The organism is Companilactobacillus formosensis (assembly GCF_005405305.1).
In the GTDB taxonomy this organism is placed as follows: domain Bacteria; phylum Bacillota; class Bacilli; order Lactobacillales; family Lactobacillaceae; genus Companilactobacillus; species Companilactobacillus formosensis.
In genome coordinates this window covers 1-57,671 of sequence record NZ_BJDU01000007.1, presented here as the reverse complement: position 1 = coordinate 57,671, position 57,671 = coordinate 1, and the positions used below count along the sequence as shown (strand labels likewise).

General features: G+C 35.1%; 53 protein-coding genes and 1 other annotated feature (1 of these 54 running past the window's edge). Of the genes, 12 read left to right on the top strand and 41 right to left on the bottom strand.

Annotation, left to right across the window (positions count from 1 at the left end; genetic code table 11):
• The 4 genes in view from mgtE to yjbM are tightly spaced (each overlapping or abutting the next) and all read right to left on the bottom strand, a layout consistent with a single transcriptional unit that may run on beyond the window.
• On the bottom strand, positions 1-105 hold the 5' end (the start) of the coding sequence (gene mgtE, locus FFM65_RS09070) for a magnesium transporter (protein WP_119318450.1). Its footprint begins 1,269 nt before the window's first position; 105 of the gene's 1,374 nt are visible here — the first part of the coding sequence; the start codon lies at positions 103-105; the stop codon falls past the left edge of the window.
• Entirely contained in the window at positions 98-1,018 is a 921-nt protein-coding gene (locus FFM65_RS09065; protein WP_119318449.1) for an RluA family pseudouridine synthase, read from the bottom strand. Before FFM65_RS09065 ends, mgtE begins: the two co-directional genes overlap by 8 nt.
• On the bottom strand, positions 1,005-1,817 hold the full coding sequence (locus tag FFM65_RS09060; protein ID WP_059074062.1) for an NAD kinase: 813 nt from the start codon (positions 1,815-1,817) through the stop codon (positions 1,005-1,007). The genes FFM65_RS09065 and FFM65_RS09060 overlap by 14 nt, the downstream gene beginning before the upstream one ends.
• On the bottom strand, positions 1,817-2,470 hold the full coding sequence (gene yjbM, locus FFM65_RS09055; protein WP_059074063.1) for a GTP diphosphokinase: 654 nt from the start codon (positions 2,468-2,470) through the stop codon (positions 1,817-1,819). The genes FFM65_RS09060 and yjbM overlap by 1 nt, the downstream gene beginning before the upstream one ends.
• Before the next feature lie 146 nt (positions 2,471-2,616).
• Here yjbM and FFM65_RS09050 point away from each other — a divergent pair, with 146 nt between their 5' ends.
• Both FFM65_RS09050 and FFM65_RS09045 read left to right on the top strand, forming a co-directional pair.
• On the top strand, positions 2,617-3,264 hold the full coding sequence (locus tag FFM65_RS09050) for a DsbA family protein (protein ID WP_119318448.1): 648 nt from the start codon (positions 2,617-2,619) through the stop codon (positions 3,262-3,264).
• Between the two features lie 207 nt (positions 3,265-3,471).
• A complete protein-coding gene (locus FFM65_RS09045; RefSeq protein WP_119318447.1) occupies positions 3,472-5,400 on the top strand; it encodes a hypothetical protein in 1,929 nt (642 codons plus the stop codon).
• Here FFM65_RS09045 and FFM65_RS09040 read toward each other — a convergent pair.
• The 5 genes from FFM65_RS09040 to FFM65_RS09020 all read right to left on the bottom strand — a co-directional run bounded on the left by FFM65_RS09040 (position 5,397) and on the right by FFM65_RS09020 (position 11,435).
• Complete coding sequence (locus FFM65_RS09040) at positions 5,397-6,278, bottom strand: competence protein CoiA (RefSeq protein WP_119318446.1); 882 nt, start codon at positions 6,276-6,278, stop codon at positions 5,397-5,399. The two genes, FFM65_RS09045 and FFM65_RS09040, sit on opposite strands and share 4 nt — an antisense overlap.
• A 57-nt stretch (positions 6,279-6,335) precedes the next feature.
• Positions 6,336-7,004 (bottom strand): adaptor protein MecA, encoded by a 669-nt coding sequence (locus FFM65_RS09035; RefSeq protein ID WP_119318445.1) that lies wholly within the window; start codon positions 7,002-7,004, stop codon positions 6,336-6,338.
• 131 nt (positions 7,005-7,135) lie between these two features.
• Positions 7,136-9,727, bottom strand: a complete 2,592-nt coding sequence (locus FFM65_RS09030) for a BspA family leucine-rich repeat surface protein (RefSeq protein WP_119318444.1) — start codon at positions 9,725-9,727, stop codon at positions 7,136-7,138.
• Positions 9,728-10,052: 325 nt separating this feature from the next.
• Complete coding sequence (spxA, locus tag FFM65_RS09025; protein WP_010020587.1) at positions 10,053-10,451, bottom strand: transcriptional regulator SpxA; 399 nt, start codon at positions 10,449-10,451, stop codon at positions 10,053-10,055.
• Positions 10,452-10,709: 258 nt separating this feature from the next.
• Positions 10,710-11,435 (bottom strand): MBL fold metallo-hydrolase, encoded by a 726-nt coding sequence (locus FFM65_RS09020; protein ID WP_119318443.1) that lies wholly within the window; start codon positions 11,433-11,435, stop codon positions 10,710-10,712.
• Between the two features lie 45 nt (positions 11,436-11,480).
• Here FFM65_RS09020 and FFM65_RS09015 point away from each other — a divergent pair, with 45 nt between their 5' ends.
• Positions 11,481-11,945 (top strand): hypothetical protein, encoded by a 465-nt coding sequence (locus FFM65_RS09015; protein ID WP_137610112.1) that lies wholly within the window; start codon positions 11,481-11,483, stop codon positions 11,943-11,945.
• Here FFM65_RS09015 and FFM65_RS09010 read toward each other — a convergent pair.
• From FFM65_RS09010 to FFM65_RS09000, 3 genes are all read right to left on the bottom strand, one after another.
• Positions 11,923-13,386 (bottom strand): hypothetical protein, encoded by a 1,464-nt coding sequence (locus tag FFM65_RS09010; RefSeq protein ID WP_137610111.1) that lies wholly within the window; start codon positions 13,384-13,386, stop codon positions 11,923-11,925. The two genes, FFM65_RS09015 and FFM65_RS09010, sit on opposite strands and share 23 nt — an antisense overlap.
• A gap of 240 nt (positions 13,387-13,626) precedes the next feature.
• A complete protein-coding gene (locus tag FFM65_RS09005) occupies positions 13,627-13,923 on the bottom strand; it encodes a hypothetical protein (protein ID WP_119318440.1) in 297 nt (98 codons plus the stop codon).
• Positions 13,904-14,674, bottom strand: a complete 771-nt coding sequence (locus tag FFM65_RS09000) for an ABC transporter ATP-binding protein (protein WP_119318439.1) — start codon at positions 14,672-14,674, stop codon at positions 13,904-13,906. The genes FFM65_RS09005 and FFM65_RS09000 overlap by 20 nt, the downstream gene beginning before the upstream one ends.
• A 78-nt stretch (positions 14,675-14,752) precedes the next feature.
• Between FFM65_RS09000 and FFM65_RS08995 the strand changes: the two genes are divergently transcribed.
• Both FFM65_RS08995 and FFM65_RS08990 read left to right on the top strand, forming a co-directional pair.
• Positions 14,753-15,427 carry a response regulator transcription factor gene (locus FFM65_RS08995; RefSeq protein WP_119318438.1) on the top strand — a complete coding sequence of 225 codons (675 nt, stop codon included), beginning with the start codon at positions 14,753-14,755 and terminating at the stop codon, positions 15,425-15,427.
• A gap of 12 nt (positions 15,428-15,439) precedes the next feature.
• Positions 15,440-16,432, top strand: coding sequence for a sensor histidine kinase (locus FFM65_RS08990; RefSeq protein WP_119318437.1), 993 nt, complete (start codon positions 15,440-15,442; stop codon positions 16,430-16,432).
• 56 nt (positions 16,433-16,488) lie between these two features.
• Here the strand turns inward: FFM65_RS08990 and relB are convergent, their stop codons facing one another.
• From relB to FFM65_RS08965, 5 genes are all read right to left on the bottom strand, one after another.
• Positions 16,489-16,716: a type II toxin-antitoxin system RelB family antitoxin gene (relB, locus tag FFM65_RS08985; protein ID WP_119318436.1), complete on the bottom strand. Its 228-nt coding sequence runs from the start codon at positions 16,714-16,716 to the stop codon at positions 16,489-16,491.
• Between the two features lie 268 nt (positions 16,717-16,984).
• Positions 16,985-19,033, bottom strand: a complete 2,049-nt coding sequence (locus tag FFM65_RS08980; protein WP_119318435.1) for a heavy metal translocating P-type ATPase — start codon at positions 19,031-19,033, stop codon at positions 16,985-16,987.
• Entirely contained in the window at positions 19,026-19,451 is a 426-nt protein-coding gene (locus FFM65_RS08975) for a CopY/TcrY family copper transport repressor (RefSeq protein ID WP_119318434.1), read from the bottom strand. Before FFM65_RS08975 ends, FFM65_RS08980 begins: the two co-directional genes overlap by 8 nt.
• A gap of 134 nt (positions 19,452-19,585) precedes the next feature.
• Positions 19,586-21,826, bottom strand: a complete 2,241-nt coding sequence (gene nrdJ / locus FFM65_RS08970; RefSeq protein WP_174795673.1) for a ribonucleoside-triphosphate reductase, adenosylcobalamin-dependent — start codon at positions 21,824-21,826, stop codon at positions 19,586-19,588.
• A 483-nt stretch (positions 21,827-22,309) separates the two neighbouring features.
• Positions 22,310-22,609, bottom strand: a complete 300-nt coding sequence (locus tag FFM65_RS08965) for a hypothetical protein (RefSeq protein WP_119318432.1) — start codon at positions 22,607-22,609, stop codon at positions 22,310-22,312.
• 245 nt (positions 22,610-22,854) lie between these two features.
• On the opposite strand from FFM65_RS08965, the gene FFM65_RS08960 reads away from it, so the two are divergent.
• A complete protein-coding gene (locus FFM65_RS08960) occupies positions 22,855-24,306 on the top strand; it encodes an ArnT family glycosyltransferase (protein WP_119318431.1) in 1,452 nt (483 codons plus the stop codon).
• A 574-nt stretch (positions 24,307-24,880) separates the two neighbouring features.
• Here the strand turns inward: FFM65_RS08960 and FFM65_RS08955 are convergent.
• From FFM65_RS08955 to FFM65_RS08940, 4 genes are all read right to left on the bottom strand, one after another.
• The gene (locus FFM65_RS08955) at positions 24,881-26,176 is read right to left on the bottom strand and encodes an SLAP domain-containing protein (protein ID WP_162897970.1); all 1,296 of its coding nucleotides are present in this window, start codon (positions 26,174-26,176) and stop codon (positions 24,881-24,883) included.
• A gap of 117 nt (positions 26,177-26,293) precedes the next feature.
• On the bottom strand, positions 26,294-27,046 hold the full coding sequence (locus FFM65_RS08950) for a hypothetical protein (protein ID WP_119318429.1): 753 nt from the start codon (positions 27,044-27,046) through the stop codon (positions 26,294-26,296).
• The gene (locus FFM65_RS08945) at positions 27,043-27,384 is read right to left on the bottom strand and encodes a hypothetical protein (RefSeq protein WP_119318428.1); all 342 of its coding nucleotides are present in this window, start codon (positions 27,382-27,384) and stop codon (positions 27,043-27,045) included. The genes FFM65_RS08950 and FFM65_RS08945 overlap by 4 nt, the downstream gene beginning before the upstream one ends.
• Before the next feature lie 146 nt (positions 27,385-27,530).
• Positions 27,531-30,578: an MMPL family transporter gene (locus tag FFM65_RS08940; protein WP_245954254.1), complete on the bottom strand. Its 3,048-nt coding sequence runs from the start codon at positions 30,576-30,578 to the stop codon at positions 27,531-27,533.
• A gap of 393 nt (positions 30,579-30,971) precedes the next feature.
• On the opposite strand from FFM65_RS08940, the gene FFM65_RS08935 reads away from it, so the two are divergent.
• Positions 30,972-31,544, top strand: coding sequence for a TetR/AcrR family transcriptional regulator (locus tag FFM65_RS08935; RefSeq protein WP_119318426.1), 573 nt, complete (start codon positions 30,972-30,974; stop codon positions 31,542-31,544).
• Between the two features lie 45 nt (positions 31,545-31,589).
• On the opposite strand, the gene ptsP is transcribed toward FFM65_RS08935, so the two are convergent.
• Together ptsP and FFM65_RS08925 are read right to left on the bottom strand one after the other, a co-directional pair.
• Positions 31,590-33,314 (bottom strand): phosphoenolpyruvate--protein phosphotransferase, encoded by a 1,725-nt coding sequence (ptsP, locus tag FFM65_RS08930; RefSeq protein WP_119318425.1) that lies wholly within the window; start codon positions 33,312-33,314, stop codon positions 31,590-31,592.
• Complete coding sequence (locus tag FFM65_RS08925; protein ID WP_059074389.1) at positions 33,314-33,580, bottom strand: phosphocarrier protein HPr; 267 nt, start codon at positions 33,578-33,580, stop codon at positions 33,314-33,316. The genes ptsP and FFM65_RS08925 overlap by 1 nt, the downstream gene beginning before the upstream one ends.
• A 326-nt stretch (positions 33,581-33,906) precedes the next feature.
• On the opposite strand from FFM65_RS08925, the gene FFM65_RS08920 reads away from it, so the two are divergent.
• Positions 33,907-36,105, top strand: coding sequence for an ATP-dependent Clp protease ATP-binding subunit (locus tag FFM65_RS08920; RefSeq protein ID WP_119318424.1), 2,199 nt, complete (start codon positions 33,907-33,909; stop codon positions 36,103-36,105).
• Between the two features lie 59 nt (positions 36,106-36,164).
• Here the strand turns inward: FFM65_RS08920 and FFM65_RS08915 are convergent, their stop codons facing one another.
• Positions 36,165-36,719 carry a PepSY domain-containing protein gene (locus tag FFM65_RS08915; RefSeq protein ID WP_119318423.1) on the bottom strand — a complete coding sequence of 185 codons (555 nt, stop codon included), beginning with the start codon at positions 36,717-36,719 and terminating at the stop codon, positions 36,165-36,167.
• 98 nt (positions 36,720-36,817) lie between these two features.
• Positions 36,818-38,785: an Ig-like domain-containing protein gene (locus FFM65_RS08910; protein WP_119318422.1), complete on the bottom strand. Its 1,968-nt coding sequence runs from the start codon at positions 38,783-38,785 to the stop codon at positions 36,818-36,820.
• 289 nt (positions 38,786-39,074) lie between these two features.
• On the opposite strand from FFM65_RS08910, the gene FFM65_RS08905 reads away from it, so the two are divergent.
• On the top strand, positions 39,075-40,100 hold the full coding sequence (locus FFM65_RS08905) for a MucBP domain-containing protein (protein ID WP_119318421.1): 1,026 nt from the start codon (positions 39,075-39,077) through the stop codon (positions 40,098-40,100).
• A 53-nt stretch (positions 40,101-40,153) separates the two neighbouring features.
• Here the strand turns inward: FFM65_RS08905 and FFM65_RS08900 are convergent, their stop codons facing one another.
• The 13 genes from FFM65_RS08900 to hisJ form a co-directional block, all read right to left on the bottom strand.
• Positions 40,154-40,780 carry a DUF47 domain-containing protein gene (locus FFM65_RS08900; RefSeq protein WP_119318420.1) on the bottom strand — a complete coding sequence of 209 codons (627 nt, stop codon included), beginning with the start codon at positions 40,778-40,780 and terminating at the stop codon, positions 40,154-40,156.
• A gap of 12 nt (positions 40,781-40,792) precedes the next feature.
• The gene (locus tag FFM65_RS08895) at positions 40,793-41,773 is read right to left on the bottom strand and encodes an inorganic phosphate transporter (RefSeq protein WP_371851283.1); all 981 of its coding nucleotides are present in this window, start codon (positions 41,771-41,773) and stop codon (positions 40,793-40,795) included.
• 118 nt (positions 41,774-41,891) lie between these two features.
• Positions 41,892-42,968 (bottom strand): histidinol-phosphate transaminase, encoded by a 1,077-nt coding sequence (gene hisC / locus FFM65_RS08890; RefSeq protein ID WP_119318418.1) that lies wholly within the window; start codon positions 42,966-42,968, stop codon positions 41,892-41,894.
• Positions 42,969-42,979: 11 nt separating this feature from the next.
• Positions 42,980-43,312, bottom strand: coding sequence for a phosphoribosyl-ATP diphosphatase (hisE, locus tag FFM65_RS08885; protein ID WP_119318417.1), 333 nt, complete (start codon positions 43,310-43,312; stop codon positions 42,980-42,982).
• 2 nt (positions 43,313-43,314) lie between these two features.
• A complete protein-coding gene (gene hisI / locus FFM65_RS08880; protein WP_119318507.1) occupies positions 43,315-43,626 on the bottom strand; it encodes a phosphoribosyl-AMP cyclohydrolase in 312 nt (103 codons plus the stop codon).
• A complete protein-coding gene (hisF, locus tag FFM65_RS08875; RefSeq protein WP_119318416.1) occupies positions 43,626-44,378 on the bottom strand; it encodes an imidazole glycerol phosphate synthase subunit HisF in 753 nt (250 codons plus the stop codon). Before hisF ends, hisI begins: the two co-directional genes overlap by 1 nt.
• Complete coding sequence (gene hisA / locus FFM65_RS08870; protein ID WP_119318415.1) at positions 44,372-45,091, bottom strand: 1-(5-phosphoribosyl)-5-[(5-phosphoribosylamino)methylideneamino]imidazole-4-carboxamide isomerase; 720 nt, start codon at positions 45,089-45,091, stop codon at positions 44,372-44,374. The genes hisF and hisA overlap by 7 nt, the downstream gene beginning before the upstream one ends.
• Positions 45,072-45,689, bottom strand: coding sequence for an imidazole glycerol phosphate synthase subunit HisH (hisH, locus tag FFM65_RS08865; RefSeq protein ID WP_119318414.1), 618 nt, complete (start codon positions 45,687-45,689; stop codon positions 45,072-45,074). The genes hisA and hisH overlap by 20 nt, the downstream gene beginning before the upstream one ends.
• Positions 45,689-46,273 (bottom strand): imidazoleglycerol-phosphate dehydratase HisB, encoded by a 585-nt coding sequence (gene hisB / locus FFM65_RS08860; RefSeq protein ID WP_119318413.1) that lies wholly within the window; start codon positions 46,271-46,273, stop codon positions 45,689-45,691. The genes hisH and hisB overlap by 1 nt, the downstream gene beginning before the upstream one ends.
• A 12-nt stretch (positions 46,274-46,285) precedes the next feature.
• Entirely contained in the window at positions 46,286-47,572 is a 1,287-nt protein-coding gene (gene hisD / locus FFM65_RS08855) for a histidinol dehydrogenase (protein WP_119318412.1), read from the bottom strand.
• A gap of 2 nt (positions 47,573-47,574) precedes the next feature.
• The gene (hisG, locus tag FFM65_RS08850; protein ID WP_119318411.1) at positions 47,575-48,213 is read right to left on the bottom strand and encodes an ATP phosphoribosyltransferase; all 639 of its coding nucleotides are present in this window, start codon (positions 48,211-48,213) and stop codon (positions 47,575-47,577) included.
• Complete coding sequence (locus FFM65_RS08845) at positions 48,188-49,354, bottom strand: ATP phosphoribosyltransferase regulatory subunit (protein ID WP_119318410.1); 1,167 nt, start codon at positions 49,352-49,354, stop codon at positions 48,188-48,190. The genes hisG and FFM65_RS08845 overlap by 26 nt, the downstream gene beginning before the upstream one ends.
• A 62-nt stretch (positions 49,355-49,416) precedes the next feature.
• Positions 49,417-49,641 (bottom strand) — a binding site (T-box leader).
• Between the two features lie 83 nt (positions 49,642-49,724).
• Complete coding sequence (hisJ, locus tag FFM65_RS08840) at positions 49,725-50,555, bottom strand: histidinol-phosphatase HisJ (RefSeq protein ID WP_119318409.1); 831 nt, start codon at positions 50,553-50,555, stop codon at positions 49,725-49,727.
• A 119-nt stretch (positions 50,556-50,674) separates the two neighbouring features.
• Here hisJ and FFM65_RS08835 point away from each other — a divergent pair, with 119 nt between their 5' ends.
• Together FFM65_RS08835 and FFM65_RS08830 are read left to right on the top strand one after the other, a co-directional pair.
• A complete protein-coding gene (locus FFM65_RS08835; protein WP_119318408.1) occupies positions 50,675-51,238 on the top strand; it encodes a cadmium resistance transporter in 564 nt (187 codons plus the stop codon).
• Between the two features lie 31 nt (positions 51,239-51,269).
• Positions 51,270-51,602: an ArsR/SmtB family transcription factor gene (locus FFM65_RS08830; protein ID WP_119318407.1), complete on the top strand. Its 333-nt coding sequence runs from the start codon at positions 51,270-51,272 to the stop codon at positions 51,600-51,602.
• 1 nt (position 51,603) lies between these two features.
• On the opposite strand, the gene FFM65_RS08825 is transcribed toward FFM65_RS08830, so the two are convergent.
• From FFM65_RS08825 to FFM65_RS08815, 3 genes are all read right to left on the bottom strand, one after another.
• Positions 51,604-52,530, bottom strand: a complete 927-nt coding sequence (locus FFM65_RS08825; protein ID WP_119318406.1) for an AEC family transporter — start codon at positions 52,528-52,530, stop codon at positions 51,604-51,606.
• Between the two features lie 147 nt (positions 52,531-52,677).
• Positions 52,678-53,958, bottom strand: a complete 1,281-nt coding sequence (gene rpoN, locus FFM65_RS08820; RefSeq protein WP_119318405.1) for an RNA polymerase factor sigma-54 — start codon at positions 53,956-53,958, stop codon at positions 52,678-52,680.
• Positions 53,959-54,047: 89 nt separating this feature from the next.
• Positions 54,048-54,638 carry a TetR/AcrR family transcriptional regulator gene (locus FFM65_RS08815; protein ID WP_119318404.1) on the bottom strand — a complete coding sequence of 197 codons (591 nt, stop codon included), beginning with the start codon at positions 54,636-54,638 and terminating at the stop codon, positions 54,048-54,050.
• A 326-nt stretch (positions 54,639-54,964) separates the two neighbouring features.
• On the opposite strand from FFM65_RS08815, the gene FFM65_RS08810 reads away from it, so the two are divergent.
• Positions 54,965-57,568 (top strand): MSCRAMM family protein, encoded by a 2,604-nt coding sequence (locus FFM65_RS08810; protein ID WP_119318403.1) that lies wholly within the window; start codon positions 54,965-54,967, stop codon positions 57,566-57,568.
• Positions 57,569-57,671: the final 103 nt, after the last annotated feature.

The window sequence follows — 57,671 nt, the reverse complement described above, 5'->3', positions numbered from 1 at the left end:
GTGCATATCTAAATAAGTTTTTCGAAATCGCTTTTTATCACCTTCATCAAGATAGTTCTTCAATTGCGAAAATTTATCTTGGAGTCTTTTTTCGTTTTCATCCATTCTTCTCACCCCTTAACACACTCTTTAACATTACCATATCTTTCGGTAATGGCGCGGTTAATTTTAATAACTTTTTAGTAACAGGATGAACTATATTTAAACGATAACAATGCAAGGCTTGACGACTCATTCGAGGATCAATTTTTTTGCTATACATATCGTCTCCAATTATCGGATGACCAATTGCCGTCAAATGGACGCGAATTTGGTGTGTTCGACCTGTCAATAATTTCAATTTTAATAAACTGGCACCAGCAAATTTCTCGACCGTTTCGTACAGAGTTTTTGATGGTTTACCAAGATTATGATCGATATTTCGCATATAAAAAGCCTGCGGATCGATTCCAATCGGTAAGTCGATCAAACCTTTTTCTGGTGATACTTGACCATAAACCATCGCTAAATAAAACTTTTGAAAATCTTCCGTATGTAAAATTCGGTCTAATAACGAATGTGCATACGATGTTTTAGCGAAAACCATCAATCCTGAAGTATTTCGATCCAAACGAGTAACTAAATGAATCGAACTATTCTCTTTTTTATCGATCAAATAAGATTTGACTACATTTGCCATCGTCTTACTGTCTTTGGCCTTTGCAGGCAGACTAGCAATCCCTGGTGGCTTGTTGACAACCAATAGATAACTATCTTCAAACACGACATCTACTTTACCTGGCATTGGTTCAATCAAATCAGAGGGCTCTTCTGAATTAAGAACTATTAAGATTTGATCACCTTTTTTTAGCGGATAATTAAAATGACGTTGCTTATGATTCACAAAAATTTGTCCACCTTTATTTTTTAAGTTATGTAATTGACTAGAGGAAAATTTGTGTTGAACTAAAAATTTGCGGACTATTTTTTTATCATCGTCACCAATCGTAAACTTCAAAAAACGGTTATTTTGGTTCATCTTGTCCTAAGAAAGCTGTCTCTACTCTAGTCCAGAAGTGTCGATGTCGATATTGGGCAAATTGGGCGCGTTGATAATTTAGCTTGATCGTAATCCGACGTACGTTTTTCAATTTAGTAGTGATTCCATCGCAACTGATTACATAATCGTCAGCTGTCTGTGGATAAAGATCTACTCTTTGATTATGCGGAATAATGATTGGTGAAGAAATTGTCCGATAAACTCGGTTATTGATCGAAGCAATCTCAATCATTTGGAAAACACTGATTTTCGGATGAATTAAGGCCCCACCAATTGATTTAGAATAAGCCGTTGATCCCGTAGGAGTCGCAAAACATAAACCATCTCCACGGAAATTTTCAAAGAATTCTTTATCTAAGTCGACCCTTGTTTTCATAGTCAAAGAAGACAAACGTCTAACTACGATTTCATTGATAGCAATTCCATGGAACAATGAGCCTTCTTTATTTTCAACCATCACGTCCAAAAGTGGATAACTAGTTGATGGGATATTATCTTGACATTTAATAATCAAATCAGCTAATTCGTCAATTTCTGTATCAGTCCAATCAGAATAAAAGCCTAGATGTCCTGTATGTAAAGCCAAGAATTTTACTCTATCTAAATGTGCAGCATAGGCGTGAAAAGTACTTAACAACGTACCATCGCCACCAACACTGATGACTAATTGTGGGTCTCTTCGATCCAAAGTCAATCCAGCATCCAATAACTTACTGCGTAATTTGTTAGCTGCTGCAACTGATTGCTCTTTACTATTATTATTAATCCATAATTTCATTATTTATCGTGCTCCGTAGGGTTATTTAAATCTCGTTTTCGATCGGTAAAGTATTGTTGTGCATCTTGAATTTCTTCTCTAATTTTCGACATTTCTTCATCTAGCATAAATGAAGCTTCTGCCGCACGTTTGAGTCGTTCATTGATTTCTTCTGGAAAATCGCCTTGATATTTATAGTTCAAAGAATGTTCAATCGTAGACCAAAAGTTCATTGCTAAAGTTCTAATCTGAATCTCTGCCAAAATATTCTTTTGACCAGAAGCGGTTTGAATCGGATATTCAATCACAACGTGATATGAACGATAACCACTAGGTTTACTGTTAGCAATGTAGTCACGTTCTTCAATAACACGCATATCTTCACGAATATGCAATAATTTAGCCACATCATAAATATCTTCCACAAACTGACACTGAATCCTAATCCCAGCAATATCTTGCATATCTTGTTCCAAAAGATCTTCTTTGATAAAACGACGACGCATTTTTTCTTTAATGCTATCAACAGTTTTAACACGTCCCGTTACGAACTCAATTGGTGAATGCTCATTTTTTTCTAAAAATTCTTTGCGAAGATTTCTAAATTTGATTTTTAACTCATCGACTGCCTGTGAATAAGGTATCAAAAATTCATTCCATTTAATTTCTGACATAATAACCTCGCTTTACTTACTTTAATATATCGTACATTTAAGAAAGATTCACTCAATTCTGAATATTAGTGTTTGAGTTTATAATTTTACCTTTTGAAAAATTGTTGGTAGAATGACTATGCAATAGAGAGATGGAGGGAATCACAATGTGGGAAGTATTCTTATATATTAATCCCTTATGTTCGTATTGTTTGAAGGTGGAACAAGCAATTATTGATTTCACAAGAAAACATGACATAGATACACAATATCATTTCGTAACGAACTATAATATGGCAACAATTAATGATTATATGCAATTACAAGGCTGCAAAATTACCGACATTGAGGAACGTAACATTGCTTCACAACAAGTTGTTGAGGCAGCGAAACTTTACAAAGCTGCTTCTTGTCAAGGTAATAAAAAAGCTCGTAACTTTTTAATGAATCTTCAAGAACAAGTAAATATTTTAAACAATCCCTTTGATGATAACACTATCAAACGTGCAATTAATAATAGTGGGCTTGATTACAAAGCAATCATGGCTGACAAAGAAAGTTCTTGCGTAGCCCAAGGTTTGAAGCGTGATCAACAATTATCAATGGAAATGAATGTTGTAAAAGCGCCAACAGCAATTGTTTTCGACTGTGAAGATGAAGAAAAGCCTGGCGTTATGATCGATAACTTTGGAGACTCAACTTCTCAAGAAAGCATCAGTAACAACATCAATGCTATGTTGGAACGTGAACTTCCTCATACTCAAGATTTTGCTCACAATGATACCGTCATTAGTCTGGATAAATTCAGAAGATAGCTAAACAGTATGACAAGGATTAACCCTACACTAACAAAGTGCAGGGCTTTTTTTATTTCTAAATTTATAACAAATTATTGATTTTTATATATTTTTGTGCAAATTTGTAAACAAATAATTTGACAAATTGACAATTTCTCTTTCTAAAAAATAATTTGTCCGTTATACTTGGAATTGGTTTAGACCACAAGTTGAGGAGGACATTTTATGAAAACAATATTATCGCTATTGAAATTCATTCTGCCATTAGTTTTAGCATTATGCCTCTTTTTTGTTGTACATCCCGAAGCCATCTTAGCAGACAATTCACTTGCCAGCGTTCAGTACCACACTCCCACCCCAAATCCAACTGGAGGATTTGGCTTTTGGGCCACTGGTGGTTTTGATAAGCAACCCACGACTAGCTATTATACGACGGTTGGTGATCCTATCAAAATAACTACTCACACTGTACGTTCTACTTTGAGTTTCAGTCTTAATCCATTTGAAACTGTATATCACCGTTGGTTTATTTCCAATGACGATGGCAAATTCAATCAAATTCCAAATGAAACGAAAAATTCCTTGGTTTATACACCACAACAAACAGGAACTTATTACATTCAGCTTTATACTTATTATTCAGGAATCTTTACTAAAGATAGTTTCTATTCTGACGTCATTACAGTTCATGTTTTAAAAAAATCTGTCGATGCTAATTTTTTAAATATCACTATCGATAAAAATTATCTATATAACGTTAAAGATTCTTCCAATAACGGAATAGTTCCTAAAGATGCATATGCCACTGCAAATCCAGATCCAAATGACGCTACCGGCGATATTAGTTGGAGTTTAGACAAACCTGATCTTGCCACTATTGATGAGAATGGACATATTGTAGCTAATTCTGACGGAAAATTTGGAACAGTTAAAATTATCGGTTCAATCAAAAATAGCGATGGAAGCATCATAACTAGCAAACCTCAAACTATTAAAATTGGTGGCGGCTTAGATAATCAGACGGTCCATGCTAATCAGCCAGCCACTTTCCATCTACAGACTGATGAAGACGACAAACGTGACGACACAAAAGCAAAAATCACTTGGTACAAACGCTCTACGAATGGTCAAGTAACACAGTTGCAGACTCAAACTGATCCAACAACTTACGTAACCACACCAACAACAAAAGCTGAAAATGGCGATGAATTCTATGCCCAAATCACAGTCAAAAAAAATACCGTCAGAACTAATAACGCCGTTTTAAACGTCCTGCCACCTACTGATCCAAATATCAATATCAAAAGTTCTATCGAAGACACTACCTTCCATACAGCAAAAAATACTGACTCAGTTGTAAACAAAGTCAGTTCAAATGATAAACTAGTAATTAATTCTAAAATTTACAATTCAGGCTACAAAAATTTTCCTAATTCATCGCTCTCCATCCCGCTTTTTCCATTGGATGACAATCGAAATTTCAATATTGACGGCATAACAGTAAATAAGCAGCCACTAAATACTGCTGATTATCAAATCGTAAACAATAAATTCATTAATCAAAAAGAACTCATAATAAATTTGAAAGATTTTAAAATCAGCGCTACTAAAAATGTCGAAATCGATTTGACTACACCTACGATCGATGCTGATCAGACTATAGACTCTACTCCTTATTTTTCTGGAACCACTGATAACAGTAGTGATTTCCAAAGTGAGAGTAACAAACTGCAAATTAATTTAACGCCTAATCAAATCACGCTCAATCCTCATAGCATTCAATTCGATCCTGTCGCTCAATTTCAAAAAGGTGTTATCAAGTATCGCACAGCAGCCACAAATGCCCCTCATGCAGTAATTTCCGTTGAAGGAAGCCAAAGAAAAACTGGCAATAAATATCTCTTTGTAAAACAAGCCTATCCATTACAAGATAAAAAAGGAGATATTCTCGGTGCAAATTTATTTTATAAAATAAATAATTCTATTCAATCTATTAAGAATAAAGTTTTGGTTGAAGAAGCTGATGGTGATATGCCTTTGACCTCAGTAATTTGGAATAAAAAAGATGGTCTCTTACTAAAAGTAAATAGTAACCAAATTGAACCTGGTCAATATTCAACTCAGTTAAATTGGACCGTTCAAAATTCACTTTAAGCTTCCCGGTCAGGAGGCTTTTTCTTTGTCTTAAATTCTAATAAAGGTTGTCGCAGCAAACGCTTATTTTGTCCACAAGCCATTTGCCACGCTGGATAAAAATAAATTGGTGCAATGGGAACAAAGTAACGATTATTTAAATATTCTTCGACTGTTATTTGACAATGCCGAAAAAAATCCATTTTTACTTTTTGAGAATTTCCATCATTTTTTTGTCGCAAACGATGGATAAAGTGTTGATTCATTAAAACTGGATTTAAATGATAATCTTGTGGCTCAAATTCCAAAATATCAGTTAATTTTGCATCTTGAAAAATTTGACGTTGAAAAAAAATCTGATTAAAAGGACCAATAAATTTAATGTGGTGAAAAATAGTAAAAGCTTTCTTTATAGAGTCCAGCATAATGATGTAATAGCCTAATTTATCACTAAAATTGATGAATTTCAGATGTTTTCTATGAATTCGCTCATCTAAATAATTACCACCTAATACCCAAATACTTTTAATCCCTAATTGCTGATATCCTAAAATTCGCTCTTCTAATAAATCAATTTTTAAAAGTGCACATTGATACTCGATAGCTATTTTTTGATTTGGTAAAAAAACATCTGGTCGTTGTTGAATCGGCGACAAGAAAAATTCTTCTTCGACGGCAGAATAGTTTTTTAATAAATCTAATATTATTTTTTTGCCGGATAAATGAATATCTCTTTCATTGATATCATTATTAACTTTATTCAAATGTCGAAAATATTTTCTGGATTTCGTGGCAATCAATTTGACCGGTTTCTCGCAACGACAACAAAAATACTTGTCTTTTTCTTTTGCATTTTGTGCGTAAATCAAAGTTCCTGATTCGTTCAAAGCAGCATACATTTTAATCACCTCGAACAAAATTACGCAAAAAAAAAATCAACCCTAAGGTTGATCTGCTTAATTACTAAAATAATATCTCGTCAATTCAAGCGCAGTCTTAGACATGATCTCTTGACCATATTCTGATAAGACTGCCGCTGTAACTTTCGTCTTGAAACTATACTCACTAAGCAATGCTAAAACATCGCTATAAGTCATTTCATGCATTTCATCAGTAAAGAGAATCAATTGTAAGTAGTACTTGTCGTTGTACTCGAACAAATTAGAAATTCCGCTCTCCAGGTGTAACAAATTAGCCAATTGGACATAATCTTCAAAGTCTTTGAATTCAACAATAACAGTCTTAGTAGGTGTATCAGGATCATTCAAATATGGTGCTGTATCACTATCATACTCTTCAGTTCCAACCTTATCCAAATTATTGTTTTCACTTGCGCCGACTGAATTTTGTAGCCCACTTAATGGCAATGAACCTGAACCTTCAGAATCATCACTCTTACTAATCAACAACTCCAAACCTTCTTTGTTTGGCATTATTTGGAAAGTAACAGGCTCATTGTTCGTGAAGACATGATTCTTATCAACCTCATCCAAAATACTATAAAAGAACGTCTCAATTTGTTTCTTGTTACCCAACAAGTCTAAAACTGTTACGCCTCGTTCTTGCAAATCCTCTGTACTAAGAATGACTCTGATCGTGTTCTCATTAAGTCGATCCATTTCCATCATAGTCACCTCAATTCTGTATCTACATTTTAACAGTCTGAAAAACTATTTCAACTATCGTATATCGATATTTAAAGTCATTCGAATAATATACTAAATGTTGTAGATAACGTCAAAGAAAATGCATTTTTTTAGAGGCTATTTGTCATAGTCCAGTTTAAAGTTGCATTGTAATTTCCATTTACTGCATGTGGTTCATTTTTCATATTTAATAATAATCCATTTTTTTCATCCCATTCAATTGAACTGTTTCCAGTGGGAATAGTTCCTTCATAAATTTGAACGGCGTCACCTGACAATATTTGATCATTCTTCCCTTTTTCACGATAAATCAAAACATTGTTCATCGTATTCAATCCATTTGAACTTGTCAGCGGTTTTGCTAGAGAAACTGTCAAATTCGATTTAATAGCTTCAGCAGGATAATTATTATTTTCCATTTCAATAGCAAAATTTTTATTCTTTCTTTGAACAATTTGAGAACCATTATTAACAGTTCCAAAATCAATATCTGGAATCGTCATTGAAAAATCAATCTTTGGTTGTTGTTGCCAAACGTAGGTAGTAACAGGATTACCCGTTGTTGCATACTTTTGCATAATCTCATCATTTGATAATAATTCTCCAGCTGGTTCATAGTCGGTTCCGCCTGCATCCTCATCGACTTCTTGCCATTTAGTACTAATAGCTGTATTAGTTGTATCTCCAATTTTTGTCCCTGGTATTGGACTAGGTAATTGTGTTCCAACGTCTGTATTAGATTCTCTAGTTTTCATTAATACTTTAGGACCCAGAGTTACTTTCCAAAGTTTTCCATTACCACCGAAGAAATAATTCAAATTAGTTGTGTTTGTCATATCAAATCCCGAGATGTCCAAAGTTTCCAAGTTCGACATGGTATTAAAAATTGTATAGAAATTAGTAACTTTAGAAGTATTCCATTTAGATAAATCAAGATTCTTCAACGAATAGCTATAAAAAAACATTCCTAACATACTAGTAGCATTTGACACATCCCAATTTTCAATCGGTAAGGTTTTAAAATAATTTTTTTGAAAAGTATTTTGAAAATTCGTAACTTGTGAAACATCCCAATTTTTAATAGCAGGTATATCTTCGGCTATTGTGTTTTGAAAAGTCCCATTCAAATTTGTTACTGATGACGTATCCCAATTTTTTAAAAAATCAAAATTCATAATTTTAGTCGTTGTAAAAGTCTGACTTAAATTAGTAACTGAGCTAGTATCCCAGTCAGCAATATTTAATCCATCAAAATCAACGATATTAGACCCATTGAACATGTCACTTAGATCAATAGCAGAACTAGTATCAAAAGTTCCCAGAATTTTTTCCAATGTTTTGGTTCCTTTAAACAAGCGACTGAAATTAATGACGTTAGAAGTATCATATTGTGTTAGATCCAATATTTTAAAGCCCGTTCCTTGAAACATTCCCGAAACGTTGTAATTTTTACTATTTACTAACGTTTTATATCCTTGTAGAGTATCTTCATTCAATAACTTATCATTCAAAAACATTTCAATAGTGACGGTACTGTTTTTAGTATCCCAATTTGATAAATCCAGACTTTCCAAATTTGTACAATTAGCAAAAGTTCCACTTAAACTATTTACTTCAGAAACATCCCAATTTTTAATTGATGAAATGTTTGCATCAGTAACTTCGTCAAAAGTACGTGAAAGAGATGTTACATTTGAAGTATCAAAATTCGACAAACCTTTGATTTTATCAATATTACTGTCCCCAGAAAATGTAGACGTTAAATTTTTCAGGTTACTTGTTTTCCACTTACTCAGATCTAATTCTTCAAATTTAGTGTTTTGGAATAAAGAAGTCATATCACTGACATTCGAAACATCCCAATCAGCAATATCATTGGGATCGTTTATAGTAAAATCAGTATTCCTTAAAGCTTCTGTTAAATTAGTCACTTTGCTAGTATTAAAATTTTTCAATCCATTAATTTTTCCGGGTACACCTTTAAATATATACCGCATATAAAGTAAATTATCAGTATTCCAATTTAATAGATTCAATTCTTCTAAAGATGTACAATCTGAAAACATTGAATCAACACTTTGAACCTTATAAGTATCAAAATTTGATAAATCTAAACTTTGCAACGCTGAATCTTTGTAGAACATCGATGCCATCCAAATACAATTAGAAGTATTCCAATTTTCCAAACCAACTATCTTTTGCAATTTGATATCTTCAGAAAACATATACCCCAAATAATATGAATTAGACACATCCAAATTAGAAACATCTATCAAGGTAACATTAGGTAAATCAGAAAATACCCCATTATTTCCATTCTCAGTCAAAGCGGAAGAACTAGCGGATACTCCTTCTTCAACGTAAACGCTCTTAATAGAACTAGCAAATGGACTCCAATTTCCTTTTCCATCTGCTAAAGTTCCTGCATGTATCGTTAATTGACCGTTATCATCAATATCCCACTCACAAGTTCCAAAAGTACCGCTAGTAACTTGAGTCAACCCTAAAGGAACAATACTTGAAGACTGTTTGTTTTGTAATAGTCTAGCATTTTCGTTTAATAACGTTTGGATATTATCATTAGTTTCTGCCTTAACAGTTACTGTATGAGCAAACAAAATTCTTAGGAAAATAATGATATTTACTAAGAACAAAAATTTAAATTGTTTTTTTCCTATACATTTCCAATCAATATTTACCATTATATTCGTTTCTCCTAATTAATTAGGAAAATTATATATGATTAAACAGGTCACTATAATTTAATTTATATAAAAATATTTTACCGGATTTGATATTTTATTCACATACCTTAAAAGTTCCCATAACTCTCTCTAAGCGGCTTTGCCGCAAATTTTTGGAATACCAACGCTTCGCGTTCCCATAACTCTCTCTAAGCGGCCTAGCCGCAAGTTTTTGGAATACCAACGCTTCGCGTTCCCATAACTCTCTCTAAGCGGCCTAGCCGCAAAGAGAGAGTAAAAAAAAAGACCACCTTCCAAAATGGAAAGTGATCTGGTAATTTTTTTATAAGCCAGCCATAAGTTGAGCCTTTTGAAGTTCCATAGTTCTGACACTTCTAGGCAAGAATCTTCTGATTTCATCTTCGTTGAAACCAACTTGAAGACGTTTGTCATCCATAATGATAGGACGCTTCAAGAGACCTGGGTTTGTTTGAACTAGATCCAACAATTGATCAATTGTTAAATCATCCAAATTTACCTTAAGGTTTTGGAATGCCTTTGAACGAGTAGAAATAATTTCTTCTGTCCCGTTTTCAGTCATTTGAAGTACTTGTTTGATTTCTTGCTTATTTAAAGGTTCTGAGTAAATGTTTCTTTCTTTGTAAGGAATATCATGTTGTTCGAGCCAAGCCTTGGCTTTACGACATGAGGTGCAACTTGGAGATGTATAAATGGTAACCATATATAATCTCTCCTTTCCTGTGTAGTATCAAACTCTTTAAACACATTAATATTGTAACTTAAACTTATAATAAAATCTATAGGTTTTCACGAAAAAGTTACGAATATTTGTTCTTAAAATTTTTGTTTGTGAAAACATGTACCCGACAAATAGCCATCTATATAATCATTTCACAAATTACATAGATATTAGTTTATTTATTCTATTAGTTATAATTAATAGTGCTTTCATTGAAAATCTAAAGCCTATTCTTAAGCCTTACACTTCAACTTCCAATCCTTGGAAAGCATGTATAACTGGAATATCTTCAGCATATTTTTGTGATTGTTTTAACATAGTGTCAGCATCGACTGTTTGTGGTAAGTGACTGATCATCAATCGCTTAACATTACTTTCTTTAGCTAACGTTCCTGCCTCTTTTGTATTGAGATGGGCTTTGCGACCCGTAATATTTTCTGGAAAGTTAGTGTCCGCAATCAATAAGTCAGCATCTTTTGCGAAATCAACTAAACCATCAAAATAAGTTGTATCAGCCGTATAAACAATCACTTTGCCATCTTTATCAGTGATACGCATTGCATATGCTGGAACTGGATGAACGGTTCTCATAAATTCAAACTTCAAATCATCGATCTGAGTTGGTTCATAATCGTTATAGGCAATTCCTTTAGTAGCATTATCGACTGACAATTGCGCAAAGTTGACAAAATCTTGAGTATGACCATAAATAGGTAGTAGATTTTCCTTTTTAGCTGCAAGCCATTCGTACTGCAAAACACCAACATCTGCTGTATGATCGTGGTGATAATGTGATAAGATGACACCATCTAGATCAGTTGGTTTCATATAACTTGCTAGTGAGTTCAAAACACCACTACCGCAATCGATCAAGTAGTTCTTATCGCCATTTCTTAATAGGTAACCAGATGTTCCGATTCCCTTGTAAGGATAACCACCATAAAAACCTAAAACTGTAACTAACATAGAAAACCTCCAAAAAATTTTATAATTGAAAGGATTTCAATAACTATGAACATAACATTAAAGCTAGGCACATATCTCTTTTTGAAGAGTCAGATGTCACCATCCGATACTTTATTAAAACCCTTATTTCATGCCAATGCAGACCATCTTTTGATAAAAAATTTATCAACATTTGCACAATATCGTGGTATCAGTGGGGTTTACGAACCTTTGAATAATCTTTATTCCTTGACATACTTAAAATTAAATCCTGATCAAGCTAAGTTATTCGAAGAAAAGTTGTTTAGTATCCACTCATACTCTTTTAATTCTACATCAACCGCCGTCTTGCAAAAAAGAGAAAGTCCAAGAGAATATTTAATTATTAAAACTTTCGAGACAACTTCTCAAATCAAAGTTTGGCAAACCTTGCTCCAAAAAGAGATTCAAAACCAAATTCAAGGTTCTAATGAAGAAGACTTTGGATTTTTCTCTAAAGCTTATGTAGTTACAGACGGAACTTCTGCTTAATACTACGCCAAGAAACTTGATAACTGATAAATCCAAACAAACCATATAAGACGATATACCCACCGAAAATCAAAATAATATTTTTAGAAATATGTCGTCCACTATCAAACATTGCTATAGCTGTATACGATTGTAATAAAGCAAAAACAATTGGAATCAAAAATGTCCAAGTATTCTCGCGTAAAATAATTCGTTTGATTTCTTGTTCTTCAACACCAATTTTTTGCAATGTCCGCAATTGTCTAGATTGATAATCATCTCGTAATAAAATTCTCAAAGTCAAAACACTACCTAGAGCTATCAACAAAGCTACACTGAACAAGGCTACAATATATAGATAAAAGCCACCGCCTTGTTTAAAACGTTTTTTGACATTACCCTCACGCAAATATCCTACCTGTGTATATACAGAGGCATCGTATTGCTTGGGGGCTTTTTTGATGACTTCTACCGTTGAATCTTTCAAAGATGATTTAAAATTCACTTTCATATAATAAGCATCCCGATAATGTTTCAAACGTTCAATTTGAGATTTTTGTAGACGATCTCCCTTTTTAAAGTCCCAACCATAAAAAGTATCACTGACTTCCGCCGGCATTTCTTGATAATACTTATCTGGCACGATCATCATTGGACCAAAATGCATCGAACCGCCGTATGGAAAAGCATGACCAGTTTTAGACTTAGCAATCATTGGCGCCCCTTTGACATCAATATTATATTCTGCTTCTTGATTGTGATACATGAGTCCTGTGGGAGTATCAATTTTCATAAATTCATTGGCATTAATCTTACTGTTGCCTTTACGCATTCGTTTAGGTAAAGATTTATACGATGAATACGACATAAACGTCATCGGTTGTTTCGTATAGGTTGAGCTATTCTTACTATAATAAGAAGTTAGGTTTATTTTGACATTAGTCTTATAACTTCCCTTTATTTTCGCATCAGTTTGGTTAAGTTCTTTTTTGATAAATTGAACTGTATCCTTATTAGCTGCTAATTCAAAAGGATAAGAACTATTATAACTTTCGTGAACAGCTTGATATCCGAAGTAACAAAACGTCAATAATGCCAAAGCCAAAGCTGACAGTTCAGTCACAAACCAGAGAATAGAAATATTTTGAAAAAGACGTTCTTTCAAATATTTAAAGGAAAAAAGATTCAAGCCCGAATAAGAAATTGCATGAATTTTTTGTAATAAATTCAAGATAGTTGGTAAAAAACCATAATATACTAAATACATCCCAAAAATATCAGCTAACATAATGAAAAGTATTTCGTTTAATGGTTTGGAAGAATAACTGATCATTCGAATATCAGTAAATAAGGCCCATGTACAAATTTGAGCGCTAAACAAAAGAATGACCCCAAAAATCCCAGCTGGTATACGTAACCACCAACGAGTTTTGACATTAATTTTACGCTGCTTCTTTTTCAAAATTCGGATTGTTTTGATTGCATTGACTAGGCTCAAAATCACTGTGGAAAAGAAAAACGTTTTAAGCAATGTGAGTAATGTATAACCATCAAAGCTTGTAGTGAAGTTAACTCGGATTCTCATTAAATAAAGCAACAGCATTCCCATAAATTTCTGGAAAATCACCATCAATAAGAGCCCGATTCCCCAAGCAATGATTTGAACAATAGCTGTTTGAAAAAAACTGATTGTTACGATAACTCAGCTAGGCATCCCCAATTTTTCAAAAGTTAAAAATTCATTCTTCTGCCTTTGGATGAAAAAACCACCAACATAGATCATGTAAATAAAAGCAAAGAAAGCAAATAATCCACTCATGAAACTCGAAAGTTCATAGATGAAGTTATCCCACCACCCCATAGCTTCGTGAAGTGATGGATTACCACCCATTGACAATAAGATTCCGAAGACACCAATGGCGAAGCTGCATGCTAAAATATAAATCAAATAGCTATCGCGCATATTTGAGAGACTACGTTTAATAATTTTGCGATACATTGAAATAATTCCCTCCACCAATTGTTCGTTGCATGTTGATTATTTGTTCAAAGAATTTATCTCGATTACCCGGATTGATTATCTCTGAGAAAACCACTCCGTCTTTAATAAAGATTACTCGAGTACAATAACTAGCCGTAAAGGCATCGTGAGTTGCCATTAAAACTGTAGTTTTCTCTTTTTGATTGATCAACTGCATGTAATTGAGCAAAATAGTCGCTGATTTAGAATCCAAACTACCAGTTGGCTCATCCGCAAACAAAATTTCTGGCTTATTGATCAAAGCTCTGGCCGCTGCTACCATTTGACGTTGACCGAGCGATAATTCGTCAATTTCACGTTGAGCTAACTTCTCAATATTCAATAAATTCATCATATATTGAAATCTTTCTTCGATAATTTTTTTGTTGGCTCGACTCAAAGCTAACGGTAAAATAACGTTCTCTTTAACATTCAATGAATCAAGCAATTCAAAACTTTGGTAAATAAAGCCCATTTTATTCCGACGATACTTTGCTAAATCACGGTCATGTAATTGCGTTAAGTCCAAACCATCGATGAGAATCTGTCCATGATCAGGGCGTTCATTAGTAGAAATCATATTTAACAAGGTTGTCTTCCCCGCTCCAGAAGGTCCCATGATTCCTAACAATTCACCATGATCGACTTCTAAACTGATATCTTTGATGGCGTGAACAGCATTTTTCTTTTTTCCAAAATCTTTTGAAATATTCTTTACAGCAATTTGCACAGTAAACTCTCCAAAATTAATTATTTATTGTTATCATACTATATAGTGTCTTTATTCTAGCATGGAGGATTTTTTTAAATGGTTAAAATTATGATTATTGAGGATGATTTCTCCATTGCCAAGCTGATCAGTGAAAATCTAGCCAAATGGCAAATGGATTCCTACATTACAAAAGATTTCGATAATATTATCGAGCAATTCAAAGAATATCAACCTGATTTAGTACTATTAGATATCAATTTACCAGTCTATGACGGTTACTATTGGAATCAAGAGATCCGTAAGATTTCAAAATTACCTATCATCATTATTTCTTCGCGTAATTCTAATATGGATCAAATTATGGCCATGAATATGGGAGCTGATGATTTTGTTGAAAAGCCCTTCTCAGTCGATATCCTAATTGCCAAAATCAATGCCTTATTACGTCGGACTTATGATTTTTCAAAGAACTCTAGCGATACGATTGAACACAACGGTTTAAAATTGAACTTATCGAGTGGAACAGTTGAAATTGGCAATGAAAAAATTGATCTTTCAAAAAACGAGTACAAATTATTGCAACGTTTATTAAAAGACCAAGGAAAAATCGTCACCCGTGAACAATTGCTTAATTTTATGTGGGACGATGAAAGATTTGTTGACGATAACACCTTAACTGTCAACATCAATCGTCTACGTGGAAAAATTGAAAAATTTGGTTTAAAAAATTATATCGTTACTAAAGTGGGACAAGGATACATTATTCCTTAGTGAGGTTAAAGGATGACATTTCTTAAATATTTACGTGATCATATTTATTCAATCCTAATCGTTTTAGTGGGAATGACCTTTGTTGAATTAGTTTTATTTTTAGACCCTAGGGTGCATTTTCATATGGGAACTCTAATCTATACTTGGATTTTGGCAGTGATTTTTTTGATTGTTAATTTATCGATTTCCTATTTGCACAAAAAGAATTGGTATGAACAGTTAGCAAATTATCAAGATGACCTTTCAAAGGAATTATTTGGAGCCAGAAATAATGAACAACAGTTCATTCAAGACAAAATCAACAATATTTCTCTTCAATATCGTAATGAGTTAACAGAATTATATCAGAATCAAAAAGATCAACGAGAATACACTGAATCTTGGGTTCACGATATTAAAGTTCCCTTGTCAGCTTTAAAATTGTCACAGGACAGTAATTTAGATCGTGATTTGATTGCTGAAGAATTGGAACAAATCGATTATTTAGTCGACCAAGCACTTTATTTTGCCCGTTTAAATAACTTCTCCAATGATTATTTAATTCAAGAACAAGACTTAAACGATATCATTAAAGCTTGTATTCGAACGAATAAACGCCTCTTTATCAGCAAGAGAATTGGTATTCACTTCGACATTACTGACAAAAAGGTTTTAACAGACGAAAAATGGTTAAGCTTCATCATTAATCAAATACTTTCCAACAGTTTAAAGTACACCAAATCCGGTGGAAAAATTGAAATTTTCACAACTACTCACAATAACAATATTGAATTACATCTCAAAGACAACGGGATCGGTATCAAAAATCAAGATATCAGTCGAGTCTTTAACAAAGGTTTCACCGGCACTAATGGTCGTAAAAGTGGCAGTAAATCTACTGGTATGGGACTGTATTTAGTTAAAAAAATGATCGATAAACTAGGTCACACTATTCAAATCAAATCAAGTGAAAATCAAGGTACTGAAACTATTATTACCTTTTTAGATTTACCTTACTATAAATAAATGCGTGTAAGCTTTTAAACTTACACGCATTTATTCTTTATCATTATTTCTTGGACTTAACAATAACTGCTCATCTCTTTTTCCAAAGCATCTAGAGAAACATCTTGAGGATTATCCTTAAATTCTCGTTCAGCTTTTTCACAAAGTTTATTATCGATTTCATCTTCGATTTTTTCGACTGCAGCAGAACGAAGAAAGGCTGAAACGCTCATATTCTTAGATTTAGCGTAATTTTTAATCATCCGTTCGTCACGTCCGTCTATGTATACTGAAATAGTTGCCATTTTCGTCACCACCCCTATGTCGCCCTTAGTGTATATTGTTCGACCAAATTTTTCAATAGTTATGCTATTCACAACTTAATATTATATAAAAAATATTCTATAATTTGATTATGAAATATCTTTTTCAAAAATACCATGACTATATACAAATACTTTTAATTACGCCTGTAGACTAGCTTTTGCGAACCAGACCACTTTCTAAATAAAGAGCCAACTCAAATCAATGAGTTGGCTCTTTTCTATTAATTATAAGAATTTGGACGTTTATTTACATTTTTAAAGTCAGAGCATTCAACGCTACGACGACTGTTGACAGTGACATTACTACTGCACCAACAGCTGGACTTAAAACAAAACCGATTCCTGCTAAAATACCTGCAGCTAATGGTATTGCAATAATATTGTAGCCAGCACCCCACCAGAGATTCTCAACAGTTTTCTTATAAGTGTTATGTGACAATTTCAAGAATTTAATAATGTCACTAGGATCACTATTATACAAAACTACATCTGCTGAATCGATAGCGACATCGGTTCCGGCCCCAATGGCAACACCAATAGTAGCTGAAGCTAAACTAGGAGCATCATTGATTCCATCACCAACCATCATTACATGGTGACCACTTAATTCCAACTGCTTGATAACTTGATGCTTGTCTTCTGGTAATAATTCAGCTCGAAATTCATCGATTCCCATTTGTTTAGCCATAATGGCAGCAGCTTCTTTATTATCACCTGTCAGCATAATTGGAGTAATGTTTCTTGTCTTTAATTCTTTGATAAACTCAATAGTATTTTTCTTGATTCGATCACCTAAAGCGACGAAACCAAGTATCTTTTTATCAGCCACTAAATAACTGATCGTATTACCTTTATCCAAATATGTTTGAACTAATTTCTTATCAAGTGAAATTTCATGCTCATTTAAATATTTCATATTAACTAAATAATATTGACGATTATCAAAACTAGCACTCATTCCGTAACCCTTTAATGCTTGAATATTATCGATAGCAGCTGGTTGAACTTCTTTGTCCTTGGCATAGCTGACGATGCTGCTTGCGATTGGATGACTAGACCCACCTTCGATACCGGCAATAATAGACAATAAGTTCTTATTATCAATTGACTTATCTAAACTTTCCAAACCATTAACGGTAAATTTACCCTCAGTCAAAGTACCGGTTTTATCCATTGCTACATAATCGATTTTTCTACTATTCTCCATTGCTTGATTATCACGAATGATCAAACCATTTGTAGCCGCAATCGAAGTACTACGTGACATAACCAAAGGAATTGCTAGACCCAAAGCGTGTGGACAAGCGATGACTAAAACAGCTACTAATCTATTCAAGGCTGTATTCATATCGCCAAAAATCAACCAATAAACGAAAGCAATGATTCCTACTGTTAAAGCAGCATAGAACAGCCAACTAGATACTCTATCAGCCAACATTTGCGTCTTAGAACGATTATTTTGTGCATCAGAGACTAGTTTACTGATCTGTGACAAGTAGCCCTCTCCGGAAGATTTATCAACTTTTACACGAATCGTACCCTCACCATTGATTGATCCTCCAACCACTTTACTACCAACTTCTTTTTTGATTGCTTTTGATTCACCTGTGATTAAAGATTCGTTGATATAACTTGAACCACTAATAATATGTCCGTCAAGTGGTATTGATTCACCAGCACGTACCTCAACAATATTGCCAGCCTTGACCATTGAAATATCATGATCCATCGTTTGATCATCGTGAACCATATGTACCTTGCTTGGTACTAATGATGCAATTTTTTGTAAAGCATTGCCGGCACTCATAGTCGACTTCATTTCAATCCAGTGACCTAACAACATGATGACGATCAAGGATGCTAATTCCCAGAAAAAGTCCATGATGTGCGTTGAAGAATGCAATAAATTATTCTCAACAAAAGCATAGAGACTGTAAATATAAGCAACACTGATACCCATAGTGATCAAAGTCATCATTGCAGGTTGTTTGGACATTAATTCTCCCTTGGCACCACTGATAAATGGTTTACCGCCATAGAAGAAAAGAATTGTTGCTAGTACTAAAACTATCCAATCAGAGCCTGGAAATTGGACTTGAAATGGCAAATTCAATCCCATAAATGGTGAGAGGATAAATACTGGTATTGCTAAAACAAGTGAGATCCAAAATTTCTGTCTCAAGTCCCCCATATCCATCATATGACCACCGTGCATCATCATATGGTTTCCCGACATGTCCATAGTTGAATGATCCATATCCATATTTTTCATATCGTGCATTTCCTCGTTATTCATTCAAATCACTCTCCAAACAATCACATTCGACAACTTCTGGGGCTGTCTTTTCCTTCTCAGTGAGAGTTTCAATAATTGCTGCAATATCGCTCTTCGATATTTCTGAATTATTGATCAAATCTTTGATAGCATATCCCTTTCGCATACAACAAAGATTATCGAATAAGTCATTAACACTATCGTGAATAGCCTCATCCTCTGAAATTAATGGCTGATAAACATAAGGGCGTTTAGTTTCATCGGCTTGTAAAAAATTCTTCTTTTGAAGACGACCAATTAAAGTTTTAATTGTGGCAGCTTTCCAATCAGTTTTTTTCTCCAAAAAATCAATTACTTGCTTACTAGTGGCTTGACCCAAAGTCCAAATGATCCTCATTACCTGCCATTCAGCGCGGCTCATGGATTCAACTTCTTTCATGTCGATTCCTCCTTTTTGGTTTACAACTGTAATCTTTCTCAACAAAATACAGTTTACAACCGTAAACACTATAAGTAAAGTTAAACGCTCAAAAAAATAACTCACCAATCATATGATCAGTGAGTTATTAATTATTATCTAATTGGACAAGCACCGCCAGCACAATCTGATTGATCGACTAGTTCGATACCTTTCTTGTCATGATTATCATTTTGTTTAGCAAAGACTGCAGCGACATTTTCGTCAACTTCTGATTCACGTTCTTGATAAACTTTCTTATTGATTGGTTCCTTAGGAGCTTGTTTGAAACCTGAACCAGTGTATGGCAATAGTGATGTTGATTTCGTTACATTTCTGTATTGATACATTAATGGAGCAATTTGGTCGCCTTCCTCTGGTTGGAAAGTAATCGTACAACTGACAGCATTATCTGACCAGTAAGTTTGTAAGAATGCTTGTGTAGCAAATTGTTCAGCGATAGAAACCGATCCGGCTGAAGCAAAGTTAGGATCATCAGCATTTTCAGCTTTAACTGGGAATTCAACACACATTGTATGTTTTGTATAGATATCAGGTTCAATCTTGTATCCACAAGCTTTCAAAGCTGGTAGAAGTGGATCTGAGTCTTGGAATCTGATTCTTTGAATTAAGTAACCTGCATAGTGGAAATGCATACCTTCGGACACACCAGCAAGCTTAGCAACTGTACCAGATGGCTTAACAGTTGTGTGCTTGATAGATGCCTTACATCCTAATGCTTTTGAGTACTCCTTATCAGCTTTAACGACTGTCTTGTACAAATCATCAAATTTGTCAGCAACACGTTGATCATAGATAGGTTTTTGAACTGTTTCACCTGTTTCAGGATCTGTGGTAGGTTCAAAACCAGTTACAACACGATTACCAAATGTTGTCAAAATCCAGTCTTGAATACCAGACATTGAAACACCGATACGACGATTCTTTTGAATAACTTTACGAGAAACTTCCCAATCATAATTACTGAATGTAACACGTTTTGTATAACGGGCAGCTAAAGAAAAGGCTTCTTCCAAATCCCAACCTTGTTCACCAGCAATCAATGGAAATACTTCAAACAAGTTACATGGTTCACCATTACTTAGAGAAATTTCACCACAAGGATTAGTTCCTTCAACGCCATCATCAATTCCAGGTTGATAACCATCGATAGCACGACCGTAATTACGTGATAATTCAAGGTTAACGATTCCTGGTTCACCATTATGAGTGATTGAATCGGCGATAGGAGCGTACTTATTGAACTTACTGTCAACAGCAACACTGTTATTTGAAGCCCAACGATGGTGATAAAGCTTCTTTTGATCTTGTTTCATGGTAATAAAGTCATCATCAGTAGCGCCGCCTAAAGCAAGTTCAGCAGAACGACGAACATTTCCTGCAACAACAGTCTTACCAATCATGTTACCCATGTCGGTACAATCAACTGAAGTTAACTTTCTACCAACAGCTTCATTCATAACTTCATTAATATCGAAAAGCATTTCGATCAATGGTACAGGACCAGATGCAGTACCACCAAAGCCTTTGATCTTTTCACCTTTAGCACGGATATCAGTAATATCTAGCACTACATCATCCAAACCGTCATTTGTATCGTTAAAGTGGGCATCAATCATGTTGGCATTACCAATAACCCAACCTTCACGTGTATCTGGCAACTCGTAATGACGTTTGTTGTCATATGAATTATTAGCTAACCATTCGTCACGATCCACAGCACCAGCAGCAATTGAATCTTTATAAGAAGCACTTTCTTTACCAATCAATACTGTCAAATTGACCTTATTATCAACAACTGGCATCAACTTCATATTTGATGGAACAACGGAAAAGCCAACTCCGCCACCCTTCATCAATTGATCAAACATAAATGAAAATGGCATTGAACCAGCCAATTGATCTTTTTGTAGATATGAAGGGACGATATGACTGTCACCATACTTTTGTGGTCTAACAGCGATAAACCAGCAATTATTCAAAGCATCCCCATTACGGTGTTGATACTCTGTTCCAGAAATCCAAAGATTTCTACCTGAAGGAGTGGCCGCTAATCCATAAATCAACTTGTATAGTTCTTGAGCTTCTTTAACTAAGCCATTATATTGTTCATCAGTTAAATCATCATTTTGCAAACGAGGGTCCAAATTGATATTTCCTTCAACCACACGTTTAACAGTTTCAGACCAATTTTCAGTCCGACCTAATTCATCAATAAAACGAGCATAGGTACGTTTATATGTAACCCAACCTAATTCACCCCAGTGGGGTTTAATTGTTTTTTTTACTTCGTCAACGAAGTCATCTGATAAGATAATTTTATTAATAGTGTTCATTAACATTCACTCCACAACTTTTTAATAACACAATATATAGTACCCCGATTTGATTTGAATAACAATATCTTGTGTCTAAATTTATTTGGCGAATAAATTGGCACTAAATCTTGTGGTTGTTATTCCGGCATTTACAATCAAAAAAAGGATCACCATAATTTAATAAATTCCTAAGAATTTTAAGCGCGAAAAACTAAGGTCGCAATTACTATTCTAATATCGAATCAAAAGACTTAGCAATGATTATTTTAATTTAAACTCGCACTCGAAATTCAAGTGGATAACGACAAATTTTCTTCTTGACACGAACATATGGTTGTCATGTCAGGTGTTCCACAGGAAAAATAATTTTAAATATTTAAAAAGCCAGTAGATTCATAACGAACCAACTGGCTTTTTGAATTATTCCATTTTTATAACGCTTATTAGCTACATATTTCAGCTCTTTGCCCTATTCATAACGTCGTCCTTATAACGTGACGTCTAAAAATTTACTTGTTTAATGTGAGATGCAACTTGTGAATTATATTGTGATAATAAACCAATTCGGTGTTCCTTTCGATAATGATCCCAATCCATCTTTCGAACCCAAATTTTATCACTGTTTGCTCTAGTTTCAGAGACGAGTACTTTCGAATGACTAATCGGATAGACAACAATCAACAATAGTGAAATCAAATATCCCTTTGTGAAAAAAAGAAAGCCAACTACCATCATGAACGTTATAACGTCTAAAACGGTAAATCTTCGATAATATAATTTTGATTGATTCAAAGTTTGCATCTCAAATCCCTCCTACCATTTTTCATGCTCATTATAATATCGTCTATAACTTTTAATTGAAACTGGCTTGAAGCTTAAGAATATCTTATCTATTTGAATGCCAACTAAAAAAAGTAATCGCTCTATGGTAATATAATTTATGTTATTTAAGTTCAGGAATAATTTCAACTTTTCGATAATTATCCTGAAGGGTTCAAATAATTAGGGGAAACAAATTAAATATTTAATATAGGGGGATTTTTTTGATGCAAAATTTCATCAGTAAAGCCATCTTGACTTGTGTAGGCATTTTCACAACTGCGGTTTTGTTGTTGATGGTTTTATTTTATTATCAAGAATTTTTATTTCAAAGTCCACTTCGGAATACTGTCGTTTTAGTTACTGCTTTAATAGTTATTTCTGTGGCTGGATTCGGATTAATGAAAATAAGAACTGACAATGAACATATCAATCGAATAGTGCTATTTTCATTAATTATTTTCTTCATGACTGTCGCTCTGATTTGGATATCACTAGTACCGAAAACTCAAATCAGTGATTATGGCAATTTCTGGTTACGACTATACCACTATCATATTGGTGATCCACTTTACCAAACTGATAATGATTATTTCTCCAAATATGCTTATCAAACCGGCTTCATGTATTACGCATTCTTGGTTTCAAAGATTTTTGGATACAATATCTTTGCCATTCAATTTTTGAACGTAATTTATCAAGGCTTAACCTTATTATTTACTTATTTATTAGTTGATAAAATTTTTAACAATATCAAAATGGCTCGCCTATCAGTTTTATTACTAATGATTGATTTGGATTGGTTTGCTTTAAACGCTGAAACAAGTAATCAATATCTTGGTTCACTACTTTATTTAATTACCTTCTATTTAATTATTCAAAATAAAACTTGGACTTATGCCTTAGCTGGAGTTACATTGACAGCAGGATGTTTGATTAGACCTATTGGTCCTGTAATTATTGCCGGAATAGTTGTTTTTACCTTGATTTATTTATTGTGGAAGCAACACGATTATCAAGCATCTCTTAAAGTTTTAATGACCTTAGCAATCTATTTTGTTCTCTTCGGTCTCGCCGGCTGGGGAATCAAAGCTTCAGGAATGAATCAATATGGTTTGAATAACAACGATCCCGAATGGAAATTCGTTACTGGCTTAAATTATCAATCGACTGGAACTTATTCGTCCGATATGGAACGCTTGATTGATGCTAGCAAACCAAGAGCTACAATGAGTAAAGTTGAAAAAGCCGCTTTAAACGATGAAATTAGTTATCTTAATGAAAATCATGCTTGGCTCAAACTCTTTATCAAGAAAACTCAATTACTTTGGTCATCACGAACTCTCGCTACTGATGGTGCAAACTTTGCTATGAATCATCGACAAAAAGCTGTCAACTTAGTCAATTACGTTTCATACTTGGGTTCAGTCATTTTAATTGTCTTTTCGTGGATTGGCTCACTATCACTATTCAAAACCAAATTCAATGATAATTTATACTTACTACTATTGCCATTAATGGCCTTTGCAGTCGTCCAGTTGATCATTGAAGTCCAAGGACGTTATCGCATTGAGTTCTTGCCAATAATCTCAATAATGGGAAGTTTAGGTATTTACAACACGATTACAGTTTTGAGTAAATCTAAGGTAAGACAAAAACAAACTTTCAGTTTGAACTAATTAGCGCAAAAAAATCCTCACTAGAATAAAAAATGGTTCTTTCTCAAGTTAGGTTACTGCTAGATGTCGTCGTCCGTTCTGCTTTGTGGATACTGGAACGTACTGGGCGCAACTTTAAGCCAATTCCAGAACCGGGAACAGTCTTAAAGCTTGACCTTTCACTAAGCGATAAATCGCTAAGTGAAATTTCAGTACTGAGCATCCACAAAGCTGCCACTACCGACTGGAAAACGTCTTTTATTATTTATTTCAAGTAAATCAAAATAGCATCAATTCAGATATAGTTGCTAACTATTTGTCTGAATTGATGCTATTTGTTTGATTATAAAAAATATAGAACTACTATCTAGTCTGGAATAGCAAAGAAAATTGGCTCAGCTGTGAAATTTCTCTTGGCAATTTATTGCCTAGTGAAAGACCGAGCTTGAAGACTTTGCCCGAACTTGGGCTTAGCAAAGGCTTCAAGTCGTGTCCACAGCGTTCCAGCCAAATTTTCTTTGCTATGGAGGACGGCAATATTACAACTAACCGAAGTTAAGAAAGAACCAAAAAAATTCTACTGAGGATTTTTTTATTAGGCTAAACTACTTGCTTTAACCCATTCATTAGTAGCTACTTGGTAATAAGTTTCACCTTTTAGATCCATCTTATTAGCTGTTTGCCACTTGCTGCTTGGTGCTAAAGCACGACTAGTAATTGCTTGACCGTCTTTAGTATACAATTGAGCAAGTGCACTACCAATTGTTACAACGCCTTTAGCCGGTGTAACACCAGTTGTATCATTATTAACAGTTACATCACTTGCTTTGACCCATTCGTCGGTTGCTACTTGATAATAAGTTTCGTCGTTTAGAACCAACTTATTAGCAGTCTTCCAACTTGAATTAGCACTCAAAGCACGGCCAGTTACTTCTTGACCATCTTTAGTATAAACGTGAGTAATAGCATCCTTAGTTGTTACTACGTTCTCAAATGGTGTGACATTACTTGTTGTAGTTTCAGCTGTTACATCGCTAGCTTTGACCCATTCGTCAGTAGCAACACGGTAGTAAGTTTCACCATTGATAGTCTTTGATTCATAGTATTTCCATGAACTATTGGCACTCAATGTTCGACCACTAATAGTATTGCCATAAACTGTATAAAGTTGAGCTGTTTGATCTTTAACTGTCACAACACCAGTTGGTTGTTCAGAATCAGCATTCTTTGTTACTGTAACGATTTGTGTATTGTTATCGCTTTGCAAAGTTACTGACTTAGTAGTTGCTGTGTAACCACTAGGAATTTGACTGTCAGTTAAATCAACAGTATCCCCAACATTTTGGCTATAGATTTCAGCACGACCAACTTCTGTATTATCAGCTGTCTTGAAAATCAATGTGTTGAAGACTTGTTTGTTGACTTTGACATTGTATTCTTTGCCATTTTCCAAGGTAATTGTCTTGTCCGCATCGTTTAACAAAGTACTGCCGGCTGGAATATCAGTCAAAGTATACTTGTTTCCGTCGCCCCCATTAACAACCTCAGAATTAACCAAGTTATTGTTTTGGTCAACATAATTAACTTTGACGGAAATCATCTTAGTTACATTGACTTTAACGTTAGCGCCATCTGCTTGAAAGTTAGCAATACTACCAGAATAAGTATATCCATCTGGATAATAACCCAATGGTTGGCCCTCAGTTCCTTGTAAACTCTTTTGACCAACTTTTTGATTATTATAATAATATGTAACATTATTAGTTACGCTAGCAGCGGCTTGAGTAGTAACTTTATCAGCGGCTTGAACAGTTTGTGTCATTGGAAGTGTACCAAGAACCATACCAGAAACTAGCAATCCACTAAATAGTAATGATGTACTCTTTTTCAATATAAACCCCTCCATATTTTTAATATATATGAATTTATATCATATATACCTTAATTATAAAGGGATGACGTAATTTATTCGGCTTTCGCAAAATATTTAAAACTTACTTAAAGATTATTAAAAATTTTGATTCAAATACTTCGTAATCTTAAAAAGATTTGAATATTTCGATTGATTTTTGGCTTGATAAAAAGCTGGATTATTCAAACGATATTCACCATTCTTTTTAATCCAAAAAGTAACTTCTGGGTTATTTATAATATAGAAATTATCAGTTAAGTTCATCTTTTGATACATCTTTTTTTGATGATCATTAGTAGGGCGGTATTTATTCAATCCTAAAATTATTGTCTGACCAATCTTTGGCATTGGTTTCGTTAAAGTTTGACCGTATACAATTGCTTGTGGATCTTTAATTCCAAATTGCTTGCCAGTATATTGGCCTTCAATATTCACTAAATAATTCTTAGCACGAATCAAACCACCAGAAAATTCAGTTTTAATCGTCGAATGGGTTAAGGACTTATCACCTGAAATAACTTTATCGATATAAATCGATGCTTTAGTCTCTGGTGTTAAAACACGCTTTAGTTCTGGCTCTAAATTAACTACTCTCGCTTTGACTACTAATTGACTGCCATTCTTGAAACGTGACAAAGACATATCTTCATCATTGTATCCTGAAGGTACAGAAAGAATCTTTTCTCCTGGAAATTCTACCTTCTGAGCTTTTTTTAGTTTTTTATTCCAAACTTTTTTATTTTTTTGAATCATTTTAGTTTGCGTTTTCGAGTCTTGTGGTTGGTTTTGAAAGCTACAACCAGCTAGAACAAGACTCAACAGTACTATCAAACCAAGGAGTTTTTTCATCGATGGTCTCCCTTTTTAAATTGATTTCCAATAAATAATGTAATTGCTGTGAAAAATAATGCCATAATTGCAAAAATCACTAATGAAGTCCAGTTGACGTATCCAAAATAACTGCTATTTATCATCGTATACAAAAAGAAAATTACGAAATCTATAATTGAAATCACTTTTTTACTGAGATTAGTTGTTAATTGCAGTAACGATAATAAGAAAATCAGATAAACTTCCCAAGGAAGATTGGTCCAAAAATTTCTCCCTTGAAATAAATTCATTCCGATAACAATAATCGTCCAAAAAAATAAGAACACCACGAAGTTCTTGATAACTCGATTTTTCATAGATACCCCCTGTAAGTATGATTTAAGGTTAACATAATTGTTTGTTCTAACAAAAATATCAAAAAAAAGAGAACATAATCAGAAACGCAACTCAAAATTGCTATTCCGATTATGTTCTCTATTATTTTTTATGTAAATGAATAATTCTATTCGGTTTTTGCATCCTCAGAATCATCTTTTTTAGCAGATTTCTTCTCAGGTTTCTTACGATGAATTATTCGATCATCATGCCATTTAGTCAAACTGATCAATGATGACAAGGTCAATGGCAAGATAATGACTAAGATAATCAAACCAAAGATTACACCTAGAGCCACTTGAATCAAGGTTGTAACACCTGAAGGAATTAGGGCGGCGAAAGTACCACTCAAAATGATTGCCGCTGAAATAACAACGGTTCCGATTGCAGTGGCTGCATTGAGCATTCGATCTTTCAAGTCTGGCATTGGTTCATCCTTAAATCTAACCATCAAGAAGATACTGTAATCAACACCCAAAGCCATTAACATAATGAATGTAAAGAATGGTGTATTCCAACTCAATAAGTTATCGCCAAGAACACTCTTTGAGAAGATTCTTGTAATACCTAGAGCTGCTTCGTAAGCTAATAACAAAGTTCCTATAATTGTCATTGGTTGCAAGATTGATTCAGTTACAACAATCAAAGCAATTCCGATACCAATGGTCATGATCAAAGCTGTTCTTCCGAAGTCACCATTAGCTAAAGTTCTCAAATCATTATTTTGAGAAGTTTCACCACCGACAGCCACTTTGGCGTTCTTCAATGAACTGTGCTTCAATTGAGCCTTCATATCAGTTTGAATTGTCTTCAATTGTTTAGAAGTTGTCTCACTATTAGGATCACCCTTGAAGACTAATGTAATTGTGGCAATCTTACGATTGTTGTCCATATAAGCATCAAGTGCTGGTTTAAAGGTCTTACTCTTAATAGTTGCTTTAGGTAGATAGAAAGTATCGCCAACATAAGACTTACGTAAACCATCCAAGTATGTCTTCATCGTCGTGTTACCTTTGGCAATGGTTTCTAATCCACTGTCAGCAGAAACTAGACCTTCTTCTAATTGTGTTACTTGAGAGCTCATTTGTTGTAGTTGAGTATTCATTTGTTGAACACCACTATTAACAGTTGCTGAACCAGTAGCTAAGCTTTGTCCACCACTAGTTAGGGTTGAATTAGATGCTACTAATGTATTAGTACCACTAGCTAATTGTGACATTCCTGATGTTAATGTTGGAATTTGTCCTTGTAATTGATTCATACCACTAGAAACAGCGCTAGAACCACTACTTAACTGACTAATAGCACTTTGTAATTGACTAATTTCACCAGCTGCGGCACTAGTATCTTGTCCTGAACTTTGCAATAAGGTCAATAATTGAGTAGCTTGTCCAGATAAGGCACTAACTTGCGATTGTAGTTGGCTTAATCCAGATGTTAATTGTTGTGAACTACTTGTTAAAGTAGAAACGCCGCTACTCAAAGTTGGTAATTGGCTATTTGCACTTTGCAAACCGTCATTAACAGTTGAAACACCAGAAGTATATTGATCAATACCACTAGATAATTGTTGAGCTCCTGCTTGCAATTGACTAGTTCCATCTGCCAATTCTTGAACTTGAGCAACACTTCCGCTGATATTGGCACTTTGCAATTGTGAACTAGCAGAATTCAAACCAGATTTAATTTTTTCTAGCCCTTTAGTTGAAGTGTTTAGACCATTAGTAATAGTTACTAATTGATTCTTCAAATACATACTCTTAATCTTAGAACCACCAGGTTGAGTAGCTGAAGTAACTGTTTTAACACCTGGTTCTTGTTTAAGATATTGAGTCAATTTATCAATGTCCGCTAAATTTTCTTGAGACGTTAACTTAGACTTACTTTGAATATAAATTGTTGCTGGTGCTGACATTCCCTTGCTAAAGTGGCTTTGAATAACTTTATAACCATATTTAGCTTGATAACTATCCGGAACTTCATCAGCATTATTAAAGTTTAATGTTGAATTACTATTAACTAAGAAAGGTACTGCTGCTACAGCAATAATTCCTAAAATAACAACTGGATATGCTAAAGCTGCACGTGATAATCCGTACCAAATGTGGCTCTTACCACTACCAGCACTGACTTTGCTTGGCCAAAACATTTTCTTACCAAGTGTTTGCATAAAGAACATGTTCAAAGTCAACAAGACAGCTAGTAATACTAGAACACCAATAGCTACCCCAACAGCACTTTGATAGAAGGAGAATTTAGCTAATGAAAGAACGGAGAATCCAATTAAAACAGAAATCCCACTATAAAGGATTGTTCGACCACCATGCTTTTGGGCATCATGAGCTGCCTCTTTAGCCGACAGTCCCCTAGCCAACGCTCCTTTGAAATAATTATAAAGTAAGATATTGTAATCTGTTCCGATACCAAACAAAACTACGACCAAGAATACTTGGGTAAAGTTTGAAATTGGGAAGTTCACTTTTTCTGCAAGATTCATTACGATACTCAAGGATGTAACAAAGGCCACACCAACGTTTAGTAATGAAATCAATGGCACGATTGGCGAACGGAAAACTAAGATCAAAACGATAAAAATGAAAATAATCGCAATTACTTCGGTTTTCTGAATTCCCTTTTCTGTAACGGTCGAGAACTCATCATTCAACGCGTCCGCACCAGTTACATACGTTTTAATGCCAGAAATTTTTAATTGATTTTTTAACTTTTTGACTTGTGACCCAACGGCATTATCGTCTTTGACCGTAACTTGAGCTAGTTGAGTCGTTTTGTCTTTAGCAATCAATTGTTTCTTTGTTTGAGCATTGTCACTTGGACCCATAACTTTTTTGATTTTCAGTGACTTTTCATTACTCAATTTATTTAATTGATTATCAATCTTCGTAGATTGATTTGGCGTTAATTTAGCCCCACTGCCGTTTTTAAAGACCACAGTATAAGTTATAACCGACTTATTGCCGTTGGCCTTCTTCTCAATCTTTGAGGCCTTTTGGCTCTCAGTATAACTAGGCAACGTAATATTACCTTTATTTCTCACCAATTGAGAAACATTAGGCATCATTACTAATGCCGCTATTACCACAATAATCCAGCCAATTAACGCTACAAGATATTTATTTTTAATCTTTCCCACAAGAATAGCTACTATACTAAACACAACCCATGTAAAATATAGTTTTTCCTTTCTCGAATCTATTAATCATGATAATGCAAGCATTACAGTAATAAATTGATCAAAATCATTTAAATCGACGACATAATTACCACATCCATGTTCAGATTTCCCCATGCGTATCATGCCATATAAATCTTTTTATTACTAGAAATATGCAGTTCATATCAAGATTATGAATATCGAATATACAATTTCTGAAAATTCATTTTCAATCATAAAATTGTTGATTTATTTATACAAGAGACAATAATTTTATATTAGCTCATATTTTGACATTTATTATAAAATGCAAAATATTAGACACTAGTAAATATAGAATCCAGGAATTTCTTATGTTAGGCTTAAATTAAGATTTTTAACTGGGAGAAATAATATATGAAGATAGATATGACCAAGCAACTTACTTTAGGCGCTAGAAGAACTTTAAAAGCCTTTCGTATTGCAATGTTTGAAGAACTAAGTGAAAAAGAATTCGACAAGATCACTGTGAATGACATTTGCCAACGTAGCGAATATCCTCGTGCCACTTTTTATAATTACTTTGATGATAAATTGGATTTATTACAGTACCTCTGGTCCTATATCGCAAAAGACGTTTTCGAACGATTATCCATTACTTCTGAAAATAACACTTTGGTGGATGCTTTTAATTTGTTGCTAGGATTTTTCCACAGTAACGAATCATTGTTAAACAGCATCAAAAAAAATAACGGTGTCAATTCACATCTCTGGCACAACATGTCAGGATATCTAAAACACGAAGTCAACAAAGTCGTCTATCAATACTGTGCTGATAATCATTCCAACCAAGTTCCTGCCAAAATGCTGTCACGTTTTTTCAGCGATTTGTTGATTGGCATGTTAGAGTGGTGTTTGTTTGATGAACCCGACATCGAAACCAAAATAGCCGATAAATATTTAATTTCTCTATTAAATGGAAAATTTTAACAAAAAAAAGAGCTCGCAAAAATGCGAACTCTTTTTTAATACAAATTACTTGTTTAGATATTCTTCAACAAGTTTCTTGTTATCTTCATTAGTGATTGATTCGTTAACAGCACGGTCAGCTAATGTAGCTAAGTCCTTTGTGCTCAACTTCTTCATCAAACTTCTTACACGAAGTACTGATGTTGCACTCATTGAGTATTCATCAAGACCCATGCTCAATAGTAGTGGAAGCATAGTGTTATCACCAGCGGCTTCACCACACATACCAGCCCACTTACCTTCTTTATGAGCTGATTCAATAACATGCTTGATCAATCTCAAGATTGAAGGGTTATATGGTTGGTATAGGTATGAAACATGTTCATTACCACGATCAGCAGCCATAGTATATTGAATCAAATCGTTTGTTCCAATACTGAAGAAGTCAACTTCTTTAGCAAATTGGTCAGCAAGAACAGCAGCTGCAGGAACTTCCATCATCATTCCTAATTGAATGTCATCGGAAACTTTAACGCCGTCTTTAACTAATTTAGCCTTTTCTTCTTCAAAGACCTTCTTAGCATCTCTAAATTCTTGCAATGTACCAATCATAGGGAACATGATACGTAAATTACCAAAAGCAGATGCGCGTAGCAAAGCTCTTAGTTGTGTTCTGAAGATTTCTTGTCTATCCAAACTGATACGGATAGCACGGTAACCTAGGAATGGGTTCATTTCTTCAGGAAGTGGTAGGTATGGCAAATGCTTGTCACCACCGATATCCATTGTACGGACAACGACTGGCTTACCTTTCATTCCTTCAAGAACCTTCTTATAGGCCTCAAATTGATCATCTTCAGTTGGAAGTTTATCTGATTGCATGTACAAGAACTCTGTACGATACAAACCGACACCTTCAGCACCATTATCAATAACACCTTGTAAATCATCAGGAGTACCGATATTAGCAGCAATATCAAAGTGCTTGCCATCAGCTGTAACTGAAGGTTCGTCCTTTAATTTTTCCCATTCTGCTTTTTCTTCGGCAAACTTCTTGGCTAATTCAGCGTAATGTTTGATATCGTCATCAGTTGGTTCAACAATTGCAGCACCGTCTAAACCATCAACGATGACTGTATCGCCTTCTTTAACGTCTTTAGTGATTGTATCTGTACCAACAACAGCAGGTAGTTCCAAAGAACGAGCCATAATAGCTGAGTGGGCTGTACGACCACCAATATCAGTAACGAAACCTTTAACATACTTTTTGTTTAATTGAGCAGTATCACTTGGTGTCAAATCATGAGCAACGATAACGACTTCGTGGTCGATCAATGCTGGATTTGGTAATGCTACACCTAGTAGATGAGCCATAACACGCTTTGTGACATCGCGTACATCGGCTGCTCTTTCTTGCATGTATGGGTTGTCTGTCATTCCTTCAAAAATAGAAATGAAGTTTTCTGATACGTCGTGTAATGCTTGTTCAGCATTTACATTCTTATCTTTTACTTCTTGTTCAACGGCACCCGTAAATTCTGGATCAGCCAAAATCATCTTATGTGCATCAAAGACTTGAGCTTCTTCTTCACCTAGAGATTCCTTAGCAGTATCTCTGATTTTTGTTAGTTCATCATCTGATGTTGAAATAGCATCCTTGAGACGACTGATTTCTGCATCAGCATCTGAAATACTTTTCTTAGTGAAAGACAAATCTGGTTGAACTAAAAGGTATGCTTCTGCAGTTGCGATACCATCACTAGCTGCAATCCCTTTAATAGTTTTAACCATTATTCTGCCAAACCTTCCTTTGTCATTGTATCTGAAATAGCTACGATTGCATCAGCAGCATCGTCACCATCGGCTGTAATTGTAACGTCAGCACCTTGGCCAACACCTAGTGACATAACACCCATGATTGACTTCAAGTTTACTGATTTACCTGAGAATTCGATGTTAATGTCTGAGCTAAACTTGCTAGCTGCTTGTACCAACATAGTAGCTGGACGTGCGTGGATTCCTGTTTCTGCAATAATGTGAAATTCTTTCTTTTCCATAATAAATACCTCACCATATAGTTATAAAATTCTGTAGTAATACTACAAATATTCACTAATTAATTTACCATTATCTTTCATTTTTCACAAGGGGCATGCTCAAAAAAAGTGAATATAAGCCAACTGCGATAAGACGTTTAACGCTTACAACGCTACTCCCTGAAAGCGTTTATATTATCAAACTTTTTCAAAGAAATTTGAAAAAATATTTTTATCTACTATTAATATAATAAAATTTTCCAATCTCAAGACTTAGCACTTGCATTCGTCGAGTGCTAATTATATACTACCGTTGTATCCTGTGATAGAGGAAAGGTGGGGTGCGTATGTTATGTCAGAATTGTCACAAGAATGAAGCAACAATTCATCTCTATACAAGTGTTAATGGTCAAAGGACAGAAATCAATCTCTGCCAAAACTGTTATCAAAAATTAAGAAATCAAGCTAACGAAGGTATGAATAATATGGCACAAAATCCAAACGGTGGATTTTCTAGTTTTGAAGACTTGTTCAACGCCTTAAACGGCGCACAACAACCTAATGCTTTCGAGCAACAAGGTCCCCAAACTCAAACTGGTGGCGGCAATGGAAATGGTCGCAGACCTAGAGGTAACGGAGTCTTAGATCAATATGGCGTCGATCTTACTGACCTTGCCAAAAAAGGACAAATTGATCCAGTCATTGGTCGTGACAAGGAAATTAATCGAGTAATTGAAATATTAAATAGAAGAACAAAAAATAATCCTGTTTTAATTGGTGAAGCAGGTGTTGGTAAAACTGCTGTTGTTGAAGGTCTTGCTCAAAAGATCGTTGATGGCGATGTACCAGAAAAACTACAAAATAAACACGTTGTACGTCTAGACGTCGTTTCTCTAGTTCAAGGTACTGGCGTTCGTGGTCAATTTGAACAAAGAATGCAACAACTTATCAACGAACTCCAAAAGAATCAGAATATCATCCTCTTCATTGATGAAATTCATGAAATCGTTGGTGCTGGTAATGCTGAAGGTGGCATGGATGCTGGGAACGTTTTGAAACCTGCCCTAGCTCGTGGCGACATTCAACTAGTCGGTGCAACTACTTTAAATGAATATCGGACAATTGAAAAAGACTCTGCTCTAGAACGTCGTCTCCAACCCGTTCAAGTCAATGAGCCAACTGTTGATGAAACTATTCAAATTCTCAAGGGTCTTCAACCTAAATATGAAGACTATCATCACGTTAAATATTCTAGTGAAGCTATTACAGCTGCAGCTGAATTATCAGCTCGTTATATCCAAGACAGATTCTTGCCTGATAAGGCTATTGATTTGATTGATGAAGCTGGTTCAAAGAAGAACCTACAAATCAATCACGTCGACATGGCTGACTTAGACAACAAGATCTCCGATGCTGAAGTCCAAAAGCAAGCTGCCCTACGTAATGAAGATTACGAAAAAGCTGCTTATTATCGTGATCAAGTTACAAAATTCCAAGATATGAAGAATAGCAACAAGGATGAACCTGCTGGTCAAAATATCGTTACCGATAAAGAAATTGAAAAAATTATTGAAGAAAAGACTAATATCCCTGTCGGTGAATTGCAATCTAACGAACAAGCTCAATTAAAGAACTTGGAACCAGATTTGAAGAAACACTTGATTGGTCAAGATAAGGCCGTCGGTGATGTAGCACGTGCAATTCGTCGTAACAGAGTCGGTTTTAACAAGTCTGGTCGTCCAATCGGTTCCTTCCTATTCGTTGGACCTACTGGTGTTGGTAAGACAGAACTTGCTAAACAACTTGCTCGTGAACTATTCGGTTCCGAGGATTCAATGATTCGTTTCGATATGTCTGAGTACATGGAAAAGCATTCAATTTCTAAGTTGATCGGTTCGCCTCCAGGGTATGTTGGTTACGAAGAAGCTGGTCAATTGACTGAAAAAGTTCGTCGTAATCCATACAGTCTAGTGCTACTAGATGAAATTGAAAAAGCTCATCCTGACGTTATGCACATGTTCTTGCAAATCCTCGATGATGGTCGTTTGACAGATTCTCAAGGTAGAACTGTCAGTTTCAAAGATACTATCATCATCATGACTTCAAATGCTGGACAAGGCATGCAAGAAGCTAACGTTGGTTTCAGTGCTGAAGCAAATGGAACAACAAATTCAATCATGAATCGTTTGTCTGAATACTTCAAACCAGAATTCTTAAACAGATTCGATGGCATTGTTGAATTCAACTCCTTGACTAAGAACAATCTCTTGAAGATCGTTGACTTGATGCTCGATGATACTAACAAGATGATTGCTGATCAAGGTCTAAGCATTCATGTAACTAAAGATGCTAAGGATAAATTAGTTGATTTGGGTTACAACCCTAAGATGGGTGCTCGTCCACTCCGTCGTGTGATTGAAGAACAAATTGAAGATAAAGTTGCCGACTACTTCCTAGATCATCCAAAGGATAAGCAACTAGAAGCACATGTCGACAAAGATGAAATTAAGATTTCTAAGTATAGTGCACCTGATACTGAAGAATAATTAGTGGTGCTAAATAAAAACACGAGGCCAAACATGGCTTCGTGTTTTTTTGTCTATAATTAATCTTTTTCAGTTTTGAGAACTTTCCCCTTTTGAGCATCGATTTGAACTTCCGTCTCAGTGTGCCCATCAACTACTTTAACTTCCCAAAAAGTCACACCTAATTTTTGCTCTAATTTAAACTCAGTTGCTTTTCCACCTTTAGCGGCTTTTTTAGCAATTTGAGCAGCTTTGTTAAGGGTAATTAAATTATTCAAATCCAATTTTTCGGTTTTAGCTTCAGAACGATCTTCCTCATCTAAAGGTTCTTCCGATTTTTGTTTAACTTTTTTGTTGATGGCATTAATGTTGAGCTGATATTCAGTCGTTTTATCGGCTCCTTCAATTGTGTAAACTGGTTTCCCCAAATGTTTTTCCAGTTCAATTGAAATAATATCGGCTTTTGGAAAATTCTTTTGATACAACTTGATGGCTTCATTGACGCTGACTTTAGTCTCATCTTTTAATTCGCTAGTAGTTGCTGAGTTATTATCAGAACTATTAGATCCGTTAGAACAACCAACGATTACTCCTGTCATCAACAATAAAACAATTCCCCAAAAATACTTCTTCATTAATATCACCCACTTTTATTTTTACATTACCTTAATTATATTGGAATATAGTGATTTTTACCAAAAAAACGAAGCAGACATTTGTCCACTTCGTTTTTTTAAATACTATCGGTAAAGACCCAGTTTAATTTTGTTTCATAATTTCCTGAGGCATTTAATTGTTGGTTGTCTAACTCTAAGAGTATCCCTCTATCAGCTTGCCAAGAAAGAGAACTCATTTCTTGCCCGGCTTTTGTTTGTGAAACAATGGCGGAACCAGTTAACAAGTCTTGTTCATAATCATCATCGAAAAATTTGAGATGTCCTGACAAGGTACTCTTTTTATCCTCACTGACAAAATCACTATCCTGAGAAACTGACAAAGTGATTGGTGTTTTATCTCTTCTCATATCATCGACATCCATGATATTGTCGGGCCAGTTACTTTCATTATTTTGACGGAAAATTACTTGATCGTTGCCAATTGGTTTGATTGAACCATAGTCAATATCTTTGATCGTATATTCCAGTTTATTAGTCGTTAAATTCAAAGATCGTGGTGCACCAATCTTTTGAACGTTACTACCAGAATCATCTGTTCCCGTCAAATAACCAATTGAACGATAATTCTCACGTTTATTGACTGTCCCTACCGTAGTATCAACTACTAAATCAGCTGACTTTTGGATGCCCAAATTGATATTTTTCACAACTAAAGTCAATTCATTGGTATCAGAATCTTTTTTAACTTCATAATCTGAATCACTTAATTCTTGATTATCCAAAGTAACTTTATTGATTGTTGTTCCAGCACGTAATGGCAAATGATAAGTTGCGTCCTTTAATTGTCCGCCACTGCTATTGTTGGTAACAGTGGTTTTAAAAACTACATTATCATCACTATTAACATCATAAAGGTTAGTAGAATTATCACTACTATTATCAAAAGTCTTATTTTCCAAAGTATCATCTAAAGTAATATCAGGACCCCCATCGGGTAAAACGTGCAAGGTTGCTTCATTCGTCGTATATTCATAATTTTTACCATTGGCTTTAACCGTGATATAAGCAAAGAACAGTGTTCCATCATCATTCAATGTCGTTTCAGGTGTCGTATGAGAAATTGAATTTTTCCCTACTTCTATTTCAGATTGTTCATGCGTAATTGGATCTTCTTTAAACCAACGAATCGAATAATTCATATCTTCTTGTTCATCAAATTCACCAATATTACCCATCAATTCAAATTTAGCAGTTTCACCAGCTTTGACTGTTTGATCTTCCAAGCCACCACCAACAGTCACTGTAGTATTATTAGAGACTGTAGTACCATCATTATTGATAGCAGTTGCTGTTACCGTAACGATTCCTGATTTTGTTCTCGTGTTAGCTGTGATCAATCCAGATTCTTCATCAATTGTTGCTAAATCAGTATTATCAATACTCCACTTGATATCACCAGTAAAATTAGCCGGTGTAACTGTGGCATGAGCATAAGTCGATGTTGTAGTGATCTCAGAACTGTAGTTATAAATATAATCATCATCCACCGAGACATCAATATCAGTTGCGGAAACGTGTTTATCTAAGGCATGAACAGCCGCAACTTTTGAATAAACTGTTGGTGAGAGTGGTGAAAAAATATAATACCATTTCACTTCTTGTTGATAATATTTAGTCCCAATCTCTTTAGGAGTAACGGTTAAATTCTTCTTAGTTCCACCGTTCTTTTTAGAAACTTCTGTCCACTTTTTTCCATCAGTAGTCTCGTACCATTGATAATGTGCTGGTGCTAGCCCAGATGTCAATGCCGATAACCATGAACGACCTTGATCGGTTCTCAGAGTTGTCGAACTATCAACTACAGTATAGTTATTAGATTGCGGTTGGAGATTATAACCAGACGTCATCCAAATACCTAAAAATTTTCGAACATCTCCAGTTGGTGTTTTATAAGGTGTGATATCTTCTACGGGAATCTCTTCATTGGCCGATACTTCACGTTGAATCTTGTCTGAAAACAAACAAGCAGCCATAAATGTTAACATGGCAATTAACAATGCCCATTTAACGTTTAATTTTTTCATGATGAAACCCCTTTCTTCATATTAGCCAAGAAATTATATCATGATACAATTAGTATATTAATTCACATTACACAATATTAATTTTATAAAAGTGATATATTTTTTAAGATTATTTGATTGACTTCTAAAAAATGCGCGTTCCAAAACTTTCGACTAAAATAAAATGTTAAAAAATTCTTTACAGTTTATTATTTTTCCTTTAAATATCCTTAAGATACCTACATAAAAGGAATTCTACTGATTTATTCATGTTAGAATGACAATAATTTAATGTTAGAAGGGAATTATTATGGGAAAGAAAACTCGCCAACACCACTTTTCCCATAACGGGGAAAAGACTATGGAAAATGACGTACTATCACCAAAAGTAAAAAAAATAACCCGCGATGATGTTGAGATCAAGGTCCACTATGTCAATTCTTTAGGTAAAGACATTGCCAAACCGGTCACAATCAAAGGTCACTATTTAGACAAATTAGACATTCCTTGGCAAGAAATTCCTGGATATGTTTTGTCTTCAGTAACCAACTTCCAACAAACCTTCATCCCCAACTCTGACGGAATCTATTTAGTTTATGCTAACCAACTTTCTGCTCCAGTCATTGTTTATCATCGTAATACTGAAGGTAAACTAATTGCTGACCCACAGTATTTAGTTGGTGACCTTAATCGAGAATTCGATACGCAACCTTTGGAAGAAGCGAACCATTTCTTGGTCCACTCACCTAAAAAAGCCAATGGTCAATTCACGTCCAAAGTTCAAGAACAAGAATACATTTACAATGTTCTTCCTATTAAAGAGTATCGAACTAATAAAGACTTATTTGTGGAAACCTCTAACAATGTCAAAGTCTTCGATCAGCCACTCAACAAAGTACCTTTAGAAAAGACTTTGCCATATGGAACTTCTTGGAAAGTCTACCGTGCTGTGCAAGAAACTTATAACGGAACGATTTGGTACAACTTAGGTGGCAATACTTGGGTCCCTAGCACGGAAAGCATTGCTACTAAAATCATCAAACAAACATCACCCCGCCAAGAAATGTTGAATAGCCCACTTGCTCAATCAGCTGAAAATATCAGTTATACTTATTCAGTTATCGACAGTATGCCTATCAACAAATCTGTTAAAGTAATGTATTACCGCGATCAATACATCACAGCTTGGAAAACTCCTTATGGCGACATGGATAATCAACGCTATCAAGGCGGTCAAAACGTTTTTGTTAAGCAACTAGTTCAACTCGACAATTACAGTGTTTGGGCCGAATTAAAAGATGGTTATTATGTTGAAAGTAAATATTTGAATATTTAGAGAGCAAAAAAAACGTATCGAAATACAAATTATTTTCGATACGTTTTTTTATTTTAACTATTTTTAATAACCAAACCGGTAATAACATCGGCACAATCTTCACAAGCATCGAGCACTCGCTCAAAACCTGCATAAACTTTTTGCCAACGAATAACATCGATTGGATCAATATTCTCTTCTCTGAACAATCGGCTGAGTTCTTTAGTATAAAGATTGTCGCCTAAGGATTCAATGTGATTAGCTTGATCAACGTTTTTTTGTAAAGTTTTGGAATTTTTATAATGTGAAAATTCACGGACCGACTGTTGAACGGCTTTGACAGCTTGGCAAATCAAATCCATAAATTCTTCTGTATGTGGGCGTAACTCTTGAACGTTAAGATAGTGAAATTCATACGTCAACCCATTAATACCATCGATGATATTATCTAATTTATCAACTAATTGAACGATATCTTCACGATCGATTGGCGTGATAAAAGAAATATACAATTCATGCATAATTTCTTTCACATCAGCATCCCCGTCAGTTTCAATTTCGTGAATTTTTTGACTCTGCGATAGTAGTTTTTCTGTATCAAAGTCGTTTATGATCTCATTGAGTAACTCGCTAGATTTTAACGCATCACTCGACATGTGTTCCATTGCTACGAAAAAATCAAATTTCTTCTTCAAAACCATCTTTCTTGCCCCCTAGAAGATTGCCATAAATAATTTCGACATAAAATAAGCTATCAAGCCACAGCCGGGAAAGGTCAATACCCAAGCTAAGACCATATCTCTAACGACACTCCAATCTACTGAGGATACTCTTTTAGCGGCCCCAGCACCCATGATAGCGGTCGTCTTCGTATGAGTAGTGGAAACGGGAATTCCGAAAAGTGATGAGAAAAACAAGGTAATGGCAGCACCTAGATCAGCTGAAAAGCCTTGATATTTCTCCAACTTAACCATATCCATCCCAACAGATTTGATGATACGCATTCCACCGACAGAAGTACCGACTCCCATCGTGACTGAACACAATATCATCACCCAAATAGGTATCGCAAAACCACCACTGGCAGTTTTGTCCGTTAAACCGTTGTAATACAGTGTCAACATGAAGACACCCATGAATTTTTGACCGTCTTGAGCACCATGCAAAAAAGCCATTGCCATTGCACTAAGTGCCTGTCCCACGGTGAAAAATTTATTAGCAATCAAACGATTGACTGGTCGAAAAATCAGAATGACAAGTTTGGTAATGACATAACCGCCACCAAGGCCAAAAATAGTCGATACGATCAAGCCAATGATAACCTTCCACCATTCAGTCATATTGACAGCTTGAAGACCTCCTAGAGCCATTGCAGCCCCCGTCAAACCGGCAATTAGAGCGTGTGATTCACTCGTAGGAATACCAAACCACCAAGCTGCTACAGCCCAAGTGACAATAGCAAATAATGAAGCTGCCAAGGCAATTTGGCTCGTATTACCCGCACCATCAAAACTGACGATATTACTGATTGTTTCCGCAACTTGAGCATTAAAGAGAGTCATTACTAAGGCACCCAAAAAATTCATTACAACTGCAATATAAATTGCCACATTCGGTCGCAAAACCCGTGTGGAAACTGCGGTGGCAATGGCATTGGGGGCATCAGTCCAACCATTAACAAAGACGACTGCCATTACTAAGACAACCGTCACGATCAAAGCTATATTCACGACGACACCTACTTTTATTATTCATTACTCATATTTATGATAACGTATTCAAAAAGTGATGTCTTTAACAAATTAAAATTAATTATATTTTTGTAAAAAACTTCTCGATGATTTTTTGGATTTTGAGATTATCTTCTTCCGTCCCTATCGACAAGCGAAGCCAATTAGGCCGTAAACCAGTTCGCAATAAATATCCATTTTCCAACAAATTCCGGGCTAATTTTTGAGCTGATTCAGTTTCAAAAAAGATAAAATTGGCTTGACTGTGATAAAACTTCAATCCTAATTTTTGGAAAAACTGTTCATACTTAGTCCGTTCCAAAGCGTTTTTTGCCACTACTTGATTGACGAACTCCTGATCTTTAAAAGCCGCAATCGCTGCCGTCTGGGCAATCGAACTAACATTATATGGCAAACGAACTTTTTGAACTTCGCCAGCAATTTGATTGGAAAAAACCGCATATCCCACGCGGAAATTAGCTAAACCATATGCTTTAGAAAAGGTGCGCATGACTACGATGTTAGGGTATTTTTTAGTTAAATCCATGGCTGAAACCGGAGTATTTTCAGTTACAAAGTCAATATACGCTTCATCGACCAAAACCATCGTTTCTTTAGGTACTTGTTGGACGAATTTTTCGATGAAAGCTACAGTTTCATAAGTTCCAGTAGGATTATTAGGATTACACAACCAAATCAATTTAGTCTTTTTAGTAATATTTTTTAATAAAGCATCGAAGTCGATTTGTCCATCAACTTTAGTGTCAACTTCCTTGATAACTGCTTCTTCAATCTCTGCATGTAAGGCATATTCGGAAAAAGTCGGTACGCTGACAAGTTCTTCATCCCCTGGCTGTAAAAATACTCGCGACAACATTACGATTACTTCATCTAAACCAACGCCAAAAACGATTTGACTCGGATCTAAAGAAAATTTCTCGGCAACTAAATCACGCAATTCTTGCGCTGAACTATCTGGATAACGATTGCTCAATTCATAATTCCAGTTCAAAACAGCCTCTTTGACTTTGGGTGAAGTTCCATAAGGATTTTCATTAGCTGATAAACGGACAATCTTTTCAAGACCTAACTCTTCTTGTAGTTGTTGCAACGGCTTTTCTGGAATATATGGATTCAATTCTTGGATGATTTTTTTCATAAAATAGCCTCCTACAAATCTTTAATTTCCGGACGATCTTTAAACTGGCTCATTAAGCCTTCTCTTTTAGCCAATTCTTCCTTGATTTGATCAAAAGTAATGCCTTGTTGTACCCACAAAACGCACAAGTGATACAACAAATCAGCCGATTCATAGACTAATTCTCCGTCACCACGTTTTTTGCCGGGATTTTTCGCAGCAACGATTACCTCAGTCGATTCTTCACCGACCTTTTTCAAGATTTTATCCAAACCTTCAGAAAATAAATAATCAGTATACGAACCTTTCTTAGGATTAGTTTGACGTTCTTTGACTAAGTTATATAATTCATCTAAATTTTGCATAATTATCCTTCTTTCACTGGGTTAAAAAAACAAGTTCGATTACCGGTATGACAAGCTGGACCATGGGGATTGACAGAAACTAATAAGGTATCCAAATCACAATCTAACGTCAAACTGACAACATCTTGGGTGTTACCACTAGTTTCACCCTTATGCCATAAACACTTTCTAGAACGTGACCAAAACCAAGTTTGACCACTAGTTAGGGTCTTTTGATAACTCTCTTGATTCATCCAAGCGACCATCAAGACATCTTTAGTCGTTGCATCTGTTACAACTGTAGTTAAAAGTCCTTTTGAAAAATCTGGCTGTATCATCTAACAATCACTCCTTTAGATTTAATGAATTGTTTCACATCTGCAATTGTTAATTCGCCAAAATGAAAGACTGAAGCTGCTAGAGCCCCATCAACATTTGCTTCCAAAAAAACTTGACTGAAATCACTGACATCACCAGCACCACCTGAAGCAATGATTGGTACATCGACTACTTGATTGATTCTTTGATACAATTCGATATCAAATCCATCTTTGGTACCATCTTGGTCCATACTCGTAACTAATAATTCGCCTGCCCCTAATTCAACGACTTTTTTAGCCCAAGAAATAGCATCCAAATTTGTTTTCTTACGTCCACCATTCACATAGACGACATACTGTCCAGCTTCTTTTTGAACATCGATAGCGACAACGATACATTGATTGCCAAATTTTTGAGCCCCCTGACTGATCAATTTAGGGTCATTTACTGCAGCAGAATTAATAGCTATTTTATCGGCACCAGCTTTTAATAGGCGATCCATATCTGTTACTGATTTAATTCCGCCACCGATAGTTAAAGGCATAAAAACTTGGCGAGAAACTTTTTCTACCATATTAATCGTTGTTTGTCGTTTTTGATTTGTCGCTGAAATATCTAAAAAGACTAATTCATCTGCACCTTGATTTTGATATTCAGCCGCAATTGCAACTGGATCGCCAACATCCGTTAAATTGACAAAATTAACTCCCTTTTTAACACGACCATCATCGACATCAAGACATGGAATAATTCTTTTGGCTAACATTTTTCTACCTCCAAAATCTGTGCAAGAGAAATCGTTTTTTCAAATAGTGCTTTACCGATAATGCTTTCTTCTATGCCCATTTTTTTCAAAGCTTTTAAATCTTCAACATTACGAATGCCGCCACTAGCTATCAAATTGACTTGCGGAAGCTCTTCTTTCAAATTTGCTAATAAATCTAGATTAGGACCTTGCATAGTTCCATCTCGACTGACATCTGTGACGATAAAATTCTGAGCACCGAACTCATTCATTTTAGAAATCAAATCAGTCATTTTTACATTGGACTGTTCCAACCAGCCCTCAGTTGCGACTTGTCCGTTTTTACCGTCAATCCCAACGGCAATTTTTTGTTTGCCAAAATCATTCAATAATTGCTTGACTAGTTGTGGATTTTTCAAAGCGGCCGAACCGATTACGATACGATCGATACCTAATTCAAGATATTGTTGGGCGATTTGATAAGTTCTAATGCCGCCGCCTAGTTCTAAAAAGCCCCTAAAACTTTGACGAATTTGTTTAATCGTTGTGAAATTTTCAGGTTGACCACTTTTGGCACCATCTAAATCAACAAGATGAAGTTGATTGATACCGGACGCATCTATTTGAAGTGCCTGCTGTATTGGCTCTTCATTAATCGTTGTCACTGCTTGATAGTTGCCTTGAAATAAGCGCACGCTCTGACCATTTTTTAAATCAATTGCTGGAAAAATCATCTTCAGTCACCATCCTTTGGAAGTTTTTCAACAAATTCAAACCAACTTGACCACTCTTTTCTGGATGAAATTGCATCCCGATAACTCTGTCATTTTGAACCAAACTTGGAATCAATTGCCCATAGTCCACTCCAGCTACAACGTTTTCCAAGGAACAATCTGCATAATAGGAATGAACGAAATAAGTATATTGTTGATCAATTGGAAAACTAGTCTTGATGAATGCCTGATTTTTATTCCAACCCATTTGCGGGATTTTTAATTGACGTTTAGGAATTTGTTTGACCTGACCTTTGATAAAGCCTAAGCCTTTGGTAAATCCATATTCTTCACTAGCTTCAAAAAGCAATTGCATCCCTAGACAAATACCTAAAATGGGAATTTGCTTTGCTTTAACTTGTTTTAAAACTGTCACCAAATTACGGTCTTCCAGGGCTTGCATTGCTGGTTTAAAGGCTCCAACTCCGGGCAAAATTACTGCCTCTGCTTGAAGGATGGTTGCGGAATCAGCCGTCAATTGATTTTCTATTTGTAAATAATCTAAGGCTTTTTTGAGGTTTCGGGTGTTTCCAGTATCATAATCGACGATTGCAAACATCAAATCACACCTTTCGTAGAATTGACTCCAATGATTTCTGGATTGACTGTTACTGCTTGACGTAAGGCTCGGCCAAAAGCTTTGAATAAACTTTCTACCTTGTGGTGAGTATTTCGTCCATAAAGGATTCTTGCGTGCAAATTCATCTCAGCACTAAAAGCTACTGCTTGGAAAAAATCTTCCACAGTTTCAGTATCTAGTCCGCCCAAACGAGGGTTTTCAAATAATGCATCAAAGACTAAATATGAACGACCGCTAAGATCCAAACTAACCTGTCCTAAAGTTTCATCCATCGGCACGAATTGCGTTCCAAATCTTTCAATACCAATTTTCTGTCCCAAAGCTTGTTTGATACATTCTCCCAAAACGATGCCGGTATCTTCAGTCGTGTGGTGTGGATCAACATCCAAATCACCATTAACTTTCACTACTAGACCAAAACGTCCGTGTTTGGCAAAGAGGTTCAACATGTGATTCAAAAAGCCAATTCCAGTATCGATATCGACTTGACTCTGGTCATCCAAGTTTAAAGTCATCTTAATTTGCGTTTCTTTAGTATTACGTTCAATCGTTGCTTGTCTCATCCTTGTTCCCTCTTATTCATAGTATTTATCAAATCTTGATTCGATAGCTCGAGCGTGGGCTTCTAGTCCTTCTACTCGTGCCAATGTCGTGATAGCTTTGGCTTCTTTTTCTAGAGCCGGTTTAGTGTATTGGATAAATGAAGTTCGTTTGACGAAATCATATACTCCCAATGGTGAAGAAAATCTGGCGGTACCACCCGTTGGTAAAATGTGGTTAGGTCCGGCAACATAATCTCCCAAAGGTTCAGATGCGTATTTTCCTAAGAAAACTGAACCGGCGTTTTTAATTTGATTGAGATATTGGGTCGGGTTTTCCAATTGAATTTCCAAGTGCTCTGGGGCAATCAAATTCATCAAAGTGAACATATCATCTGAGTTCTTAACGATAGCGATGAAGCCTTTGTTTAAAACTGAAGCTTGAGCGATTTCTTGACGTGGTAAAGTTTTAAGCTGCAAATCCACATTTTGACTAACAGCTTGAGCTAATTTTTCACTATCAGTTACTAAGATAGGACGAGCCAACTTGTCATGTTCTGCTTGCGATAACAAGTCAGCGGCTAACTGTTTAGGATCAGCTTGCTCGTCAGCAATAATCCCAATTTCTGAAGGTCCAGCTACCATGTCGATAGCAACTTGACCAAAAACTTGTTTTTTAGCTGTAGCAACGAAGATATTTCCAGGTCCCACAATTTTGTCAACTTGAGGAATCGTTTCTGTTCCAAAAGCCAACGCTGCAATCGCTTGAGCACCACCGACTTGGTAGATTGAATCAATTCCTGCAATCTTAGCAGCAGCCAAAACTGCTTTGGAGATACCGTCTTTTTGTGGAGGCGTGACCATGATTATTTCCTTGACTCCAGCAATTTTAGCTGGCAAAGCACTCATTAGAATTGTTGATGGGTAGGCAGCTGTACCACCAGGAACGTAAAGTCCAACCTTTTGTAATGGCAGTAATTTTTGACCTCTCAAAACTCCAACTTGTTCTGAATCGATAAAGCCTTTGCTGACTTCTTTTTGGTGGAAACTCGTGATGTTTCTCTTGGCTAACAATAGTGCTTTTTTAACATTTTCATCTAAGGTTTCATAAGCTTCATCAATAACTGCTTGATCTAATTTGAAATCTGCCAATTTCACTTGGTCAAATTTTTCTTCATAATTGCGAACAGCTTCATCTCCATTTTCAACAACTTGTTCAATAATCTGGCTAACAGCTTGTTCCACTTTGAAGTCAGTTAATTGACGTGTTTTATTTTGGACGATCTTTTCTAATTCAGTTAAGCTCTTTTGATAAATTTTCATTTTTACTTGCCTCTTTCTTCAGTAACGACCTTTTTTAATTGATCTATAAATTCAAATATTTCTTGGGGATGTTGCTTTAAAGCCATCCGATTGACTACTACGCGAGTGGAAACTTTGTTTAAGTAATCAAAAACCTTTAAATTGTTTTCACGAAGCGTGGTTCCAGTTTCCGTGATATCAACGATGGCATCAGTTAAACCAATCAAGGGAGCCAATTCGACCGACCCTTCGATTTTGATTATTTCGACATCTTGCCCTAGACCATCAAAGTAATCTTTAGTGATATTAGGATATTTAGTTCCTATAATTTTTCGTTTAGGTTCAGCGGGATCAAAATCTTTCGTTGATGCTAAAACAAATTGACAATGACCTGTCTTTAAATCTAATAATTCATATTGACTATTACGATGCTCTGTCAAAATATCACTGCCAACAATGCCTATATCAACGACTCCCCGTTCCAAAAAGGTTGTGACATCTGGACCTTTGGCGAGAATAAATTCAAATGGCTGAGAGGTGGAATTAAATATCAAACGTCTCTTTTTATTTCGTAGCTGCGTACAATCGATTCCAGCTTTTTCTAATAGTGGAATGACTTGTTTTTCAACTCGACCTTTAGTTAAAGCTATCTTTAAATTCATTTTCATCCTCCTCAATATCGATCAACTTAGCTTGAATTTTTTTTGACTCTTTTATGGCATCAGCTTTTGTATCACTTAAAGATAAGGTTGCGTTCGGCAATTTTTGCACTAATGCTTGTGCTTTTGACCAATTCTCAATTGAACTAAAGACTAAAGTTTTTGGTACACGATTGAATTTCCTTGTACATAAGTCTGTTAATAAATCGATATCGATTCCCATGCCAACTGCCGGTTCATTTTGGGCTTGAAAGTTAGCTAGTAAGTTGTCATAACGTCCACCGCTGAAAATATAATCTTCACCACTTTTGGCAAAACCTCGAAAAGTTAAACCAGTGTAATACTGCTGCGGCGCACGACTACTCAAGTCGATAACTATTTGCTGATTAGGACGAACTTGCTTGACTAGAGAAACTATTTCTTCGATTTTTTTCAAGCGCAAATTAACTGAATCTGGTAAATCGTATTGATTTAATTCTTGAAAAATATCCACCGGCTTACCAAAAAGTCTTGGCCATTTTTTTAATAAGCAATATAAATTACTATCTTTAAACGGCTGAATCAGACGTTCATATTCAGTTATCTTTTTATCGAACAACGCTTGAGCTATTTGTTTTCTCAATTCAACATCGTCGGTAAAAATATCAAGAAAAATTTTGGCAAAATCGGCATAGCCTAATTCAATCGTTACTTGTTCATCTAAAATTTCTTGACTCAAATCATAAATATTGATCAAACATTCCAACTCAGCTTTGGTTGACTGATAACCAACCAATTCAATTCCCGCTTGAGTCAACTGATTGTATGAACCTGAAAGACTGCGGCTGAGTCGAAAAATATCACCGACATAACTAAATTTTTGTGGTAAAGGAATACTCGTCGAACTGAGAAATCTTGCTATTGGTAAGGTCAAGTCCGGTCTTAAAACAATCGTGTCACCTTCTTGATCTAACAAGCGATACATCTTTGAGTTAATCAATTGGTAAGGTTGAAAGACAGCTTGTTTTTCGATAATTGGCGTAGAAATTCTTGCAAAACCCAATTCTTTGAAATGTCGCTGAATCACCCCAATGATGCGTTGCTTTTCTTCAGAACGAACTCCAAATTCATCTCGAGTTCCTAATGGTAATAAATTGTTTTTCACTTTCCTAACCTCCCCTGAAATAAAAAATTAGATAAAAAAATCCCCTTAGCAAAATAAATTGCTAAGAGGACGTAATTTGCGCGGTTCCACCTCATTTCGTCTAACCCTTGCGGATTAAACCTCACGTTGGCTGAGTCAACTCGGATAACGAAACCGATCGGCAAAGCCTACTTAGTTCAGCCTTGCAATTCATAGGTGTGGGTTCATCGATCACCATATTCTTTTTCCACTATCAAGAATTCTCTGTGAAGGTTGGGTCAATTACTTTTCCTAATCATTATTTTTATCATTAAATTAAATTTAAATTAGAATTATTAAATAACATTTAAATTGTTTCTAATGATATAAGCTGATTTTTAATTTGTCAAGTTTAAATTAACGTTTTTAATAAATGATGACCTCGCCCAACTGACAAAACATCATGTGCATCAGACCCATAAACTAGTGGTATTCCTAATTTTTGTGCAGGTATTATAATCGATTTGCCTGGATAAAAATCATTACAAAATGGTTTATACAATCCAGCCAAATTCAAATCCAATTGCCGATTTTGTTGTTTAATATCTTGTAAAATTTCATCAATTAATAATAGATTTTTCTCATCATATTGAGTTGGCAAATGGAAATAATCTTGATACTTTCTAACCAAACTCATGTGACCGATTCTTACTGGCCGATAATTTCCCAAATCAGCTTGAACAGAATTTCTGACCGTTTGAAAATAACGTGTAAAGACATCTTGAGGTCGTTCTAATAAGCTTTTGAATCCCTGTTGAAAATCATCCACGCCAAAATCAACGCACCACAATTTTTGATCTGTTCCCCGCATAAAGTGAACGGACAAAATATTTTCTTGAGTTCTCGGACCATATTCATCTAAGAAATCTTTCGTCCAATCTTCAAAACCTGGTAAATAATCCACTTCAAAGCCAATCGTGATTTTAATTTCAGATTGATATTTTTTTTGCAAGCGAGTCATTTCTTGAAAATATTCTTCCAAATCAGAATTGGCCATCGAAGCTTCAGTCAACCCTTCCTTAGTTCCTGCATAATCATTTTTAAAATCTGGTGGCAAAGACGCATGTTCAGTAATACAGTACTTCTTGAAACCTAATTTAATTGCTCGTTGAATCATTAATTCAGCATCTTGACCACTACCATGAGGACAGAATTGTGTATGCGTGTGTCCGTCAGTTAACATTTTAATCACCTCATTTTTAATAATTGAATCACTTTTTCTAATCATTTACAATTTATCTTCCACAAAATATATGTTATTCTCAACATATGTTATAAATAACATATGAAAGAAGCTAAATTATGAACTATTGGTTATTATTACTAACTTTTTTAAGTGTAAATCTCGATTTTTTCTTTATGCTAATTTTCTTACTGAAGAAATTTAAATTATCTAAGGTAATTCTCGGTTATTTTTTAGGAAATATAATTTTATTAAGTATCAGTTTCACGATTGGCAAAACTTTGGCTAACTTTTTACCAGAATGGATTTTGGGAATCCTGGGAATTTTACCAATTTATCTAGCTTTACACGATGATGACGATGACACCAAACATTCGGAACATAAATCCGATATTATGACAGTTTTAATCACTTATCTATCCGTTTGTGCCGGTTGTAATTTGTCGATTTTTTTGCCAGTTTTAGCTGGGGAAACTTTGAATAATTTTATGATTACATTGCTGTTTATCGGCTCTTTGACCATTTTAATCGTTTGCCTCATCAAATTGATTTCTCAATCAAAATTGGTCGAATTAATCATGAAAAAATATGGCGAAGTAGCTATGAAAATCTGTTATCTATCCATTGGCTTATATGTATTTTGGGATAGTGGCTTAATTACCTATCTGCTAGATTTGCTATAATAACGTTATTATAGACAAAGGACCGAATTAGATGAGCAAAGAAATCAAGAATCCTATCAATTTCAAACAATTAGTTGAATCAGAGCGCATTTTCAAATTATTGAGCAATCCTAATCGTTTACAAATGTTAAAACTTTTAGAAAGAAAATCATTAAATGTCAATGAAATCAGCCAAACTTTAAATATTGAACAATCAGTCGTCTCTCATCAATTGGCAATTTTAAAAAAACATCAACTCGTCAGCTCAAAAAAAGACGGTAAATACAATTATTACCGTCTCGATGATCCTCATATTCTCGATGTAATCAATGAAATGCTTCAACACGCAGATCATGTAATTCGTGGCAAAAAACATGGTGAATAATTTACAATATATTTCCTAAGGCAAAAGCTAAAGGAATCGTAATTAAGCTCAAAATGGTCGACAAACTCATCAAAGAAATTGCTGGGGCAGCATCCCCTTGCGCTTGTAAAGTGAACAGGACTACTAAGCCAGCAACTGGACAAGCTGCCATCACAATTGTCGTGTAAAAGGCAATTCCAGTCACTCCTAATATTTGTAAAATAAAGATGGCAATGATTGGGAATAGTAAATTACGTAAAAAGATCGTCAAGCCAATCTCTTTGTTCAACATCTTTTTACTAAAAGTGATATTCCCCAAACTATTACCAATAACAATCATCGACAAAGGAGTATTGACTGAACCAACGTATTTGATAATTTGATTAGGAACACTTGGAATTTTGATTGAAAAGACAAATAAAATCACACCTAAAACGATAGCGATAATATTTGGATTCAACAAAACTTGCTTCCAATCAGTTTTCTCTTCATTCTCACTAGTTTTAAACAAAGAGACTCCCTGGGTCCAACTAAAAATATTAAATCCCGCCAATGACACAACAGCAAAAAATACTCCGGGAGCACCGAATAAAGAACTGATCAAAGGTATTCCCATAAAACCAGCGTTTGAATAAATACTGCCATACTGAGCAATACGTTTAAGATTCTCATTTTTTAACCGACCAAAAATCAATTTTGCTACAATAATTTCCACAAAATACAAGATGACAACCCCTAAAATTGCCAGTAAAAATTGTTTGATTCGTGAATCAGAATAAGGCTGCTCAAAAGCATTGATAATTAAACATGGCGAAACAATATACAACAAGACGTTAGTTAAATCGCTTGAAGTTTGTGCGTGCATAAATTTTAATTTGTTGATTAAAACCCCAATCAGCATTAAACCAAACATCAAAATAATTTGATTTATCAATTGTCCAATATTCATTAGTGTCCCCCTTTGGTTAATACATTATACAAATATTTTATGCCAAAAGTCGGTTTTAATTACAAATAACGCAAAAAAAACTCATTAAAATGTCTAACAATGACACTTTAATGAGTTTTTTAGTGCTTTAAAATTACTAACTAGACTTCAAATGCGTCGACGACTAGTTGATGGGAAACCTAATTGTTCCCGATACTTAGCCACTGTCCGGCGGGCTATCTTGAGACCGTCCTCTAGCAACATCTCAGAAATCTTTTGGTCACTCAACGGCTTCTTTTTATCTTCATCATTAATGATATCTTTAATCTTAACTTTAACTTGATCAACTGACTTATCTTCACCAACGGTTACCTTACTACGACGAGAGAAGAAACGCTTCAATTCAAAAATACCAAAATCGGTTTGAATGTATTTGCCATTGATTGTCCGGCTGACAGTCGATTCACTGATCTGCAACTTTTGAGCAACATCACGAATTAATAATGGCTCTAGGGCTTGAGTATTTTGCATGAAGAATTGATATTGTGCTCTAACGATACATCTACCAATGATTGAAATCGTATCAATTCGACGCTGTAAGTTGTATTCCAAAGTCTTGTATTGATTATATTTATCGTGAATATACTTTTGAACATCATCATCAGTTGATTTAACTAAACGATCATACGTTTCTTCAGCAAAAACTAATTGTGGTTGACCATATTTCGTAATCGATAAGGTCAATTTATCTTGATTCTTTTTAACTTGTAATTCTGGAACGACATACTGCTCATTTTGTGATGTATATCTCTGACCAGGATTAGCCGATAAGGACTGGATAAAATCAATATCCTTTTGCAATTCCACATTTGAAATCTTCAAACTACGCTTTAATTGCTTCCATTCGTGTTTAGTAAATAATTCGAAATTATCACTCAACATAGACATGATTTCTTTATTAGCATTATCAGCTTGAGCTTGTAAGTATAAACATTCTTGCAAATTATGAGCCCCAATCCCTGGAGGATCTAGTTGTTGCAACAATGTTTTTGCATCAAGCAGCATAATTGGCGTTATATCTTTTACTTCCTCAAAAATTTCTTTATCTGACAAAGTCAAATAACCATTTGGATCCAACTGTTCGATTAAATAAATCACTAGATCACGCAAAGGCGTCTTTCTCATCGTTAATTGAACTTGATCCAATAAGTACTCAAACAATGATTGTTGTTCATCTTTGATTTGATATGAAGTATTATTACTATTTTCAATAAATGGCATATCCAAATTGACATGAACGTCAAACAATGGATTTTCTAAACTTTGTTCATTCAAATAATCAGCTAAATCGATTGCATCAGATTGTAATATTAAAATAGACTGACGCATGCCTTGAGTCAAAGACAATCCCTGAACTTGTTTTTGATTTAAGTTTTGTTTTAATTCCATCAGATTCACTCCCTTTCTAACAGCGCTTTCATCCAATAACTAATATAATGATAGCGCTTTTTAAGTAATTTGTATTCTTATCCCAAAAATTAATTTTCCAAATTACGCTTAAGATCCAAAAAGCTCTTCAATCCAGATGAATTCAGACGGATCAAGCGATCTCTAAATTCATTTCTATCAAGTTTTATTCGTCCATCATTATATATCCGAAATAACAACAAAGTATTACGAATCAAAAAACTAGCACAAATATAAGCATCCAATTTACTAAGGCTAAACTCCCTTAAAATAGCATCAGCTAATCCTTTTGATACTTTTTCCTCAACTTGTTGGCCAATAAAACGATAATCAGCCGACGTCATCATAAAAGTATAAAATTCTCGTGATTGAGAGAAGAAGTCAAATATTTTATCAAAGATATACCCTGGAATTGATAAACCTTCTTTGAGAGGCTTTTCTAAAATCAGCTGTAAAATCTTTTCAGAAATTTCATCTGCTATCATCGATGAGAATTCATCGATTGAATCATAATGTAAATAAAAAGTTTTCCGATTTATTTGAGCCGTTTTGGTCAATTGCTTAACTGTAATATCTCGATATTTAGTTGTTTTAGCTAGTTTTTTAAAAGCAGCTTGCAAGGATCGATTAGTTTTTTGTACGCGCCGATCAACTCTTTCCATTATCCTCACCATCACTATTTTTGGCATCACTATAACATATTTTTGATGAAGTTTTTTTCCATTTTTTTATAGTCTTCAAGCAAAAACACTTCAAATTTATAGATGAAATGTCCATTAATTTGAAGTGTTTTTGTTTGCATATCCAAAATTGGTATATATTAGAAATATTATTTAAACGGTATAATTAATTAATTGGTCTATTTATTTAACTTATTTTTTTGCAAGTCATATACTCTAGGTGTAACGAGAATATGTATGGGTTCGGCACCAATAATCAAGTTACTAATTTTTAATAACTTATCGTATTTTAAGGGAGATGCTTTTTAATGAATATGAAAAAATCATTGATTGTTACATCCTTAATTGGATTGTTTTTAGCATTTCTGATCTTCTTTATCCCACAAATTTCAGTTCAAGCAGCTACCACAACCACTACTCCAACTGAAACGACGACTTCTCCGCCTGGGAATACCACGACGGCAGCCGCGACAACTACTCCAACTACTAGTACATCCAAAAGTTCAACTACGACTACTCAACCAACAACTACAGCTGTATCGCCTAGAGCTTTAACAATTACTGGTTTAGGTGCTGAAGATGCCACTTTGACCGACGTCAATGGTAATCCTGTAACTCCAAGCGATGATTTATATACTTGGTTAAATTACAAGGTAAATTATAACTGGAGTATTCCAGATGGTGTTCAAATCAATGCTGGTGACACAACTCAATTTACTTTACCTGAAGGTGTTGTTGCCAACGGTGATTTGACCTTCCCTATTTACAATAGTAGCAACGTTGAAATCGGTACTGCCACGATCAAAAATGGTGAAACCGTTGGTACTTTAACATTCAATAACGTTTTGTCCAATACTAACGCTAACCGTAAAGGTACCTTGACCTTAGTTTCAAAAGGTACAAATACTAGCAATAATACTGAGGGCGAAGATTGGATGTTCAATAAATTAGGTTGGGTCGCAGGATTCGATGCTAATAACGTTCCAAATGAATTAACTTGGAATATTGCTTTTAATCCTAATGAACACAACTTAAGTGGTGTTACTATTACTGATACTTTAGGTCCTAACCAAGAGTATATTCCTGATTCCCTATCCGCTATTGGTGGATCTTATGGACCCGGTGGATTTGTAAGTAATGGTCAACAATTACATCCAACAGTTACAACTGATGGTAACAAAGTTATCATTACCTTCCCTGGCAATGTTACAACTGCAGTCGATATTTACTACAGAGTTAAAGTAACGAATACAAATGCCAGTGGTTCAACAACTTGGACTAACAACGCAACGATGGCCTCAAGCGAAGGAACAAATAATATCAGTGCCTCAACATCTTGGGGTGGTTCCGGAACTGGTAATGGTGATCAACAAGTCGGTAGTGTTTCATTGCAAAAAACTGACGCTACAACTAACAAAGCCTTAAGTGGCGCTGAATATCAATTAGCTGATGGAACTGGCTACGTCATCATTTCTAACGCTGAAACTGATGAAAATGGTCAAATCAATATCCATAACTTACCATATGGTTCTTATACTTTGACCGAAGTAAAGGCTCCTGATGGTTATTTGATTAATCAAAATCCGATTGAGTTCACAATTCCAGATAAAGATGGCAATGTCAATCTCAAAGTCAGTCAAAGCGATAAAGCCATCCCTGGTTCAGTTATTTTAACTAAATCAAATGCCGAAACAAAGGATCCAATTGCCGGTGCTACATTTGAATTATTGGATAGCACTGGTAAGGTCATCCAAAGTGGACTCGTAACCGACAGTAACGGTAAATTGGCTATCGATGATTTACCTGTTGGTGACTACTCCTTAGTTGAAACTGCTGCTGCTCCTGGCTACGAATTGGATGCCACACCATTGAACTTTACAATTGCTTTAAATCAAACCACTCCATTGGCTCTTGAAAAATTCAACACTGCTCTTGATACTACACCAGATACTGGTAGTGTTGTTTTAACAAAAGTTGATGCCAGCGATATTAGTAAAGTTTTGCCTGGTGCCGTTTATGATCTTGTAGACAGTACTGGAGCAATTCTTCAAACAGGTTTGACAACTGATGCTAATGGTAAAATCACCGTTCCTGATTTACCTACTGGCACTTATTCATTTGTCGAAACCAAAGCTCCTGAAGGCTATCAATCAAGTCTTCAACCAATCAGTTTTACCATTTCTAAAGGTGAAACTACTCAAGTAGAAGCCAAGGATACCTTAATTGAAGAAGATATCCCAGTACCACCTGTAGAACCTGAAAACCCTGGTACTACACCTCCTACAACAAATCCAGAAAATCCTAGCCAACCTGGAAATCCTGGTACGACTACACCTCCTGTAACTAATCCAGAAAGTCCTAACCAACCTGAAAATCCTGGTACGACTACACCTCCTGTAACTAATCCAGAAAGTCCTAGTCAACCTGAATCTCCTGGCACTACTACACCTTCTGTAACTAATCCAGAAAGTCCTAGCCAACCTGAATCTCCTGGTACTACTACACCTCCTGTAACTAATCCAGAAAGTCCTAGTCAACCTGAAAATCCCGGTACTACTGAACCTTCTGTAACTAATCCAGAAAGCCCTAGTCAACCTGAATCTCCAAGTGCAACTGAACCTGTTTATCCAGAAATTCCTGGTACAGAAAGTGCTGAAGAAACTCCTAGTTCTTCCACACCATATCCAGTAATTCCTGGCACACCTTCCAATACTACAAGTTCTAGTTTGAAACCATCTGTTTCAACTAATGGAACAAGTAGTTCAATGATCCCTACTTCTGGTCAATCATCATATGAAAAAGGCACATTCCCACAAACTGGTAATGAAAACGGCTTGTTCATGATGATTAGTGGATTATTCATTGCTTTGTTCGTACTTCTCAAGTATTGGATCAAGAGATTAAGTTACTAATTTTGGGTCTAAGTCAAATCATGTTGGTAAGACCTTTTACTAAGAATCATGCCTTAATTGGTATGGTTCTTTTTCTTTACGCTCTTATAAGTTGAATACGCAT

Bases quoted from the DNA above. Each gene is read 5' to 3' on its own strand.
- FFM65_RS09065 (WP_119318449.1), bottom strand. From the start codon at position 1,018: ATGAACCAAAATAACCGTTTTTTGAAGTTTACGATTGGTGACGATGAT.
- FFM65_RS09060 (WP_059074062.1), bottom strand. From the start codon at position 1,817: ATGAAATTATGGATTAATAATAATAGTAAAGAGCAATCAGTTGCAGCA.
- yjbM (WP_059074063.1), bottom strand. From the start codon at position 2,470: ATGTCAGAAATTAAATGGAATGAATTTTTGATACCTTATTCACAGGCA.
- FFM65_RS09050 (WP_119318448.1), top strand. From the start codon at position 2,617: ATGTGGGAAGTATTCTTATATATTAATCCCTTATGTTCGTATTGTTTG.
- FFM65_RS09045 (WP_119318447.1), top strand. From the start codon at position 3,472: ATGAAAACAATATTATCGCTATTGAAATTCATTCTGCCATTAGTTTTA.
- FFM65_RS09040 (WP_119318446.1), bottom strand. From the start codon at position 6,278: ATGTATGCTGCTTTGAACGAATCAGGAACTTTGATTTACGCACAAAAT.
- FFM65_RS09035 (WP_119318445.1), bottom strand. From the start codon at position 7,004: ATGGAAATGGATCGACTTAATGAGAACACGATCAGAGTCATTCTTAGT.
- FFM65_RS09030 (WP_119318444.1), bottom strand. From the start codon at position 9,727: ATGGTAAATATTGATTGGAAATGTATAGGAAAAAAACAATTTAAATTT.
- spxA (WP_010020587.1), bottom strand. From the start codon at position 10,451: ATGGTTACCATTTATACATCTCCAAGTTGCACCTCATGTCGTAAAGCC.
- FFM65_RS09020 (WP_119318443.1), bottom strand. From the start codon at position 11,435: ATGTTAGTTACAGTTTTAGGTTTTTATGGTGGTTATCCTTACAAGGGA.
- FFM65_RS09015 (WP_137610112.1), top strand. From the start codon at position 11,481: ATGAACATAACATTAAAGCTAGGCACATATCTCTTTTTGAAGAGTCAG.
- FFM65_RS09005 (WP_119318440.1), bottom strand. From the start codon at position 13,923: ATGTATCGCAAAATTATTAAACGTAGTCTCTCAAATATGCGCGATAGC.
- FFM65_RS08995 (WP_119318438.1), top strand. From the start codon at position 14,753: ATGGTTAAAATTATGATTATTGAGGATGATTTCTCCATTGCCAAGCTG.
- FFM65_RS08990 (WP_119318437.1), top strand. From the start codon at position 15,440: ATGACATTTCTTAAATATTTACGTGATCATATTTATTCAATCCTAATC.
- relB (WP_119318436.1), bottom strand. From the start codon at position 16,716: ATGGCAACTATTTCAGTATACATAGACGGACGTGACGAACGGATGATT.
- FFM65_RS08980 (WP_119318435.1), bottom strand. From the start codon at position 19,033: ATGAATAACGAGGAAATGCACGATATGAAAAATATGGATATGGATCAT.
- FFM65_RS08975 (WP_119318434.1), bottom strand. From the start codon at position 19,451: ATGAAAGAAGTTGAATCCATGAGCCGCGCTGAATGGCAGGTAATGAGG.
- nrdJ (WP_174795673.1), bottom strand. From the start codon at position 21,826: ATGAACACTATTAATAAAATTATCTTATCAGATGACTTCGTTGACGAA.
- FFM65_RS08965 (WP_119318432.1), bottom strand. From the start codon at position 22,609: ATGCAAACTTTGAATCAATCAAAATTATATTATCGAAGATTTACCGTT.
- FFM65_RS08960 (WP_119318431.1), top strand. From the start codon at position 22,855: ATGCAAAATTTCATCAGTAAAGCCATCTTGACTTGTGTAGGCATTTTC.
- FFM65_RS08950 (WP_119318429.1), bottom strand. From the start codon at position 27,046: ATGAAAAAACTCCTTGGTTTGATAGTACTGTTGAGTCTTGTTCTAGCT.
- FFM65_RS08945 (WP_119318428.1), bottom strand. From the start codon at position 27,384: ATGAAAAATCGAGTTATCAAGAACTTCGTGGTGTTCTTATTTTTTTGG.
- FFM65_RS08935 (WP_119318426.1), top strand. From the start codon at position 30,972: ATGAAGATAGATATGACCAAGCAACTTACTTTAGGCGCTAGAAGAACT.
- ptsP (WP_119318425.1), bottom strand. From the start codon at position 33,314: ATGGTTAAAACTATTAAAGGGATTGCAGCTAGTGATGGTATCGCAACT.
- FFM65_RS08925 (WP_059074389.1), bottom strand. From the start codon at position 33,580: ATGGAAAAGAAAGAATTTCACATTATTGCAGAAACAGGAATCCACGCA.
- FFM65_RS08920 (WP_119318424.1), top strand. From the start codon at position 33,907: ATGTTATGTCAGAATTGTCACAAGAATGAAGCAACAATTCATCTCTAT.
- FFM65_RS08915 (WP_119318423.1), bottom strand. From the start codon at position 36,719: ATGAAGAAGTATTTTTGGGGAATTGTTTTATTGTTGATGACAGGAGTA.
- FFM65_RS08910 (WP_119318422.1), bottom strand. From the start codon at position 38,785: ATGAAAAAATTAAACGTTAAATGGGCATTGTTAATTGCCATGTTAACA.
- FFM65_RS08905 (WP_119318421.1), top strand. From the start codon at position 39,075: ATGGGAAAGAAAACTCGCCAACACCACTTTTCCCATAACGGGGAAAAG.
- FFM65_RS08900 (WP_119318420.1), bottom strand. From the start codon at position 40,780: ATGGTTTTGAAGAAGAAATTTGATTTTTTCGTAGCAATGGAACACATG.
- FFM65_RS08895 (WP_371851283.1), bottom strand. From the start codon at position 41,773: ATGGCAGTCGTCTTTGTTAATGGTTGGACTGATGCCCCCAATGCCATT.
- hisC (WP_119318418.1), bottom strand. From the start codon at position 42,968: ATGAAAAAAATCATCCAAGAATTGAATCCATATATTCCAGAAAAGCCG.
- hisE (WP_119318417.1), bottom strand. From the start codon at position 43,312: ATGCAAAATTTAGATGAATTATATAACTTAGTCAAAGAACGTCAAACT.
- hisF (WP_119318416.1), bottom strand. From the start codon at position 44,378: ATGTTAGCCAAAAGAATTATTCCATGTCTTGATGTCGATGATGGTCGT.
- hisA (WP_119318415.1), bottom strand. From the start codon at position 45,091: ATGATTTTTCCAGCAATTGATTTAAAAAATGGTCAGAGCGTGCGCTTA.
- hisH (WP_119318414.1), bottom strand. From the start codon at position 45,689: ATGTTTGCAATCGTCGATTATGATACTGGAAACACCCGAAACCTCAAA.
- hisB (WP_119318413.1), bottom strand. From the start codon at position 46,273: ATGAGACAAGCAACGATTGAACGTAATACTAAAGAAACGCAAATTAAG.
- hisD (WP_119318412.1), bottom strand. From the start codon at position 47,572: ATGAAAATTTATCAAAAGAGCTTAACTGAATTAGAAAAGATCGTCCAA.
- hisG (WP_119318411.1), bottom strand. From the start codon at position 48,213: ATGAATTTAAAGATAGCTTTAACTAAAGGTCGAGTTGAAAAACAAGTC.
- hisJ (WP_119318409.1), bottom strand. From the start codon at position 50,555: ATGTTAACTGACGGACACACGCATACACAATTCTGTCCTCATGGTAGT.
- FFM65_RS08835 (WP_119318408.1), top strand. From the start codon at position 50,675: ATGAACTATTGGTTATTATTACTAACTTTTTTAAGTGTAAATCTCGAT.
- FFM65_RS08830 (WP_119318407.1), top strand. From the start codon at position 51,270: ATGAGCAAAGAAATCAAGAATCCTATCAATTTCAAACAATTAGTTGAA.
- FFM65_RS08825 (WP_119318406.1), bottom strand. From the start codon at position 52,530: ATGAATATTGGACAATTGATAAATCAAATTATTTTGATGTTTGGTTTA.
- rpoN (WP_119318405.1), bottom strand. From the start codon at position 53,958: ATGGAATTAAAACAAAACTTAAATCAAAAACAAGTTCAGGGATTGTCT.
- FFM65_RS08815 (WP_119318404.1), bottom strand. From the start codon at position 54,638: ATGGAAAGAGTTGATCGGCGCGTACAAAAAACTAATCGATCCTTGCAA.
- FFM65_RS08810 (WP_119318403.1), top strand. From the start codon at position 54,965: ATGAATATGAAAAAATCATTGATTGTTACATCCTTAATTGGATTGTTT.